Origin of the sequence: Salipiger sp. PrR003 (assembly GCF_010500785.1) — a bacterium.
Taxonomy (GTDB): Bacteria; Pseudomonadota; Alphaproteobacteria; order Rhodobacterales; family Rhodobacteraceae; genus Salipiger; species Salipiger pacificus_A.
The window spans coordinates 1-53,460 of the sequence record NZ_JAAGOV010000049.1 but is presented as its reverse complement, the minus strand read 5'-3'; the positions used below and the strand labels follow the sequence as shown (position 1 = coordinate 53,460).

Sequence of the window (53,460 nt, the reverse complement as noted above, 5' to 3'; positions counted from 1 at the left end):
TCGAGCTCGCTAGGCCGTATGGTCGGCCGGACTTCTGCATCGCATCTGGGATCGCGGGACCGCGCTATGTCGGAACCGCTGAATAAATGGAGCGGAAAACGGGGATCGAACCCGCGACCTTCTGCTTGGCAAGCAGATGCTCTCCCTCTGAGCTATTTCCGCAAATGGCGCCATTCCTATGAAAGCAGACGCCGTGCTCGCCCCGGTAATTGACCGGTCGGGGCCTGACCGCCACATGGGCTCCGGATCTCTAAGAGCCTGCTAATCGCCGCTGTTTGCCGGAGGCGCGCTCGCCTCCGAGTTTTGTGTGCTCTCCCGCGCCTTCTCTTGCTGATCACCAGTCTCGAAGAAAAGCGTGAAACCCAAGATCACGACGATCGTGAGCGACAAGAAGAAACCGAGACGGGCCATATTCTCAAGCAGTGATGGGTCATGTTCCCCAACAGCCATGAGGGGGAAGATCGCGCCTGACAGCACAAGGCCGACAGCGATGCCGACGATATGCCTCCTCACGCGTCAGCGCTCCTTGATCCTGAAAATGTTGCCCAGGGGAAAGCTGGTGACCTTCACTTCATCACGAGGCATGATCTCGAAGACGCGGTAGAGGTCATCTGTCACTTCTGGAGCAATCACGCTGATGAAGCGGAGAGGTTCGGAGCTCTTCAGCAAATGGACTTCCGAGATCGTTTCGGCATCCTGCCGCACCACGTCTTCCATCTCTAGCCAAGTCTCATACTTGGAGACATTGACCAGAGGATACTTCACGATTTCCCGCTCGCCGGCGGCTCGTTCGCGCTGAATGCACAGGGTGCCACCTTTGACATAGACGTTCAGGACGCCCGTGGTCATCAATGGTGCCTCCATCACCGTCTGAAACAGTTTCACTTCCATGCTCGTGCCTCCAAAATCGTTGTTATTGGAGGCATAGCGATGCTGGGTTAAATCGCGGTTCAAAGAAGAAGAATAGTTGGTACACCCAACCGGGTTCGAACCGGTGTTTCCGCCTTGAAAGGGCAGCGTCCTTACCACTAGACGATGGGTGCACGACACGCCGCGGGCAGCGTGTGAGCTTGGTGGACCGGACGCGATTTGAACGCGCGACCTCCTACTTGCGAAGCAGGTGCTCTCCCAACTGAGCTACCAGCCCAAACTCTGAAAATTGGTGACCCCGGGAAGGTTCGAACTTCCGACAACCGGCGTGTCGAGCCGGCGCTCTACCGCTGAGCTACAGGGCCAATAGGAGGCTGGACCCGCCTCGAGGGGATCAACAGCAATTTGGTCGCGACCCAGGGGCGCAACTCCCCGGACACGGGCGCTCATGAAACGCCGGTGGCCATTCACTGACGGCCGCGTGCGGACTGTCGACGCCTCCGGAAGACGCCTCACCGCGAACTTGGTGACGATGGAAGGGATTGAACCTTCGACCTCCCACTTATGAGGCGGGCGCTCTTACCATCTGAGCTACATCGTCAAGCCATGGTGGGAAGAGTTGGATTCGAACCAACGTGGAGGGGACCCTCTCCGGAGTTACAATCCGGCGCCTTCAACCAACTCGGCCATCTTCCCAAACTCTGAAATTTGCGCGCCCCAGGCACTCAGAGAAACGGCCGCGGGGCCACTTGTCTGAATGTCTCGGATGCTCTTCTTGAACTGAATGGTATCCGCCCGGCGCTGGGCCTTCATGGTCTTGCCATGGGATCCCGACTTTCTCAGGCGCATGGCGGCCACATGACCATTCCTCGGCGCCAGCCTTGGTTTGCGTTTCGACATCTCGTTCTCCTGTTCGTTGTCGTCAGCAGTAGATGGAGCCCCTAGCAAGACTCGAACTTGCACCTTCCAGATTCGTAATCTGGCGACCTATCCAATTGGACCATAGGGGCATTCTTTGGCGATCGGTGGAAGCGTACTCCACCCGAGCCCGCGGCAAGGCCCATGCCGGTGCGTGACACAGAGCTACATTAGCCGCGCAGCTCCAGGTCCCAACGCTTCCGGGATCGCGAGAGCCCCGAAGGGCCCGTCATGTGGGCGGCCGCGCTATCAACCGCGAGGGGTGCCCCGCGGGTCACGCGAAGTGCCTGCGCTGGTCATGCCATCGTCAGGTCACCGGTCCGCCAGACCGCGGCAACGAGCACCGCAGTCGTCTCTGAATTTACGTTCACCCGAACTATTGAAACAGATCATGAACATGCTAGGTGTAGTGTGTGAGTATGATTGAGTTTATCCAGCGGTTATTGAGCGATGCCGCCTGCCGTTCGTTCTTTGGAGGGCGTCGCTGGCCCGATGGGCCGGTCTGTCCCAAGTATGGTTCAGTTTCAGATCTGGATAATGTCCCTCTTGGCTTCCGAAGGCTCATTGCATGAGTCTGGACGCTGGACCAAATCAAGCGCTGACCGAAGCTGACGTGCTCGCGTCCTTTCCAGCATTGCCTCAGCTCATGCAAGCCCCAGAGGTCGTCAGCCAGGCCGCTGTTTTCAGGATCTATCCCAACAAGCGCCAGAAGGAAGCCTTCCGGCAGTGGATCGGTGCAGGTCGTTGGGTCTGGAACCGATGCGTCGAGATCAACCAGCATCTCTACGACGTGGAGAAGCGCTTTGCTTTCCACGGCGAGCTATCGTCGCTCTTGCCGCAAATGAAGAAAGCCAACGGGCTTGAGTGGCTCGCACAGCCACCAGCCATCCATCTTGTCGATATATGCCGCAGGTTTGATACGGCGCTGAACAAGATCCTCGCCGACCGGCGCAAAATTCGCGCCGGTGGAATGAAGCAGAAGAAGGCCGCGGGCTTTCCGAAGTTCAAGAAGAAGCGCGATAGACAAGGGTCGATTTACCTCGCACCGAGCTGCATCAAACTGATCCGCCGCGAGGCCAGCCCGACTGCCGCCCGGGGGTGGGTCGAACTTCCGAACATGGATCAGACCGAGGTGTGGAAGAAGGAAGTTAAGAGCGGTCCCCGAAAAGGCCAGTTCAACTATTTCGAGAAGAAGCGTCGATACTCGATCCGTATTCGCGGAAGCCGTTGGCCCGAGGGCAAGATCCGCTCTGCCACAATCCGCGAGGACGGGCCGGATGTTTGGGTCATGTCCGTCCAATTCGATGCTCCTCCGCCGAAGCTTCGGCGTCGCGGCGAGGATATACCTGTCCCTGAGCCTGAAGTAGCCGCTCGCGGCTACGATCTTGGTCTGTCGGCCGCGGTGATCGGCTCAGATGGGGAGAAGGTTGCGCCTGGGCGCCACCTGCGCAAGAGCTTGAAGAAGCTCAGGCGCATACAGAGGAAATCCGCTCGTCGCCGTCAGCGGCGCCTGGAGCTATCCACGAAACAAGCAGCAAGACTCCCCCGGTCAAAAGGGGAGCGCCTTGCTTACGAACAAGAAGCGCGTGTGCACCGTCAGGTCCGGCATGCGCGGACCGACTTCTTGCACAAGATCACATCCCGAGCGATAGCCAAGTCGGTGGTGATCTGTGCGGAGGACCTGAACGTCTCCGGTATGAAACAGAACTCGAAACTTGCCCTTTCGATTTCCGACGCCGGAATGGGAGAGCTCCTACGCCAGCTGGACTACAAGGCCAGTAGGAGTGGGAGGCATTTCGTCAAGGTCGACCGCTGGGCACCCAGTTCAAAAACGTGCTCCGCGTGCGATCACAAGCTTGACGAATTGAGCCTCAAGACCCGGAGATGGACGTGTCCATCCTGCGGGTGTGAGCACGACCGAGATGAGAACGCGGCCCTGAACATCCTTCGTTGGGGGCTCGAAGAGGCACTACGGCGCGGCACGCCGGAAGTAACGTCCGGGGAGAGTAGAGCTCTGGCCAGAGGCAAAGGCCTCCGGCGAAACTCCGCTCGAAAGGCTCTTGAAGAAAGAACCGGAAATATCGATACCGACGAAATGAGCTGTCTCAATACCTTGGCGCCTCATGACTCAGTTCAATAATGCCGTTGCCTCCTTGTCGACTTCCCCGAGCAGGGTCGTCAGAACGCTCGAGCTTGGCGACTTCGATTTGCGGGCCGCAAGGCTGTCCGCGCGGATGGTACTCAGGAGTGTCATGATCTTTCCTTTCCTTCTGCTGAGTGAACAAAGCTCCAGGTGATCAGTGATCTCGCGTTCCTCCTTGCGACCTGGGTATTCTGGCGAGCGGGGGCGCGAATGGGCACGCCAGAGCTTCTTGCCTGTCGCTCTCCACTGTCCGGCTACCAAAGGCATTCACCGGATCCCGCTCATTGTTAGGATCACTTGTCAGACGCTTAAGGCGTCGGCGAGATATCCAACCTCGTCATAGACTTGTAGCACCAGCTACTTTGCTCAAGAGCCTCCTCGACGTCTGCTTCACTAGTGTCCTCTGGGAACACGTAATATGCGATGGGGCCCTCCGCCGCGCCTGTCTCGATGGAGTGCGGCTCCGTGCCCAACAACGTCAAATCAGTGGCGCCAACGGATACCTCGTCAACGTCCAACTCAACATCATACTCGATGGAAATTTGCATCTCTCTTACCCTATTTTGAGGACTCGAAAGTGCCCCCATCGATGCACCGTTCAACATGATCTTGGTGGAGCCTGTCGGGCTTGAACCGACGACCTTTGCCGTGCCACGGCAGTGCTCTCCCAACTGAGCTAAGGCCCCATATCTTCTGCCGCGCGAAGCGGCACAAACTTGCTGCCCCATTGGGCGTTCTTTGCGAGTGTTCTGACGTCCTGGCCCTGACAGGACTCGAACCTGCTACCGCTGATCAGGCGGCAAACCCCCGGGGGGGCGACCCCGCAGGACCAGGACGTCAGAACACTCTGAAAAATGGTGGAGCCTGTCGGGATCGAACCGACGCGCGTCTCCTTGCAAAGGAGGTGCTCTCCCGCTGAGCTAAGGCCCCAGACTGCCGGTAAGGGCAGGTGTCGAACTCGCCACCGGCTCCTGGGCGCCGACGGCGAAACTTGGTGGACCGAGAAGGATTTGAACCCTCGACCTCCGCTTCCGCAAAGCGATGCTCTCTCCACTGAGCTACCGATCCATACTTGGTTGCCGCTGGGCTCAGCCGGTCAGGCGATCCTCAGAGGCGGAATTGGTCGCAGGGCACGGACGGTAATGAGCCGCCTCTCCGGAGTTTGCTGGCCGCCCTGCTAAGCTCTAATATCGAGACGTCTTCCGGGTCATGACTCCCAGTCCACGTTCGAGTTCAAGCTATCTCGATGTCTTGGTTGCGGGAGAAGGATTTGAACCTTCGGCTTTCAGGTTATGAGCCTAACGAGCTACCAGACTGCTCCATCCCGCCATTATTTCGTGACCCGCATCTTGGCCGCGGGCCGGAGCCATCAGCAGGACCAGACAAGGCGTCGGTCAACTGCATATTCTGAATTCCGTCCTTGGCGGAGCAGGGCTCGACGCCAAGGGAAGATGGTGGACGAGAGAGGGATCGAACCTCTGACGCGCTGGGCTTCAACCAACCGCTCTACCGCTGAGCTACTCATCCATCGTGTTGTGCGATCTCGGCAAAATGGTTGCGGGAGAAGGATTTGAACCTCCGACCTCGAGATTATGAGTCTCGTGAGCTACCGGACTGCTCTATCCCGCCACAGGCGAGATCGCACATCTTGGAAGTGACGGGTGGAATTGAACCACCGACCCCCGAGTTATCAGCTCGGTGCTCTTACCGCTGAGCTACGCCACCATGTTCTGAAATTCTTGCGCGGAGCGGTTCGGGCGCTACTCCGAACTCCCAGCTGGCCTCGCACCAGTGATACGCTTGTATAGGGGCCGCACTGAAAACAGGCACACTGGACATAAGCCTGGCGTGGATGCTCCCACGCTTTCCGCTCCGCTATCCTTAATAGGTCACATCGCAACCCATTGGAAGGATAAATTGCATCCGCATCATGGAGTAGGCACGCTTTCGGCCGGCACGATGCTGATGCCATAGTCTTCAGCTTCGACCAGGTAGTCGCCTGGCTTTCGCTGAATGCGTTCGACGTCCCACTCACGCCACTTGAGCGTCCAGAAGGAGCCTTCCATGAAATCGACCTCAGACTGTCCGCCCGGGATCTTCTTGAAGGCGATCTGCGCATCCTCTGGCAAATCCTTCACCCGGTCTCCTTCACGGATCCGGTAGAAGGCCTTCATCCCGATGAGGAAGTCATAGCCCCTCAGATCGTTGTCGTCTTCCTGTGTCCCATTGTTTTGGTTCCTTTCTGCATGGGGGAGCCCTGTGTCACCGGGCAGGCGATTTGGTGATGCTGGGTTGGATTTGAACCAGCGACACTCGGATTATGAGCCCGATGCTCTACCTGACTGAGCTACCGCATCGAAATGCCCCTCCGTGATTATCGGGCTCACGGAGGCAAGCCCACGGAACAGCCGTGAGGCTGAACGGAAGCCGGTCAAGCCGGCCGAAACTGAATATCCTGTCGCCCTACCGAATGGAGAGCTCAAGCTTGAATGGCGTCGTGCCGACCGAACGATACATATGCCCGACCCGAAGCTCTTGGGTGCCGCGCTGAGTTTTCCATGTGTACTCCGACTGGAGGCAATCAACTTCGCCAATGACAACGAGGCAAAGATCACCAATGGGCTCCGCTATGATCCGGGCGGTGGCTGTTTGTCCAGCGCCAGCGCCGAACCGAAAGCAGGCCACCCCATCTTCGACCACGTTTCCCGACACGACGCCGGAGGAAGCCCCCGGCGCAAAACGAATTTCAGGGCAGCTCTGGGCGTAAGCACCAGTAGCGATCATTCCTGCGCAGAGCAGGCCTACGAATTTGAGCATCGAATATCTCCTGAAAATGTCAGGGCAGGGTATTCGATTTCAGAGATTCTCGGAAGCTTCCGCTTCGAGATAAATGGTGCGGATGACAAGATTCGAACTTGCCCGCCCGAAGGCATCAGTACCTGAAACTGACGCGTCTACCAACTTCGCCACATCCGCACGTTCTTTGGTGGACAGGGCGAGGAATTGAACCTGCGACGCGATGGCTTTCAGCTATCCGCTCTACCGTCTGAGCTACCTGTCCAAAATCTATGGGCCACTGACAAATCCCGTGTCGAACGTGGCCTCGAGTTCATCGATTGCATCGATAAGCTCGCTCATTTCATCTTCGTTGCCGTCAGTCCTGGCAACGTACTCCAAATGCTTAACCAAGTTGAGCCGATCCATTGGCTCCCGATCCAGGTTATATTCCGGGCGCACCTGGCATAGGAGGAGGCCACTATGGTGAGGGAACATGTAGGCAATTCTTTCGAGGGCCTCGAAGAGCTCCACTCCCGGCCCATCAGGGCCGCCGCTCGAGGTGACCACCCAGTCGATCTCCTGGCCGTCCTGCATCTCAGCAACCCGCCATTCGATGGCCTCTGAATAGCTCGTTGGCTCACCGTCACGCGTCACAGGCGTGATGAGGATACAATCCCTGAAGGCAGGGCCGGGGGCACTGTTACCACTCATGTTCAGAAGTACCCCGGTTGGACGCGGCTCTTGGCGATCTCCAGAACCGACCTGATTTCCTCCAGTGGGGGATCGATCGATGTGTCCTCGAGGATGTAGGGAACGAGTTCGCCGATCATCTCGGTGGCCTCGAAGGGCCCGATGACTTGGTCTTCGCCGTTCTCAAGCGACCGCATGGTCACCTTCATGTCTGCCTCTGGGTGATCACGGAACGCCTCCTCGACGCAATCATCGATCGGTATCTCCAGGGTCGCCCTGTAGGAGGTCTCAACCGTGTTGTCGGCGCCGATCGCCATCACGATCCAAGAGTTGGCCTCGGTATAGCTGCCGCCGACTTCGCCATGCTCGTTGACCGGTGAAATCTGAATGTGGGTGACCTGCTGGCACTTCTTACGCTCTTCCATGACTGTCTCCTGTGTGGCTAAGGAGAAGTTGTCTGCCCGATGCAAGTCTCGAGACTCCAAAGCATGCCTCGCAGAAGAAAATGGCGCGATTGACGGGACTTGAACCCGCGGCCCCCGGCGTGACAGGCCGGTGCTCTGACCAACTGAGCTACAACCGCGAACTGATTGGAGAAAGGGGTGCCCCTTTGTCAAATCAGTCCTGCTACCCTTTCAGGTCTGTGAGGTAGCGAAGCGCTTCCTCGCGTTTGGGAAACGTCCTCGTTCCCTGCCGGGACGTGACCATGACCATCTGCCCGTAGGCCCGCACGAGACCAAACCCTGGGAAGCGTCCGTTCCCGAGGTTCCGCGTGTTCCACCGTGTCCGGCGGCGAGGCGGCTCGCTGTAGTCATGCTCGATCCCGAGGATCCGAGAGCACTCATCGTAGAATTTCTTGTCGTCTTCGCGAATGTTGCGATCTCCTTTGTTGTTGGTAGCCCGTAGGGGAGTCGAACCCCTCTCTCTAGGTTGAAAACCTAACGTCCTAACCGATAGACGAACGGGCCATTCTGCCGGCCGCTGCCCGGCACTCACTACTTGACTTTTATAGTCCTGACCGTGAGCTGGTGCTACGCGGAGCATTTCTGATCTTTTCCGAGCGACATGCCTCAAGGGCGCTCGACCTGGCGTCAATGATTTACGACCTTTGATCTCACCTCCCGGAACGGTCATGCGGGCGGCCAGGATTTTTCCTTGGCTGGGGCGGTAGGATTCGAACCTACGGTGCGCGGTACCAAAAACCGGTGCCTTACCACTTGGCTACGCCCCAACTATTCTTTTTCTGCAATCTCCCGAATGCGCTTGGCAGCGGCGTGAAGCAGTTCGGGGCGCGTATCGCCCATCCGCTTCGTCTGTGCAACATCTTTTTCGATGCGCTCGGCTTCACGCTCCAAGCACTCGATGATCTCCGCGTCGGTGATCGGGTGCATTGCTCGGTTGATCGCCATCAGTCTACCTCTCTGATTTCTGTCTTGGTGCCGCCAGCAGGTATCGAACCCGCGACCTCGCCCATACCACGGGCGCGCTCTACCAACTGAGCTACGACGGCAAATTCTTGGTTAATCCGGTCTCTTTCAGGGAGACCTGACTTGCATCATCCTCCTCGTCCGGTGCGGTAAGCATGGCATAGCGGTTCTCATCCAAAATGGCATGCCAAAGCAGCCACAAGATCGTGTCGGCCGCCCGCGGGCACTTTTCCAGCGCCTCCTCGTAGACGCTCTTCAGGGTAATCGGGTGGACGGCCTCATGTTTTCTGACCGTCACCTTCTCCTTGGTCATCTTGCCATCCAAGACGAACTCAAGCCGCTCTCGATACCGCTTTGCGGTGTCCTTGTGCTCGGCATGAGCGTTCCATTCGAGGCTCACGCCCGCTGATCCTCCGTGTGAGCCACGCCGCCGAAGTTCATCCGGTTGTAGTAGGCCTTGAGGTATTCCTCGTCGTCGGTCTTCACCGCGTAGGAGGCGAAGATGCGCCCCATCAGGAAGCCGCGACTGTCGACCTTCGTCACTTCCGACCAGTGATGGCCAAAGACCGGAAATTGGTCATCGAAGTACTGCTCAAGCGCGTACATACGCTGCTGGCCATCGACGAGCAGCCCGTCCAGCTCCGGCGCGTCGTGGAACATGTTGTAGCTGTAGCTTCCGAGAGGGAGACCAAGCCAGGCGCTCTGAATGAAAGCAATGGACTGCTCGCGGCTCCAAACCAGCGGGCGCTGCCATTCGGGAATCTTGAACCCCATGATCATCCGCAGACCTGTCGGATTGGGGAACTCGTGGTTGTCACGAAACCCTTTCGACTGCCTGAGGATGGAGTTGTGATGATCCCCGAGATGCATCTTTTCGGGCATCAGCCGGTCTGCCATAGCTTATCCTTTATTCTTTCGAGAAATCTATCAGAAGAATAGTCGCATGACAACATAAAGAATAGATTGGCGGCCCGTTAGCAGCCACGGATTGGACCCCGCAGCGTTTCACCCGCAGCCCTCAAAGAGCGCTGCGATTTGTTATCCCGCCACGGGCCAACGGCGGCTGTAGGCACGAGCGCTGCAGGAAAGGATCCAACGACCGTGCGTTATGGAGGTACAGGGCGGAGTTGAACCGCCTCCCTTACGGGGCCTGGGATTTGCAATCCCGCACGTTACCGTTCCGTCACTGTACCAATTTCATGGAGAACCGGGTGGGATTCGAACCCACGATGAGCTTTCGCTTGGAGATTAAGAGTCTCCCCCCTTCGACCAACTCTGGGCACCGGTTCATCTTGTGTCTTCAGCTTGCCTTCGCCAGCGCCCCTGCGAGCACTGGGCCACCTCCAGCCCCGAGTTCACTGAAAGCCGGCATGACATCAATCAGCGCGGCCCCACTGGGGAGAGGCGAGGAGGTCTCGCCACGCTTGTAGGCTGATGCCAGCGCTTCAACGAGGCTGCCTGCTTCACCGCCTTCTTCGAGAGCCAACCGAATGACCTCATCAATGTCGAGATCGACAAAGGTGATACTCTCGGTGTCGAACAAACTCCGTGCGTCTTCTTCCGAGCTGCCGCGTGGCGGCCAATCAGAGAGGCGCGTCCTGGTGGCAAGCGTCTCGAAGGAGATCAGCACTGCCTTCGTCTGCTCGAGGTTCATTTCAAGGGAGACGGCTGCCCGGAGAGCCGCGGCAAAGGTCTGGAGGCTACGCTTCGTGACCTGCGAGAGGTCTTCGCGCTGCATGAGGTCCGACGCAGTGCCGGCGATTTCAGAGACTTGCGAGTGCAGCCACTTGAGCATGAAACGGTCCTTCATCTCCTCGGGCATTGCCCCGGTGACGAACAGCCTTCCGGCTAGATCGAGGTTCAGTTCCGACAGTGCGTCCATCATCAATCTCCTTTCCTTAAACGATGGCAGACCCGGCCAGAATCGAACTGGCGTCAATCGATTAAAAGTCGATTGATAAACCACTCAGCTACGGGTCCACATTAGAATGACACTTGCGAAAGGGCCCGGCCTTATTCCCTCACGAAAGGGTCATTTATTTCATGTTCAATTCACTCGATGACAAAATTTTATATTCAGCAATGGCGGCTTCAAGGGGAATCGAACCCCTGTTATCCGGCTGACAACCGGGTGTAATATCCACTATACGATGAAGCCTCCTGCTATTCAGTGGGAGGGACCGGATTGCCCCTCCCACCAAACGCTTGCTGGAGCGACCGGGGTTGGTAAGACCCCGGTCTCCAGCCATCGGTATCCACGCCCAAGCGGTGCGCTACGTTCCCTCCGGACCACAACCCAATCTCCAGCATTCGCAGTATATGGCGAACCACGAGGATTTTGCCTCGTGTATCGGTTGTGGCTCACCCGACCTTCGGGTGACTATCCATACGCTTCGGAAGCCGCCAGTGGCGCTTTCAGGACCTATGTGTCCCAGATCAGCTACTCACGGTAACTGACTGATTAGAAACGAAGAAGCCCCTCGCTGGGGACCAGGAGGGGCTTCTTCCGAAGAACGTCGATGTGCGCGTTTCTACGACATCGATACCCCAACTGGTTTTTGAATCTCATAGCCAAAGCCAAGCTTCTGCCATGCGCGATCCGCCGCACAGACGACCGCTTCCAACATCCGCACGCAATCGAGCATGCAGGCGCGGATGGCGGTGGCCATCTGAGCAAGCTTATGTTCGATACGGTGGGTCATTGAAGTCGTCTCTCCAGTCTCAGTGTTTCTGTGTTGAGGAGAACTTAGATTCCGAATGCGCACAATGCAAGGATAAATTCGAAAAAAGTTCGATATTTTTTGAGTACCCTTATTTTGTTGGGGATAAGGGCACTCAGAGTTTGTTATTCAGCCTAGTTGAGGTCCGCATTTCTCTGAAATCTTCAAGGCGTCAGCATCGGAATGATGTGGACCCTCTCTGGCTCCCAGGTTCCATCCGGGTCGTTCTCAAACATCGGGTGGAAGACAACGTTCTCGTAGTTTTCAGGATCGGGCCAGTCCGGTTCAGGCGTCACCGACTCCAGTTGCGGGCATTCGACCTCAATGATCTCGAAGTCATCAGGATCACCTTCGCCGTCCCAGCCACCCCGCGCGATGTAGTCTTCCGCTGCTGCCAGGTCATCGAAGAGATAGACGCCGAACCCGACATCGCCGTGTCCGCCTCGGAAGCCTTCAATGAGGATACTCTGCAAGTCTTCCTCGTGGGTCACGTGATAGTAGGTCTCGATGGGCCCGGTGTCGTTGGCGGCGGCCCGTACTGGCGTTGCATCCGCTTCCATTTGAGCGACTGTCTTCTGCTCTTCAAGGACCAGAGCGAGTTCAGCGAGCACGTCGTCTCCGATCTCACTTGCCTGATTGACGAAACGCAAGGCATGCCGCCGCCTCGCGTAGGCACTGCTCTCTGCGAGCCTGGCTTCTCTTGTGGATGTGTCAAGAGCGGCGCGTGTTTCGAGGGCGGTCACAAGAAGCTTGTCATCTTGGATGTCCAAAGCGGACGCGCTGACCCTCTGATCCGCTAGCGAAATGCTAAAATCATTCAGCGGATCGCTTGCCGCCGTGAGTGCATACCCGTTCTCCAGAGAGTGCAACGTTACAGTGAAATAGGGATCGCGTCGAAGATCTTCAGCATAGAGTTGCGCGGTGTTCATGTCGTCGTGAATGGCAAGCTCCAGGTGGCCCACTCCGGATAGCCCTGCTTCCTTGCATGCTTCCAAGTTCTCGCCCGTTACGCAGACCAAACCTCCGAGCCCCGCACCCTCAATCGTGAGACTATGCTGCGCAGAACGGTCGAAGCTGAGCCGATCAATCGGTCTGCTGTGAGCCCCGAATCCAAAGCCGTCGTCTAGCGCCCAGATCAAGGGGATAACGGTTGCCGGCTCAAAGTACATTCTGGTCATGGTCGATCCTCATGGTTTGAGGCAGAGGTGCCGATCAGACGGCAAGCGACAACGCTTAAATGCGAAGCATTGGCTCCGGCCTTTCGACGCCCACCAGGACCCGAACCTCGCGCACACCGTAGTCGAGCCAGGCCACCACGCAGCGGTGCCAGCCGTCTAGGGTCAGGATGCATTGATTTCGCAGGAACGGCATGATTCACGGCTTTGAAAACGGAGCGGTGACATGAGCGATCTCTTCTGGCTGACCGACGAGCAGATTGCACGCCTGGCCCCTTTCTTCCCTAAGCCTCATGGTAAGCCTCGGGTCGATGACAGGCGGGTTTTGAGCGGGATTATCTTCATCAATCGTAATGGCTTGCGTTGGCGAGATGCTCCGAAGGAGTATGGTCCGCATAAGACGCTTTACAGCCGGTGGAAGAGGTGGAGCGAGAAAGGCATCTTCGCGCGGATGATGGCAGGTCTGGCCGCTGAGCACGGTGAAGAGAAGACCGTGATGATCGACGCGACATATCTCAAGGCCCATCGAACGGCGACCAGCATGGCCGCCAAAAAGGGGGGTGTGGTCGTCTGATCGGTCGAACCAAAGGCGGCATGAACACCAAGCTGCACGCCATCTGCGACAGTCAGGGGCGACCGATCGACTTGTTCGTCACCGCCGGACAGGTCAGCGATTACATCGGCGCGCGCGCATTGCTCAGCGGCCTGCCAAATGTCAAATGGCTGCTCGGGGATCGTGGCTATGACGCCGACTGGTTCAGAGAAGCGTTGCAGGACAAGGGGATACGCGCCTGCATCCCGGGCCGAAAGAAACGCAAGGAGCCGGTCAAATACGACAAACGCCGATACAAGCGGCGCAATCGCATCGAGATCATGTTCGGAAGGCTCAAGGACTGGAGGCGTGTGGCCACCCGATATGACCGGTGCCCGAAGGTCTTCCTTTCGGCCGTCGCCCTAGCCGCCCTCGTCATCTACTGGTTATGAATCCTGACCCTAGAGGACGCAAGTCCGCTCCGTTCATCTTGGCTATGACAGGGCAGGATGAGAGCGCAGCTTCTGGGCCGCCCATGTCTCCCATCCAGGTCCGCACGGACGCCCAGCGCGCCGCGGCGTCCGCATCGCTCTCTCCGGACAGCGTGAGCCGATCATCAATGTCAAAGAGGTTGTACATATCGAGGATGTCGAGGGTCACCAGGTGCCAATCGAGGCCTTCGATCTCATCTGGTTCCGCGATGAACTCAAGGTCCGGCGCGGCCTTGCAGGGGTCGTTGACCGGGTCACCACTCAGAACATCCCGGTCAAAGGTCTTTCGAGGAAGGGAGTAGGCCGCGCTGGCCATCGCCCTATCCATGGATCACATACCCGCGGCCGGAACCTCAGGCTCTTCCTCTATGGTTAGGTCGCTGAGGCGTTCCATAGCGTGATCCTCAACGTCACTCATGAACATCGAGTTCTCGTACTTGGACGCGGCTTGCCTGAGAGCCGCATGCGCAGCCGCATCGTTCTTGAACTCGATCTCGTGAGTCTCCGCAAGGGTGGTAAGGTCCTGGCTGCAGAAGCTGACATAGGCTCCCGGGAAACTCTCGAGGTCGACCTGAAGCTGCTGAATGGCGTGGGCTGGCATGTGCAGAGCCATCTCGGCGATCGAAGACGCCCAGGCCCGGGTTTGCCTCTCCATTTCCAACTCGTCCGTGCTCTGCATGGTCAGCATCTGCTTGTGGTCCAAGTCCCAGCTTGCATGGACTTCATCAGATGGAACTCCTGCGGTCCTTGCTGCCCGGCGCTTATCCTCGAAGATCAGCTCGAAGGCGCTGTCAGGGTTCTTGCGCATGACGACACCATGCCCGCTCGGCAACTTGATCGCCTCGGCCAGATCTGGGTTCAGTTCCCCAGTGGCCTGCCACGCCATCTCGATCGCATCCGCTTCCTCTACGGTATCTGTGAGCCAGATGAGAACCGACCCCTCGTACTCCATGCCCTCCGCCAAGAGCTTGAGGTAGTTGTCACTGTTGACCGGCGTTCCTTCGCCCCCATGGTCGCTCAGTGATACTGAACCACCGTCTTCGCTTAGAAAGAAGAAGAGGGGCACCACGATGTGATTGATTGGCTGTTCCACTAAATATTCCTGTTTCGATTGAGTTATGGCGTCGGATCGGTGGCCTTACATGCCCATGGCCATGGCGCGGCCCGAGAGCTCCATCTCCTGCTCCTCGACGAGGTCCGCGGAGGCAGTGCGGAGTGCATCGAGTGCCTCGGACCCCACATCGTTCGCCATCTCAGCCAGCCGCCGGCCGAAACGATCGAGGTACACTTCGAGCTCCTCGTCGGTGTAGACCGCCTTGCTGAACTCCTCGCTGGTCATCTTCCAGCTCGGTACAGAGCGATCCGCGTCCATGCCGTATTCGGAGGCCGGCTTGCGGTAGTCGGTGAGACTGATACCGAACTCCTGGGACTGGTCGCACATCAAGACCATGCCGAAGCCCCTCGGGTCCTTGTAGACATCGGTATATTTCTTCGCGACATCCCGCAGCCCCATGTGAACTGCCGCCGCCTCTTCGTAGGTATCCATCACGAACACATCGATTTTGCCCACCTTGTCGAGCCCGATCGCCATCAACCCATGAATGTTGTCGGAGAGAACGGGATAGACGCCGCTTGGCGCCTTTTCACGATCGAGCGTGATCGAGCCGATGCCCGGCCGGGAACGATCCCTCTTGTTCTCCGGGATGTAGTACAGCTTGATGAAGTTCTTGATCTTTTCAGCCATGATTTGGACCTCCTGTTTCCCCGCAGATGTGGAGGAACATGCAACTGAGAACCCCGGCTGCAGGAGCGCTTAATCCTTGTTTAGGTGTCGAAGGGTATGGTCGGCTTCGAAATCCAAGAGAGATCAGAAACCAGACATGGAACGTCACATCATCACCGCTGGCTACGGCAGGGCAGGGACCACTCTTTTCTACAATATGCTCAGGCACACCCTGAAGGGGGACTTCAATCTTCCTGAAAAGGAAGTCCCGGCCGCCCAGTGGATCAGGAAACCCGGCAACTATGCGACCAAGCGCCCGCTTGACATCTTCGACATCCCGAACATCCTGAAAATCAACGCCGGCCGGAAGAAGGTTGACCTGATCATCTCCCTGCGCGATCCGCGAGACATTCTGACCAGCTTCCACAAGAGCGTTCCGGATGACTACTTCGTCTCCGCCGACTTCTGCTATTTCGCACCGGAGGGCAGGGTGCCCACAAAGACCGCGCCAGGCATCCTGCAGACCCAGCATGCGATCGCAACCATCGCCATGTCTGGCCTCTTTCCGCAGGGCGTCTTCCTGCTCAAGTACGAGGACCTGATCGACAACCCGGAGTTGGTGAAGAACAAGCTCGCAGAAGGGCTCAACCTCAGGTTCGAGGGCAAGTTTTCTGACTTTCACAAGCAGGCGATCCCGCAAGACCTGCAGCGCGCCCTGAACGGCGTCCGGCCAGTCGAGAAGACCGCCGCTCCGAAGTGGCAGAAGCCCGAACATCGAGAGCGCATCATCGACCAGTTCACACGGTTTCCCGAACTGCACGACGTGCTGATCGCTCTGGGCTACGAGGAAGACGCATCCTGGTTCGAAGAGTTCAAGGCCGCGGCCTGACGCCGCCGGGCGCCCCAGGCATCAAGGGGCGCCTTCACTCATCTTCCAGAGCTCTAACCGCCTCGAGAGCTCGGGAACCTGTTTCATATCGAGGCCTCCAGGTGTGACCACACGCGCATTCAGCAGAGAACTTGCCCAGCGCGTCGCCACCTCCCGGTCTTCGCTCAATGGCCACACCACCGCTCACGGTGATCACGTCCGTGACCAGGAAGTGCTCGAAGATCGACAGGTCCCCGCCACCGCATTTCGGGCAGCGGAAGGGCCGCTGTGACGTCTTGGGATCGTCTGCCATCAGGAGCGACCTTCCGCGATACTGTACAGGCCGAGTGACTGGGCCCTCTGAAGAGCCCTGGACCTGATTACGCCGTAGTGCACCGCCACGAATGCGAGATCGCCTCCCAACCGCTTCCACACATCCGGAAACTCATCTCGTGGCATGAGGAACTCCGCTGCGAAGCAGTCAGCTTCGCAGCCCGCCCGACGATAAAGGTCGTCCTCTATCCAGCCACGGGGCACCGAGATTGGCCTATCGGAGAGGTGCATCGCCAGATGACCGAGCACCCGCGCCAACGTAAAGTTGTCGTGGTCCACGGTCGTGTTCGGTGAGAGGCTGATCTCGAAGTCCTTGTGGCTCTCTGCCTTGAGGAGATTGGTGTCGTAGACATACGAGATCTTGCCTCCCAGCTCCCGAAGATCGCTTTTCAGAGAGTGCGCTGCAGGGCTGCCGCCATGGCCCATCACTGTGCGGGCTTCAGCGGCAAAGCTCTCAACACTGTCCTTGGACCAATTCACGGGCCTGGGCATCTCGTAGGCTGTCATCTAGATGTGACCGCCCGCAAGACCATCAAGCAGCCAACGAACACGAAACGCGCAGCGCCATCGGTCCGAGATGTAGCATAGATCGACCTCGACTTCCCCGTCGTACCCATAGGTATCGACACCAGCACGATAGTCACCATTCGCCTTGGCAAGGCGCCGCCACTCTCGCTCCATGCGCTTCCTGAGGCGAGGGGTGAAGAGCGCACTCGAGCCGCCCTCCAGGCGATGATAGATCGCTTCAGTGACGGCGCGCTTGAACTTGGTTGGTCTCATGTTCAGGAACTTTCCTTGATGGGCTTCGTGATGAACGGCGGCCAGACATCGGAGCCATGCTGGTGATCGTCCAAGATCCACTCGTCGTCAGCCTGCATCTTGGGGAACCGGCCATGCCATTTCCCGCTGTAGCACTCGGAGCACCTGACCTCCTCGCGTCTCTTGGCGTTCCAGAAGAAGCCGGTGGCAGTGTTCTCGACCACGTTGCAGTGCGGACAAGCAAATAGGGACATATTCGGCTCCTTACGCGACAGGGCGCCAGAAATCGGGCGGATCGACCGGCAGGTTGGTGTCAGCATTGCTGCTCATCCCCGTAGCCCAGCCCGGAGGCTGCCCGCCAACACGGTTGCCTCCCATGCACACTGGTCGCTCCGACCACACAATGTAGTCCATGAAAATCTGGTTGCCTTCCTGGTAGCCCGCTTCGATCTCATCACCATTGCGAGGTGCGTTCTCGACGTCATCCCGCCAGGGGCGCTCGTCCGGTTCCTGCAGAGCCAAGTTTAGTTCTCCGTTGAGTTCGTTCTATTCTTAATTAATGCTCCCAAGATGTCAACAAACCATCGCTTTAAGAATAGATTGCGCCGAGCTTCAGATGCGCCGCTTTAGCTGGAATGCTGATCGGCCAGGTGATCTCTGGTCTTTGCGATGAGCATCGTTGAATAGCCAACGACATCTGGCAAAGACACTCGAGACACATCGTCAGCGGCGCTGGCATCCGATCGCTCTCGCTCATCCCACCCCGGGAGGCTCTCCAAGAAGTTTTTGATCGCTGGGTTTTGCGAAGCGGCCGCAATCATGTCCTCAAACATAGTGGAACCCTCAAAATCGACGTTGCTTCCCTGAAGACAGTCGATGAGCTCCACAGCACGCTTATACCCGATTTCGCCATTCGCATCTGCCGCACCAAGCAGGTATGCGCGCACCTCGGCACTGAGGAAAGCGGGCCGATGGAGGTCCCGCAAGTGATAGTGCTTGGCAGTATTTATCGCGCACTGCAGATAGCTGATGTGATCCCGAGCCGCCTTCAAAAAGCTGCCGGGCCACCCAGGAAGTGTTTCCAGAAATGCTTTGATTGCCGCTTTCGAAGACGCCGCAGCCGTCATGTCGTCAAGAAGGGTAGGGCTCGCATAGTCGATATCCGTGCCCTCTAGGCAATCCAGAAGCATGACCGAGCGCCTTGCCCACATATCATTGTCGCCTTGAGACTCTGCCATCAGGGCGCGGAGTTCTACTCTTTCCATTACTCGTTCTATCTTTTGTGACAGAGCGAGTATGGGGTCAGAAGGTTTCAGCGGAGTGTGAAACTGCGCCCCTTAAGGCATGGGGCTCAAGACCGGCTCTTTTTAAGAGGCTCAGAAGAGGCCCCTCATTGCGGTGCGCTGGCGTGCTCCGCAGCCTTCACGAGGTCCATCTGAAGGTAGCCAACCGACTCTTGAGCAGCCACGTGTTCGATGTTTGGCCAGAACGGAACCGTCTTCAGGAAGGCTTTGATATTTTCGTTGCGCTCAGCCTCTTTCGTCATGTCTGCGAGCAGAGTTGAGCTGGCGAAATCGATGTCTGTCCCGTCGAGGCTGTCTAAGAGCATGAGTGTCCGGTCTCTCATCAGCGTCTGTTCAGACGGGTCCTTAGTCAGTTCGTGTCTAATTCTCGCGCGATCCATGTGGAGTTCTCCTGCTGCCATGCCCTCGACATGACGCCCAAAAGTTTCAGGATCCTTTGTCTTGGCCGCCACTCAAGACAATCAACAGCGCGATCAAATGGCTCGGGGCGCTAGGCCCTCATCCTGCAATGCCTCGTCGGGTTCTACACGCAATTCGGGAGGAATGCGCGTGAGAACGCCTGGATGAGAGCGCTGGGCGTCTCGAATGGAGTTAGCGAGGTAGAGCAGGCCATCATCCATCACCGTACTAAGCTCGAGCTCTTTGCCCTCGTCAGCCGCATACTTGACGGCCTGCTCGAAAAGCTTCCGCCCGATACCCTGATTTCGGAACTCCGTGTCGACGGTCACGTAGGGAAGCCAGAGCTGCAGGTCTTGGTAGGGGTTCTGCTGCACGGCGGCGATCCCTACAACCTTTTCATTGCCTGACACAGCCACGAAGTGCAGATGATTGGACATGTAGTTGGCGTAGAAGTACTTCAGACGTTCTTCGATGTCAGCATGATGGGCTTGGAAGGCATATCGCGAGCCGAACTCGTCTCCAAAGATCTGCTCATATCTGATTTCAGCGACCGCCTCGGTCATTCCAGCACTCCATTGATCAGCAATAACTTGCACGCGCCGACGCCTGCCACAAGCTGTTACCGCGGTAACAGCTGACGCCAGTTTACAAGATGTGGTGGCAGGCATACTCTCAAGCTCAATGAGCAGTGCAGTCGAACAGATATTCGGAGATCTCCACCCGGACGCTTTCAAGCTGTTCTCCGGGTCGGCGAGACATTTCTACGCGAAGCTCCTTGAGCACCTCTCCGATGAGCTGTTCGAGGATGCGGGCCTTTCGGCCCGCGGCCAAGTGATTGACGCCATCAAGGAGTTCTGCCGCCGGCACGAAGGGCTCGACCCAGAAGCGAAGACCGACATTGGGGTGAGGGCCAATATGACCTACGCCCGGCTTCTCGAGACCGGGTGGCTCCTCGAACAGCGCAGCGGCTTCCAGCGATTCACCGACATCGACCCCACGGCCAGGCTGCTCCTCGACTTCCTGCTTGACGTGAAGTTTGGGCGCCTGCGCTCCTACGGCGGGGAGGTCATCAATGTGCTCGCGCTCATCGAGAGCGTCGAGAGAGACCCGCAGAACCGCTCGGAGGCCCTCAGGGGCGCCGCCAAGGCGTCTCGAGGTTTCCTGAACCACCTCCGGGGCCTGAGCGCCAACATGCGCAAGGCAGAGGAGCTGATCGCCACCAGGGCCTCCTTCGCGGACCTCTTCGAGAGCTTCTTCACCGATTACGTCCAGGCCCACCTCATCTCGGACTACAAGCAGCTCCACACTCGAGCGAACCCATTCAGATTCAGAGTCCGTATCCTCGGCATCGCCCGCCGCATTCTCGAAGACGATTTCAGGATCGATGAGATCGCCGCTGCCTACCAGCGGGAAGGCAAGTCAGAAGACGCGACCGCCGCACGCCGAATGGTGATCGAAGATCTACGGACAATACTGCGTGTTTTCAGTGGCATTGATGACTATCTTGATGTGATTGAGGACACCAATCGCCGGGTCGAGACGAAGATCCGGAACACGATCCGCTTCCTCGACACCATGCGCGAGAGCAACACTGAGGTCTTGGAGCGAGTGCTCAGGTCCGCAGCAGCGCATGCGCTCGATGAAGGCTTCCCAAGCGATGGAACAACGGGCTCCTCGCTCCCATCTGGCTCAACGCACCTCTTCACAGCGAACAGCAAGCGTCCCGAGATCAAGCCGACGACGATCCAACGTCCGCAGAAGTCCGAGGCGCAGCGGGCCCATGAGGCCGCGATCATTGCGTACCGGGCCAGGAGCCAAGTGCAGCCTGATCAGGTCGACGCCTACCTGCGAGCCAACGTCGAAGGCCGGGGGGCTGTTGAAGGCCGTGAACTGCCGATCACTTCCCTCGATGACTTCTTCGTCTTCGAACGGCTGAGATCGCTCAACTATCTCGGCGGCCGCCTGTCGAAGGACTGGGAGATTTCAGAATGTCCCGGCACCGTTGAAAACGACTGGATCACCTGCAGAAACTTCCTGATCCGTCCGCGCGGACAGCAACAAAGGGTGCACTGATGGAACTTCGTGAGTTCGCGCAAATCCTCGACAAGGCCGACGATCCGGACGCGCTGAGTGATGCCATCCGCATCGCCATTCAGGCGCTAATGTTCCACCAGGTCATCTACGACGACACCCACTCGGTGCCATCGTCCGCGGTGCAGGCCATCAAGGACCACAGGAGCTTCTTTGAGCGCTACTTTGCCGTGGCGGGCTATGATCTCGAGATGGACGCCCGCACGCAGATGATCGCGCTCAAGCCGCAAGACCTCGAGAAGCCCCCATATGCATGGCGCCTCATGCGTCTGAAGAAGGACGAGACCCTCATTCGGATCGCGCTTCGCTACATCTTCGAAAACGGCTTCACCGAGGGAAAGATGGACGGGACAGGGCGCGTGGAAACCGACACCGTGGAGATCTCCGAAGTCTACCAACGTATCGCCCAAGCGACACCACCCGGCGAAAACCACCTGGTCGAAAACCTTCTACGTGAGCTGAACCGCAAGGGCATCGTGCGACTTGGGGACAAGGATCGCGAGACCCGAGTGACCCGACTGACGATCCTCCCGGGCATCCGGGTGCTGGTCTCCGATGCTTACATCGAGCGCCTTCAGAGCTGGCTTGAGAGCGATCAACAGACCCCATTCCTGGAGGCGAGCTGAGATGTACGAACTGAAGCGGATTTCGCTGCACAACTGGTATCTCGTCGACGTCCTGGACATCCCGATCCGGGAGCATGCAGCTCTCATCGGCCAAACCGGCGCGGGCAAAAGCTCCGTACTCGATGCCATCCAGACTGTCATTTCAGGAAACAATCGCAATGTCTTGGAGCTCAATGCTGCAGCAGGGGTTCAGCGCGGCCGGAGCGTCCGAGACTACGCCCTAGGGTGCGTGAGCGACGTCAATGAAGGCAAGCCCCGCAGAGAACGCTGTGAGACCACGCTCGTGCTCACGTTCCACGACAAGGGCCTTGGCAAGCACATCGCACTTGGTCTTCTCCTGCGTGTCGAACAGGACCTCTCTGAGCAAACGAAGCGCTTCATTGTCGAGGGCTGCGACTTCCGGATCGAGGACTTCGTGGATGGTGGGGCAGTGGTCTCCCACGACGCGATGGTTGAGCGACTTCGCAAGGCGCATGGCGACAAGGCGATCACGTTCCACCAGAACAGCACCAAGTTCGTGAACGCCTACCTGCAGTTGATGCGGCCCTCGGCACCTCCGGATGCCAAGAGGTTCCTGCGGAGCTTCGCGAACGCGCTGCAAGCCAAAGAGATGTCGGACCCGACTGATTTCGTCCGTCGCTTTGTTCTGGAGCCGCTGCCCCTCGACGTGGCCGGGGTTCGTTCCTCGATCTCGGTCTGGCGGGAGATGTCCTCTGAGGTGGCCCGCATCGAAGGCATGACGAGCGATCTGTCGACCGTCACATCTCGTTTCCAAAAAGGGTTCAGCATCAGCAAGATGGAGGGCGAGCTTAACGGGGCTTCCTTCGCCCTCGATGTCGCTGAAGCCGAGCTGGAAACCCGCAAGCTGCGAGATGAACTGACCTCCAGCCAGGCAGAACTGAAGACAGCGACAGCACGCTCGGAGGAGCTGTCGGCAGAGGTGAATGACCTCGAAGCCGAGCGGGGTGGACTGCGGCAAAAACTCACTGAAGTTGATGGCTCTGCCGAACTCGGGCGACTGGATTCAGAACGCCGGCTTCTCGAGGAGCGCAAGGCGAGCCTGCGCCATCGCATTGAAGCAGGGCTCACCCCATACTCTGAAATTCGCCACCTGAAGTCCGTGGTCCCCCTGGTCCCCAGCATTGCAGAAGCGGCTGACCTGGGAAGTCAACTGAGCAAACTGACGTCTGGGCGCGCAGCGGAGGAGTGGGTGTCCTCTGGCGGTGAGATTGATGAAAAACTACGTCTTCTCAAAGAATTCTCTGGTGATCTTAATGCAATCACTGCGCGCCTAGATGAGACCCGGGACACTGCTCTTGAAGTGCGCTCTCGGCTGCGGGAGTTCGGCGATGAGGAGACATCCGCACGACCAGAGGCCGTCTTGAGCAGGTCCGTGCGCCACTTCCTTGCAGACCTCGAGAACGTCGGCATAGGCGCGCGGTGCCTGCCTGACCTTGTCACGGTCAACGACACATCCTGGGCCTATGCACTTGAGGCAATCCTGGGTGCAAACCGCGAGGCCATCATCGTCGACGAAGCTCAGATCGATGCCGCCTTCGACCTCCTGTACCGGAACCGCAACGCATATGACGGGGTTCGCCTCATCGATCAGCGCCGGCTGAGGAACGTGCGGACACGAGTGGCCGAGCACTCAATCGCAGACGTGGTGACCTCGGATGATCCGGTGATCCGACAGTTCCTGGAATTCAATGTCGGCCGCTACAGCCGCGCCGAGACCGAAGGGGAGCTGCGATCACTCTCAAGTGGGATCATGCGGAACGGGAAGACTGGGTCCGGCGCCACGCTCCGGGTTTTCCGTGATCGCCGGCCGATCCTCGGCAAGACTGCCCAGAGCGCTGCCCGTGGAGAACTTGCGCTCGAGATGACGGAGCTGCGGGAGCAAGACGAGACCCTGCAGAAATCGATCCGCGACCTTGAGGCGGCCCAGCAGCGCGTGCGTGCACTTTCCATCGTTGATCCCGACGTGCTCTCGAAGGCTATCACCGACCTGAAAGAGGTCCTCTCTGCTCTACGGTCGCTCGCCCAGCGCCGCCAGGCGATGTCGGCCCCGGATACCGGCAATATCGACGCCAGACTCTCTGAAATTGAAACCCAGCTGGAAGTCCTTGGCACGGAGACTCTGAATTTTGAGAAGAGGCGCCGGACGCTGGACATCCACTGCGGTATCCTGAGCGGCAAGCTCGAGGAGCGCCAGGACGGGCTTCTATCGCTACGGCAGCGTATGGCTGGTCTCGCGGAGGAGGCCCTAACAGCCATTCCCGAAGGCGTCGCCAAACTCATCGGGGAGGGCGATTACGATGTGCCGGTCTCTCAGCAGGAGATAGACGACATCGCTGGCTACACGGTGTCCGATGCGACATCCAAGATCGCCGTTCTACGGGAACGCATTGATGACGTGCGCAAAGAGATTACCAAGGACGGGTCAGCAAGTGCCCTCATCACCCGCGGCAACAATGGCCTGATGTCCTACGCTCAGAAGTGGATGGTCGAGGACGCACCACTTGGGGAGCACTGCTCCGATGCAGAGCGCTTCATCTGGGCCCATTCGCATCTCGACCGCCTGAGTAACCACGAACTCCTGCAGTACCGCGAGCGGCTCGAGCGGGCGCGCGAGGAAATGGAGACCAGCCTCACCGAAGGCCTTATCGGGCGCATTGGCGAGCAGTTTGCGCTTATGGAGGAGCAGCTCGACAGCCTTAACCGGAGGCTCTCGAAGTACTCGTTCGTTGGCCAGACATACCAGTTTCGAAGCACGGTCTCGGCGCAGTTCCTGCCAATCTACCGGCTGGTGACCGCCGAGGTCCCCGCGAGCCAATCCGTGCTCGATGTCGCCGACGACGAAAGCCTTCAGGCGCTCGATGCTCTTCTCGAGGGTGAGAGCGACGACGTGAAGCGATACGAGGACTACCGGAACTACTTCAACTTCGAGCTCTTCATAGAGCACCCGGATCCCGAGGACGCCTCGCGGATCGTCAGCACACCGTTTTCGTCCGTACTGGGCAAGCTCTCCGGCGGCCAGCGTCAGGCGCCGTACTACGTGGCGATCGCAGCCTCACTGGTGTCCGCATACTACCCGAAGGCAACGCCCGGCGACTACGAAGGCATGGGTCTCATGGTCTTCGACGAGGCGTTCAACAAGCTCGACATCCCAAACACGCAGCGGCTCATGGACCTCTTCCGATCGCTCGGCCTGCAGGTCATCGTGGCCGCTCCGGAGGAGAAGCGCAGTTCGCTCATTGAATGCGTCGACAGCGTGATCTCGGTCGGCCGAAATCCCGGCTCGTCTGATGTCTTCATCGACTCCGTGTCGATCGGCGCCAAGGCCAAGGAGCGGATGTTCGCAGAGAACCCCGTTCATCTGAGCGCTGATGCCTTCGAGGGCGTGGGAACGCCTGGGGAGTGACGCTTTTTAACTGAGACCGGCAGGACGCCAATGGGCGCCCTATAGTGTCGCATTCCTGCGGTCATCGGTTTGCGTTCCGTTGCGAGCCATGGTAGCGAAAACTTCGATGATGAAAGTAAAATGCATATCAAGGACAATCGCAATGTCTTAAAAATGCTGAAGCTCATAACACGAGCCAAAACTTTCACGCGAAGATACATTACCAATCGAAGGAGAACCTCATGCGTTCGTCGAAGCTTTTCTCGACCGCACTGGCCGCCACGCTCGCGATGCCGATGGCGGCATCGGCCCAGGAAGACGGGGCCGGGCAATGCGGTGAGGTGTCGATCGCCCAGATGGGATGGGCGGCAGCCGAGGTCACCACCAACATCGCCAAGTTCCTTCTCGAGCAGGGCTATGGCTGCGACGTGAGCCTCGTGCAGTCGGACACCATCCCGGCGATCACCTCGGTGGCCGAAAACGGCGAGCCGGACGTGGTTACCAACCTGTGGCTGAACTCGGCCGGCGAGGCCTACACCAAGCTCGAGGAAGGCGGTAGCATCAAGCGGCTGACCTCGGTGCTCGAGCCGGGCGGCGTCGAGGGCTGGTGGATCCCCACGTCCCTGGCCGAGGAACACCCGGAACTGACCACCATCGAGGGTATCCTCGAAAACCCTGCCCTTGTGGGCGGGCGTTTCAACAACTGCCCCGACGGCTGGGGCTGCCGCGTGGTCTCGGACAACCTGTCGCGCGCCTTCGACTTGGAAGGCAACGGCATCGAGGTGTTCAACCACGGATCGGGTGAGACCCTGGCGACCTCAATGGGCGCCGCGGTCACTGGAGGTGAGCCCTGGTTCGGCTACTACTGGGGGCCGACCGTGCCGCTCGGCAAGTACGATATGACGCGCGTCAAGCTCGGCGACTACGACGAGGAGAAGTTCGCGCCGTTGCAGAACGCAGATACGCCAGATCCGCAAGTCTCGGACTTCCCGGCCGCGCCGATCCTCACCGCGGTCACCGCGGACTTCGCCGAAGAGAACCCGGCGGTTACCGAGTTCTTCAGCAATATGACCTTCAGCACTGACCAGATGTCCGGCCTGCTGGCGTGGAAGGACGAGAACAATGCCTCGAACGAAGAGGTAGCCGTGCACTTCCTCAGCAACTCCGGCGACACTTGGGCCGGCTGGGTGAACGACGCCGCGCGCGAGAAGCTCTCGGCCCTGCTGAAGTAAGACATGTACCGCGCCTCGGGTATCCCTGGGGTGGCGCTCTTCGACGGGGCCGGACCACCGGCCCCGTCTCCGTTTTCACAAGAAGGGCGGGCCGTTCCGGTTCGACAGACACATGGCAACTTATGACGGCTTTTTCGACACTTTGGGGCTGAGAGACTGGTGCGACGGCGGGAACTCGGAAGGACCGATGTCGATGACTGACCTCATGTACAAGGCCCAAGGTGGCGACAAGGCCGGCGAGACCTCGCTACGCGATTTACCGTTTCCCTCGCTCGACGCGCTGCATGACGCATGCGCCGCAATCCCCCAGTCTCGCGATCTGACCAAGGGGCTGGAGACCGGCTTTCTGGGAATCCGCGACGCGCTGCGCATCGTGGTCGACCCTCTGACCCAACCGCTTAGCTGGGCGCTGGAGAGCATGCTGCAGCTGATGACCGGCACGCCTTGGTGGATCATGGTGCCGCTGCTGATGCTGATCACTTGGGCGGTGAGCCGGTCGTGGAAGATCGTCGGCTTCGTAGCGATGGTCATCGCCGGGCTGGCCTTCGTCGATCACTACGAAGTGGCGATGCAGACGCTGGCGATCATCTTCGTCTGCGCCTTCATCTGCGTGCTCATCGGGGTGCCGATCGGCATCGCCATGTCACGCAGCGACCGGCTACAGAACATCGTCACGCCGATCCTCGACATGCTGCAGACCTTGCCGCCCTTCGTCTACCTGATCCCGCTGATCTTCCTGTTCTCGGTGACCGAGCCGAAGCTCTACGGCATCGCGGTGATCCTTTATGCGATCGTACCGGTGGTGCGGTTGACCAACCTCGGCATCCGGCTGGTGGATCCGGATGTAATCGAGGCCGCGGACGCCTTTGGCATGACAAAGCGCCAGAAGCTCCTCGGAGTGCAGATCCCGCTCGCGCTGCCCAACATCATGGCCGGGGTGAACCAGACGATCATGATGTCTCTTGCCATGGTGGTGATCGCCTCGATGGTCTCGGCCCCCGGGCTCGGCATCCTCGTGCTGCGCGGCATCCGCAACCTAGAGCTGGGCACCGGCCTCGTCGCCGGTCTCGGCATCGTAGTGCTGGCCATCGCGCTCGACCGGGTGACCAAGGCTTCGCTCGCTCGCATCGATGCCAGCCAGGCGCAACGCTGAGGAGATGACGATGACAGATAAGACCGTGAAAGTCTCGATCCGCAATCTCTACAAGGTCTTCGGCGAGGACCCGCAAGCGGCGCTCGCCGAGGTAAAGGGCGGCACATCAAAGACCGAGCTGCTAGACCGCACGAACCACGTGCTTGGCCTGAACGATATCAACGTCGACATGAACGAGGGCGAGATCACCGTCATCATGGGCCTTTCAGGCTCGGGCAAGTCAACGCTGATCCGTCACCTCAACCGGCTGATCGAGCCGACTTCCGGCGAGATTCTGGTGAACGGCGAGGACATCCTTTCTTGGAAGGACACTCAGCTGCGACAGCTGCGCCGGGAAACGATGTCGATGGTGTTCCAGAAGTTCGCCCTGCTGCCACATCGCACCGTGCTCGACAACGCTGCCATGCCCCTGGCAACGCGCGGAGTGTCGCAAGAGGCCCGCGAAGACGAGGCGCGCAAATGGCTTGGTCGGGTCGGCTTGACGGGCCAGGATGAACAGTATCCGCATCAGCTGTCCGGCGGGATGCAGCAGCGAGTGGGGATTGCGCGAGCGCTGGCGTCGAACTCGGACATCATGCTGATGGACGAGGCCTTCTCGGCGCTCGATCCGCTGATCCGCACCGACATGCAGGACCTGCTTCTGGAGCTGCAGGCAGAACTGCACAAAACCATCATCTTCATCACCCACGATCTCGACGAGGCATTGAAGCTCGCCGATCACCTGGTGATCCTCAAGGATGGCGCGGTGGTACAGCAGGGTGAGCCGCAGGCGATCCTGCTTAATCCGACGGATCCCTATATCGAGGAGTTCGTCGCCGACATCAATCGCGCTCGCGTGCTGCGGGTGCGATCGATCATGACCCAGAAAGTCCCGGCAGGCGAGATCGCAGGCCACGTGGCACCCAGCGACAACCTCGAGAGTGTGATTGCCCGCGCGGGTGGCGAAATAGACCAGACTTTCCGCGTCGTGCACGACGGCGAGACCAGAGGCTACGTGGGGATGCCGGACATCATGCGCGCGCTGGTGCCCCGGCGGGCGAGCGAGGCTGCGGCGGCGTAAAACTCGGCGTCGCCCGGGCTCAGGCGCGAAGCCTCGCTGTCGTAGGTCCCGAGGGGCACAGTAAATAGGGTTGGGCGACGCGTGCTCTGCCGCCCAACCAGGCTGCGACCGCGATGGCCTTGGCGTTACCGAACTCGCGCAAGTCGAACACACCGTGTTTACGCCCGTATCCGGAGTCCCTGACGGCGCCGAAGGGCATCTCCGGTGTCGCGAGGTTGAAGTGGTTGATGAAGACCATGTCGGTGTCGAATTGCTTTAGGGCAGGAACCGTTGGATAGTCGACATCCTTCGAGAAGATGCCGCCGCCAAGGCCGAAGCGGCTTTCGTTGGCGACAACGCTGCCACCATGCGCACTGCCGGTCATCGTGACCCGAGGGTACCCTCGGCTGCAGGAGTTTATGCGGCGTGTCGAAATCAATGAGTGGAGACTTCTCCCACTCGGCCGACGACTGCGACGACATTCCTCAACCAAGCACTATCGCCCCCTAAGAGCCTCCGGCGAGCGCGATAGGGGATTTAGAGCGCACCTCCAATCACATTCCCGTTTCGGAACCTAAGGCTCCCCCCGTTCATTCCTCTCCACAAGAAGGATGGCACGCGACGTGTCGTTCAGGCAGCGATGGCTAAGAACCTGTTAAGCTCGCCTCTGTACCCGTCACTGGCCGACAAGCTTCGGCCGATGACACAAAGGAGACCCGCCATGAATGCACTCACCACGCGCCGCGCCGCCCTGAAGCTTGGCCTCGCCTCCGCTGCTGGTATCGCAGCGCCGGCACTCCTTCATGCACAAGTAGCCGCGCCGGCTCCGACTGTAATGCAACCCCAACTCGTTCGTTTGACGACCCCACTACCGGCAAGCGAGATCCATGTCTTTCCAGACGCGTTCCGGCTTTTCTGGTCTCTGCCGGACGGGCAAGCGTGGGTATACGCGATCCGCGTCGGCCGCGAAGGCTTGTACGAGTCCGGCGAGTACCACGTTGGCGCCAAGAAGGAGTGGCCCTCCTGGACACCGACCCCGGGCATGATCAAACGGGAGCCTGAGAAATACAAGAAGTACGCTGATGGCGGCATGCCCGGCGGCCCAGGCAATCCACTGGGAGCACGCGCTCTCTACCTGTTCACTCCTGAGCGCGGTGACACGTTCCTAAGAATTCACGGTACCAATGATCCCGCAACCATTGGCCGGGCAGTATCTAACGGCTGCGCCGGGCTCATCAATGACCAGATAATCACTCTCTACGATCAGGTTCCCCTGAATGCACGCGTTGTGCTGCATCCCAAGCAGTTGGTCTAAACGGCGCCGCTTCGAGGCGTTGCCCGGGATAGGCGCGAATACTTCCTTGTGCACCTGTCCCGGAAGCGAGCTATGCGGTGCATCCGAACTGCGAGGGAACTCGCAATGCGCAGGCGTTCAGCGCGCATGCTGCGGAGCCAACTTAGCGACCGGCCTTCAAGAGCCGAGCAATCTGGCAAGCTCCAACGTCGAATAAGCCACCGCCACGGCGCCTGCGGCAAACAGGACTTCTGCGCGGTCCTGGCGAGGGTCGCCCGGGGTAACAAATCCGATCGCCGTGACCCCGGCAGAGCGGGCAGCCTCGATGCCATGCGGGCTATCGTCGATCATCACTGCCTCGTGCGCCGGCACGCCCATCCGGGTAAGGCAATGGAGGATTAGGTCCGGTGCAGGCTTCGCGCGAGCGACCATCTCGGCGGAGTAGACATGCTCTCCGAAGACCGCCCTCAGAGGCAGGCGGCCGAGTGAGTTCTCGAGCCGCGCGATGCGGCTGTTGGAGGCGACGCAGATCGGCCGGTCTAAGCCTGCGATCAGAGCCTCAATGCCCGGCACCGGCTGTAATTCGGCGTGGAAAGTTGGGAAGAGACGAGCCTCCCATCGTGCGATTACCTCTTCCGCTGCGATGATGCCCAACTCGTTCCTACAGGTCTCGAGCATCTCACCCCGCGAACCGCCTGTGAAGCGGACGTGAACTTCTGTCGCGGTGATCACTGATCCAACCTCGTTCAGTGCTTCGGCCAGTAGACGGGATGCGATCATCTCGCTGTCGATCAGCACACCGTCGCAATCGAAGATCACCAGCCCAGTGGGCAGGGAAATCGAGGTATCGGTGGGAGCAAGGCAGGTCACGCAACCACTGCCTTGCGTAGCGCCAACGCCATGTCAGGTCGGTCCGACGTCAGGTGCCCAATGCCCCGGTCCAGCCAAGTTCGAAGGGTGTCTTGATCATTCACCGTCCAGGCGCAGAGCCGCTCGATCGGCCAGAGCCGCTGCACCTCGTCCCAATTTGCGGCAAGGAAATCATGCCGCAGAGCGACGATGTCGACGAGATCGCTCACCGCGTAGATGAACCCTTTGAGCCCGCCGTGGTTTGCGACCCAGTGGGCATCGGCCGAGACAACCCGGCGGATCTCCGGTGCGTGCTGTCGGCAGTCGAAGAGAATGCCGAGATCGAAGGACGTGAGGTGGGTGCGGCTCGCAACGCCGCGCGCCATCAGGGTCTCGGCCACCTTCGCGACGATGCCGGGATAGGGGCGGCCTCGGGCGTCGAGCTTGATTTCCACGTGCAATGCGACTCCCTGCGGGCCCAGCACATCCAGTACTTCATCAAGCGTCGGGATAACGTCGTCGCTTTCCTTCAGCTTCGTGGCTACGCGGGCCTCGGGCGTCAGCGCGCGGACCTCACCGGCGGCCTCGGTGGTGCGCTCGAGCGTGGCGTCGTGGATCACCACAAGCTCGCCCGCGTCGGTCAGGTGCACGTCGAATTCCACGGCGTCCACGCCCAGTTTGCGCACCTCGGCAAAGCCGGTGAGCGAGTTCTCGGCCCAGAGGTTGCGGGCGCCGCGGTGGCCGGTGATGCGGGTCATGGGAGGTCCTTTCAGCGGATGGTCGGGTCGAGTCTGTCGCGCAGCCAGTCGCCGACGAGGCTGATCGAGAGGGTGGTGAGCATGATGACCACGGCGGGGGCGAGCATCACCCAGGGCGCGGTGGTGAGGTATTCGCGGCCGAAGCCGACCATGTTGCCGAGGCTGGTCTCGGGCGGCTGCACGCCGAGGCCGAGGAACGACAGGCCCGACTCCATGAGGATGATCTCGGGGAAGGTCAGGGTCATCGACACGATGAGGGTCGAGGCGACGTTGGGAAGGATGTGCCGCAGGTAGACCCGCGCCGGGGTCGCGCCCAGCTGCACCACGGCGGCGGCATAGCCCTGCGCACCCGCCGAGATCGCAAGGCCCCGGGCGATGCGGGCGTAGCGCTCCCAGCCGTAGAACCCCATGAGGCAGACCAGCAGCCCCATCGACGAGCCGAAGAAGGCCAGCACCGCCAGCGACATGATGAGGAACGGCAGCGCCGCCTGGAAGTCGGCGAGCATGACCACCACGTGCTCGACCCAGCCGCGGAACTGCGCCGCGAGAAAGCCGAGCGCTGTGCCGAAGAGCGCCGAGAGCAGGGTCGCGCCAAAGGCGATGACCAGCGAGACGCGCACCGACTGGATCAGCCGCGAGAGCACGTCGCGCCCCAGCTCGTCGGTGCCCAGCCAGTGCCCCGGCGTGCCCGGCGGCGAGAGCCGGGCCATGAGGTCCATCTGGGTGATGTCATAGGGCCGGAGGAGGTCGGCAAAGGCGGCGCAGAGCAGCACCCCCGCCAGCCACACGAGGCCGAAGGCGACGCTGGCGGGGATCGCGGCGAGCCGTGCCAGCACCGGGTTGCGGGGTTTCGGGGTGTCCATGGCAAGGGTCATGGGACGGGCTCCTCTCAATGCGCCGCCTGCGAGCGCAGGCGCGGGTCGAGCCAGCCGTAGAGCAGGTCGACGATCAGGTTCGAGACCACCATCACCGCGGCGATCATCAGCAGGATGCACTGCACAACGGCGAGGTCGCGGTTGCTGACCGAAACGATCAGCAGCCGCCCGATGCCGGGCCAGCTGAAGATGGTCTCGGTCACCACCGCGCCCGCGACCAGAGAGCCGACCATGAAGCCGACGATGGTAACGATGGGCACGGCGGCGTTGGGCAGGGCGTGGCGCGAGATCACCTGGCGCCAGGTGACCCCCTTGGCCGAGGCGGTGCGGATGTAGGGCTGGCCTAGCACCTCGATCATCGCCGAGCGCGAGAACCGGGCGAGGATGCCGATGCCGCCGATCGAGATGGTGATCGTTGGCAGGATGCCGTGCCACCAGGTTCCGAAGCCGCCCGAGGGCAGCAGCCCCCACATCACCGCAAAGAGCAGCACCAGAACGAGGCCGAGCACGAAGGAGGGGATGGTGAAGCCCGTGACGGCCAGCAGGATTACCCCGCGGTCGATCAGGCTGCCTCGGTGCAGCGCGGCGTAGATGCCCGCCGGGATGCCGATGCCGAGCTGCAGCAGCAGCGCGGGCACGGTCAGTTGCAGCGTCGCGGGCAGGCGTTCCAGCACGAGTTCCAGCGCCGGCGAGCGGTCGCGCATCGAGATCCCGAAATCGCCGGTGAAGATCTGCACGATGTAGGCGGCGTATTGCTGCCAGAGCGGGCGGTCGAGCCCCCAGGCGGTGCGAAAGGCGTCGACGGTCTCCTGCGGCACGTCGGGCCCGAGCAGCACCTGCGCCGGGTCGCCCGACATGCGCAGCACCACGAAGGCGAAGGTCATCACCGCCAGCACCGTGACGAGGGCGCGCAGCAGGCGGATCGAGAAGAAGCGGATCATCGGGCGGTCCTCAGACAGCGGTGGCGGGGCTGGCCCCGGCGGCGAGATGGCAGGCGCTGGCGCGCCCCGGCTCGGTCATGCGCAGCTCCGGCACGGCGCCGCGGCAAAGTGGCTCGGCCTTCGGGCAGCGCGGGTGGAAGGCGCAGCCGGCGGGGCGCGCGGCGGGGTTCGGCGGCTCGCCCTGCAGGATGATCCGGCCCGAGAGCGCCCGTCCGGGCACCGGCACCGACGAGACCAGCGCCTTCGTGTAGGGATGGCGGGGGCTGGCGAAGATTTCCTCCGCGGGGCCCTCCTCGACGATGCAGCCGAGGTACATGACCGCGACCCGGTCGCAGAGGTTGCGCACCACCTTGAGGTCGTGGCTGATGAACACCATGCCGAGCCCTGTCTCCGCCTGCAGGTCGCGCAGCAGGTTCACCACCTGCGCCTGGATCGACACGTCGAGCGCCGAGACTGGCTCGTCGCAAACCAGCAGCTCGGGATTGGTGGCCAGCGCCCGGGCGATGACCACGCGCTGGCGCTGGCCGCCCGACAGCTCATGCGGGTAGCGTTCCGCCTGGTCGGGGCGCAGCCCGACCGCCTGCATCAGCTCGGCGGTGCGGGCCTCGCGCTCGGCTGGGGTGCCGAGCCGGTGGATCTCCAGCGGCTCGCGGATCTGCGCGGCGATGGTCAGGCGGCGGTCGAGCGCGGCGAGCGGGTCTTGGTAGACCATCTGCATCCGGGCGCGGAGCGCGCGCCAGGCGGCGGTGCCGCGGGCGGGCAGGGGTGCGCCGGCAAAGCGCACCTCGCCGCCCTGTGCCGGATCGACCCCCAGCAGCATCCGGCCGAGCGTCGACTTGCCCGAACCGCTCTCGCCGACGATGCCCAGGGTCTGGCCGCGCCGCACGCGCAGGCTGACGCCGTCCACGGCGCGCACCGGGGTGATCTTGCCGAAGAGCCCCTGCCGGGTCTCGTAGACGCGGACGAGGTCGTCCGCCTCGAGGATCTGGGTCATTGGCTCACCCTTTCGCGGGCCGGGGTCGGTGTCGAGACAGGCATTGGCACCGGGTAGGCGCAGGCAAGCTGTCGACCGTCGGTCTGCGGCAGCAGCGCGGGCCGCTCACTCTGGCAGAAAGCTTGCGCGCGGGTGCAGCGCGGCGCGAAGGCGCAGCCCGCGGGCAGGGCGCGCGGGTCGGGCACGGTGCCGTCGATGGGGATGAGCCGGGTGCGCGGCCCGTCCATGCGCGGCAGCGCGTCGAAGAGCCCGCGCGTGTAGGGATGGCGGGGCGCTACGAAGAGCTGGCCCACCGGCCCTTCCTCGACGATGCGGCCCGCGTACATCACGCAGACCCGCTCGCAGACCTGCGCCACCGCGCCGAGGTCGTGGCTGATAAAGACCAGCGCCATGCCGGTCTCGCGCCGGAGCGTGGCCAGAAGATCGAGGATTTGCGCCTGAATCGTGGCGTCGAGCGCCGTGGTCGGTTCGTCGGCGATCAGCAGGTCGGGCTCGCCGGCGAGAGCCATGGCGATCATCAGCCGCTGGCACTGGCCGCCGGAGAATTCGTGCGGGTAGAGGTCGAAACGGGCGCGGGCGTCCGGGATGCCGACCATGTCCATCAGCCGCAGCGCCTCGGCCTTCGCGGGCGCGCCGGTCAGGCCGCGGTGCAGGCGGAGCGCCTCGCAGATCTGCCTTCCGACCCGGATCACCGGGTTGAGCGCGCTCGACGGATCCTGGAAGATCATCGCGATCCGCCCGCCGCGCACCGCCTCGAGTTCGGCGCGGGGCGCGCCCGACAGTGTGCGGTGCTCGAGAACGACCGAGCCGCCGATATGCGCCTTGGCGGGCAGCAGACCCAGCGCCGCGAGCCAGGTGACCGACTTGCCGCAGCCGCTCTCGCCGACGAGGCCGAGCGCCTCGCCGGGGGCGACGTCGAGGTCGATCCCGTGCAGCACCGGCACGCCTTCGAAGGCGACCCGCAGGTCGCGGATTTCGACCAGATTGGCCATGGGAAGGTCCTTTCGTTCGGTCCGTGTCCGGCCCGGGCGCCGGGCGCGGAACGAAAAGCCCCGGCAGACCGCGGGGTCCGCCGGGGAAGGGGTAAGTGCCGGATTACCCGTTCGACACGTTCCAGTTCTCGGCGCGGAAATCCATCGCGAAGGCCGGCGCGGCCTTCCAGTTCAGATCCGAGCGCATGCCGGTGAAGACCGCGTTCTGGTGCAGCACCTGGTAGGCCGGGTCCTCGCGCTCGGCGATCTCAAGCATCCGGGTGATCGCCTGCTTGCGCTTGGTGCGGTCGGTCGAGGTTTCCATGATCGCGGAGAGCTGGTTCATCTCGGCGTTGGACCAGTCCTGTTTCTGCTGGACCTCGCCGTTCGGGCCGAACTGCACCACCATCGGGGTGATCGGATCGTTGATGGTGTTCGAGGCCGACCAGTCGCGCAAGCCCTTGACGCCCGAGGGCTCGTGGATCTGGCCCCAGTTCTCCTTCATCTCGATCTGCACGTTGAGACCGACCTGCTTCCACATCTCGACCATGATCTGCCCGTTCGAGACCTGGTTGGTGTAGTAGTTGTTGAGCAGGCGGTAGGGGATCGCGTCGCCCTTGTAGTTCGCCTGCTTAAGCAGCTCGCGCGCCAGTTCGGGATTGAACTCGGGCGCGGCCCAGCCCTCGACGAACATGTCCGAGGTGCGGAAGCTCTCGAACTGCAGGCCTGCGGGAACCTTGGTCAGCCCGCCCCAGAGCGCTTGCACGATAGCCTCGCGGTCGATCGCGTGGGTCATGGCGCGGCGCACCAGCGGATCGGCAAGGATCTCGTTCTGAGTGTTGAACACCGAGATGCGGTGGTTCCAGATGGTCGAGTTCTGCACCTCGAAGCCCGGCGCATCCATGACGTTTCCGATCTGGTCCGGCGGCAGGTCGCAGGCGAAGTCGTATTCACCAGACAGAAGGCCATTCACCCGGCTCGACACCTCGGGCACCTCGACGAAGGTGATCCGCTCGAGCGGCGGGCGGCCGCCCCAGTAGTCGTCGAAGGCGACGAGGGTGAGCGACACGTCCGGGCGATGCTCCTCGACCCGGTAGGCACCCGTTGTCACCGGCTTGGCGGCCCATTCGGCGTAGGAGGCGGCCTCGTCCCAGGCGCGGCGACTGGCGATCTGGCTGCCATGCGAGTAGAGACGGCCCTCGAGCGTCACGTCCGGCGTCGCGTTGTGGAAGCGCACGGTGTGCTTGTCGACGATCTCGACGCCCTGCAGCGCGGGCCAGAGCCGGCGGCCGATGCCCGGCACGTTGGGCGGCAGGTCCTTGGCGGTCTCGGGCTGGTAGTCCTCGGCGAAGATGGTTTTGCCGCCGGCGGGCTGGGTGTCGCCGAAGACGCGCTCGGGCGAGAAGGAGAAGGCCACGTCCTCGGCGGTCATCTCGTCGCCGTTGTGGAACTTCACCCCCTCGCGCAGCTTCAGTTCGATGGTCTTGTCGTCGAGGCGCTTCCACTCGGTGGCAAGCCCGGGGACGGGGCCCTGGTCGCCCATCCAGTCGCGCAGGATCAGCCCTTCCCAGAGGTTCGGGAAGAACACCCGCTCGCCGACGTTCGACTGCTCGTTCCAGACGTCGAGAGTGTTGTTGTTGGTGATCTTCTGCACCGCGATGGTGATCGAGGGGCGGGCGCCCTGGGCGCGCAGGTAGCCGGGCAGCGAGAGGCTGCCGGCGCCTGCTCCGAGAAGGCCGAGCGCGTGGCGACGGTTGAGTGTGATCATGTCCTGTCTCCTGTCGTCCCGGCGCGTGCCGGGCTCCGTTCCAAGCCGGTGCGGAGCGCGCCTGTCCCCGGCGCCCTCCGCGATGGCCGGACGTAGACAGGGCCAGCGCGACAACGGGGCGACGGTTTTGCGAAGCTGCCGTGACAATTGTTCGGCTCGGTGACAAATGCCCGGCCCGGTCATGCGCCTGTCATCTGCCGGGCCTAGAGCGGCCCTCGGCGGCGCGGCCCCGGACCGGGCGCGCCGCGGGTTCGTTCAACAGGAATGCCAAAATGACCTCACTTCCCCTTCTCGGAGCGGCTATGCCGCTCGACACGCTCGAGACTCTGCGCGACTGGGTGATCGCCGACCAGCGGGACCTCGAGCTTCAGGACTTCACCACCGCCGAGGTGCTCTGCGGTGAGTGGCAGCCGCTCGTGGCCCGGGCGCAGACGCTGCTGCAGGGCTACGAGGGGCGGCTGGGGATCCACGGGCCGTTCTGGGGGCTAAACCTTGCCAGTCCCGATTTCGAGATCCGCGCGCTGGTGAGCCGCCGCATGCTCCAGGGGCTCGAGGTCTGCGAGGCCCTGGGGGCAACCCAGATGGTCATCCACAGTCCCTACACGACGTGGGACTATAACAACCTCGACAACCTGCAGGGCGCGCGCGATGCGGTGGTGGCGCTAGTCCACGAGGTGCTGGCCCCGGCAGTGCGCCGTGCCGAGGAAATCGGCGTGACGATGGTCGTCGAGAACATCGAGGACATCGACACCGACGCCCGCTGCCTGCTGGCGGACAGCTTCGAGAGCCCGGCATTGGCGGTCTCGGTCGATACCGGGCACGCGCATTACGCCCACAGCTCGAACGGCGCGGCCCCGGTCGACTACTACATCCGCCGCGCCGGCGAGCGGCTGCGCCACGTGCACCTGCAGGACGCCGACGGTTACGCCGACCGGCACTGGGGGATTGGGCAGGGCACGATCAATTGGGCCTCTGTCTTCGACGCCGTGGCGCCGCTCGACGGGCGCGCCCGGCTGATCCTTGAGCTGCGCAACAAGACACAGATCCTTCCATCGGCGAAATGGCTGGCCGAGAAGGGGCTCGCGCGCTGAGCTTGTCTTCCGCTCCTCGGAAGTAGATGTCCGGGCAGCCGAGATCGAAGGGACGTCGAAGACCGAGTCAGTGGCAGTCCCAAAACCCCCTTGATCTCCCTCCACCGGGCTCCGGCAATGCTCGTCGTTGCAGCCTGGCATTTAGGGCGTTGAGACAAGTCTCATCTGAAACGAAGAACTCCGGCCCGACTTATCGTCGGACCGGAGCTAAACTCTGGAACGAAGTCCGAGAAGGCGGTGGTCAATCCAACGCGAGATCGTCGAAGCTCCTGGCGCCGGTCAGGATGATGTGGTCAGCCCCATAACGGTCCCATTGGATATCGCGTCAGCCAAGAACTTGGACGCGCCTTCACGATCCAATTCCGATATGCGGATCGTTCCCAGCCCGAGGTTCTCTGAACAGATTTCGCAAAGTGCGAGCAGCATCATCTTCCTCCTGTGCTACCCACTACTTAGTCAAAAACTAATGTCCCGACGATTCCAGACTTTCGGTAGCGCCCCGCTGCCAATGCAGCTTTCAGGTCCTCATAGCCGTACCCCAGCAGCCTGCTGAAGTACTTCGTCACCTGCTTCTCGTCCGTGACCTTACCTACCTTTCGTGAGCCAAGAACGTCCCATTCGAGAGCCGCTTGATCGTTGTGCTCATCGAAGGTGGCCTCTGCGACAATCGCGATGAAATCATTCCCCTGGCGCACCGCCTCCATCGCCTTATCGTTAAGGACGACTAGCCCAACGAGGGACCGGGCGAGCACCACCTTCCCGATCAGACCATCCTCCACTTCGACACCTTCAAGTTCGGCCCAGTTTTCGGTGCAAGCCAAGGCTGCGAAGTAGTGCTCATAGACATGCCTCGCATGTCGAGCGGTACGCGGATCGACATCCAATATAACCTCACGCGGGATTTGAACCATACGGCGTGCCTGATCAGTCTGGAAAACGATTGACACTAATTCGCTTCGGAACTGGGACTCTTCCCGTTCACGCTCTTCCTGCGCCGCAAGGTATCCGTGGAAGGTGGTCGCGACATGACCGACGTCGCTGTATAGCCCGGCGGCGATCGCGGTCGCTAGGTAGTCCCGCTTTGCCAGGAAGCTCTCACAGACATAACTCATGCCGAGCTTCCGATCGACATCACCTATCTCATAGGAGCCCAGCACATCCCACTGTAACTCAATTGGCTCGCCGTTGTCATCTCTTGCGGCTTCAGCGATCACGACGAAAAAAAATTATGGCCAGCATGTAGCGCGATATAGGCATCCTCATCGGTGACGAGCAGCCGGCTCAGAGCTCTCTTCAGCAGCTTGTTGCCATCCCATGGGCCCGCGATCTTCTTGGATTGAAGTCCTTTCGCGTGGCGCGAACAAGCGAGCATGGCCAAATCCGTCTCGCTCTGAGCGCGGCATTCCATTGCCTCGCCGCGATCAATCTCCAAGAGGTAATCACGCGGAACGGGCAGGGCGCCGCCAAGCTCGTCAGCGCCGAGGTAGATATTGATGATGTCCATGGAAGTCCCTTGATACCCTTGTGACAGAAGACGTCGGCTTTCGGGGATGCGCAAGGCGCGATCATTAATTTCTCCGAGCTCGTGGCAGCTTATCGATGCCTCGAGTCTTCCTTCATGACCCAAGGCGACGGAAACGACCTCTGACGAATATCGGCGAGGGCTTTCAGATAGCTCATCCGCTCGCCTGCCAGAATGACCTCTAGAAGCGGCCGATCCTCTCCGGGAGGAGGGCTGCCCAGTGCTCGACGCTGAAAGTCGGCACCATACCCATGCTTATGGGACTTCTCCTGCAAGGTCCGCATGAGTGCATTGATGGCCGTAAAATCGGTTTCCCGCCCGAGGCCCGGCAGAGCACTCTTGCTGTCGCTTGACGCAGCTGCCATTCGAGCGCAGGTATAGAACACCCATTCCCGCGTTGCCTGGTCACCCGCAGACTCTGAAAATGCAACTGCCCGAGCAAGGTCCTTGGCCAACCGCCGGGCAGGGCACAACGCTCTGGCCAGCTGCTCCTCCGCCGACTTTTCAGGGCGGGACAAGTCCATGTCGATCTTGATCTCGAACCCTGGGGCCTTGTCTTGCAGGCGGCGCAGTTCTCCTACCATGCTCCTATTCAGGATATCTCGGAGCCCTGGCCATTCGTCCTCAAGCTTCCTGAAATAGGCTAGGCACTTTTGAAGCGCTTCTTTCACTCTTGTATCGATCTGCCGCTGGAGAACCTGCGCCTTGTCACACGAGGCGGCTATCATTAGCCCGCCCAAGTCCAGGACCTCGCCTTCATCGGACACCGGACGAAGGCCCATCCTCTCCATCATACTGACATCTGTCCGTCGCCCATAGGGGGGGTGACCGTGGTTGAGTTCCCAGAGGAGGCCATCAAAATAGCTCGCCGGCGGTCGCACACCCTGAGCACCCGCGTTGACCAGGTAGTCTTCGACCGCGGCCAAATCGTCCAAATGTCTGCCCCCATGGTAAAGCTTGGCGCCATATGCGTGCAGCGCCTCGGACAGCGCGAGAATGCTCGAGCGTGCCTCCTTGAAAGCTTCCCACTTTGCCCTGATGGCATTCGTCAGTGTCAGTGCCTGCGCTCCGGACGACTTGCCCGACGACGCCGCAGCAACGTTTTCAAGGAGCGCAGCACAGGCATCCTCCACGAAGTCACGTTCCCTAAAGCCGCGCCCGGTGAAATCTTTCTCCACTGAGAAGTAGGCTTTCTTCACCCAACCAAGAGCCTTCAGGTCTCGAGCGGCGGCCGACGCAATTCTCAGAAAGTCGCGCTCCTGAAATTCTGCATGGACGTCCCACGGGGCGAAGACCGACATCACTCGGGCACGCCAGAACTCAGGCGGAACCGTAAAAATCGCGTCCTGTGCTGACACGACAAGGATGACATCCTGAAATTCGATCGCCCGCCACAGGGCGAGGTCACGAATGGCTTGGTCAGCTTCCTTTCCCTCTGGCACGCGGGCCGGGATCACGAGCGATTGCGTTCTCGCGATATCCCGCTGCTCCCGCTCCATGATCGCGTGGGACTGACGCCTCTTGCGATCCTCCTCTTCCTTCTTGAGACGCTCGTCCGCTTCTTTCTGAAGTGTGTCCCGACGAAGATGTGTCACCCACTTTCGAGGAGCATCGCGCAGCACGGCTGCTGCCAGTGCCTCTTCGTCGATATCGCGGTCAATCTTGGAGAGGTCGATCTCCATCACCGTATGCTTCTGCAGCGCAAGCTTCCTCTTCCTGCGCCCATAGACGGGGTTGGTGACGTGGATCTCGATCATGAGGCGGTGCTCTTCGCCATAGCGATCAGTGACGATCCCAATCAGGTCCGGCCGCTGTGTCCCTGCATAGCGCTCGACCAGAACCTCATCGAAAGACATCGTAGTTGCTGGGTTCAGCTGCTTCTTTCCCCCCACATCGATGATCTCTATTGCCGGGATGAGCAGGTGCCCGCGCTGGGCGATGATGTCCTTCGCCAGACGATGCACAGCGGTCTCGCCTGCAAATACACAGTCGCCACCCTTCCAATGGGCAAAGCTGTGTCGACGTTTCTCACCCTGCCGCGCGACGACCTCATGCAGGCAGTCAGGACACACAAGGCCGGTCTTCCCGTTGGGGGCGTCATCGATGTGGATCAGGCGGCCATCCCGATTTCCGGGCTCTTGGGCAAAGACCGTCCGCGGCCCGTCCCCCGTAGCCGCCAGCACGCAGCGCAGACTGTTCGTAGGGTCTGGTTTCTTTTCCGCTTCCACGTTCGAACCCGTCTAGGCAAACCACCACGAGAACAATAGGCGAACTTACTTTTCAGGGAAACCGGCTTCTTCGAGCAGCAATGGAGCAGGCCCCAACATCCACAACGCTATTTGATGTCGCGAATAAGGTCGGAGGCGGGCTTCAGTGAAGGCTGAGCAGAAGCTTGATGTCATGCGGACCAAGGCCGGAGAGCAGTTCACGCTGCTCAGGGTGGAGCGCGGTGCCGCGGTCGATGCGTGCCTTCAACAACTGAGCGATTTCGCTGGTGGACTGGTAATAGAGGTCTGGATTGTCGCGCGCCATCTCCTGCAAGAGGCTCTCGAGCAGCTTCTTACGTTTCTCGGAGTCCAGATCTTTGCGCTTTTCTTGAAGCATGGTGCGTCCCTTTCCGTACGATCATACCTGCTTTAGGTAGCTCTGCGTGGCCCCGTGCCAAGCATCCAGCATTCACCCCGCGGTCGCCGGACGGCTGCAAACTTGCGCCATGAAGATGTGCCAGGCACAGCATGATCAGATTCAGCGGTTCTCCTTGTTTCGGCTTGCGTTTATCGGCTCGTGATCTCATCAATGCGTTCATGATCCAGATCGATGACATCGCAGGCGGTATAGTTCGCCACGCCGGAGATGCCGCGATGCGAAAGAATGTCGACTGGGACACGGTTCGCGCAGGTATCTTGGCACTTGCCGATCATCCCGGCGGCCATACAGCATTGAAGATGGCCCTCCAGCGCATTAACGACCCGGATGTTCCGGAGGTGTTGGCGAACTGGCTTAAGCGAGCGGCCGTGGAGCAGTTGAGAGCCGAGCGCAAGACTAGACGGCCGGCCGAGACCGGCCTAGGGCCACTTCAGACCACGCTCATGGGGCTTTCAGGCGCCGCGGCGATAGCAGGGCTCGCCGGAACAATCGCCATGCCGGTCGCAGCATTCGTCTTTGTGACGCTGGCTGTTGGTGCGGGAACAACCTGGTTTGGACGCATGAAGCTCCTAAACCGAGCCGATCAATACGAGGATCGAGCAAAGACACTTAACAGCCTAGCAAAACTTTGCCATGATGATTGAAGAGCAGAGGGTCGTATTTTCCGTACGATCACCCCATATAGTGGAGACAAGGAGGCCATGATGACCCTGTTCGAGATCCTTCTCTCCGCTTCTGCGGTCTGCCTTTCCGGTGGTGCGATCACCTACACCCTTCATGTGGTTCGCAAAACCGCCGAGTTCGAGCGCCCCGACGACGCTCAAGTTCGTCACATGATTGACACAGCGCCACGGGGCAAATTCGACAACGCGCTGGCACGCTGAACTTATCCTCTCTGCACTCAGTCTGAACGGCAAGCGAAGTTCCGCCCGTCTGGCTTCCCGGGTATGGCCTACATCAGCATCCCCGGGACCGTACTTGCCTTAAGGCGCTCGACAGCTTCCATTGCCTCATCAACCGCCATCTCGGACTCGTAGATCGAGCTGCCCTGGGCCACGACCTCATCTTCCGCATCCATCACCTGGTACCGATAGACTTCACCACAAAGGTAGGTGTTCATCAGCATGATCTCGTCGGTCATCCGGTCGACAGACGCGCGGTAGAGCTCTTCGCTCATGGATGGACGATTGAAGTAGCCCAGGACCTCGGAATGGGTGGCCGCGATATAGCCAACCTGCGCGCCTTGCCGGTCGGCAAAGAATGGAGATCGGTGAATCTGAAAATATCCCGAGGTCTCGTCACCGGTGTAGATCGCATAGAGGGGCAGGGCGATGGCATCCTTGTCCGTGCCATATCTGCACACCATTGACCCAAGGCTTGTGCGATCTGCCACGTCGTCAGACGTGAGGCGACCAAAGCGCTTGTCCGGCGGAATGCGGATATGGCCAAGGTTCCTGAAGCCAGACTCCCGCGGTGAGCGTGCGTTGGGATCCGGCTCGACAAGGATACGGAAGCCGTCAGCTTCGGTCGCATAGGAATTCAGGAAGTTTGTCATGTTGTCACCTCTTTGGCTCGGAGGTGACCACCAGGTCGCAAGGGACGATCAGGTCACGCAGCTAACCTGATCGAGCTCTGGCGTCGTGTACTTTTCGATGAGGTGAACGTCACCGTTCTCAAGGTGGTCAACAAGGGTCGCAGCCGACCTGAGAATGCCTAGCGAGCTGCTCTCAGACCTGAAGCCGTCGTCAGACATGATCGCTTCCATCTTCCCGGTCTCCTTGTTCACGAGAGACCAGCACATTTTCAGGAACATGCCCGTAGCCTCCATTCCTGGATAATCCTTCGTCGAGGGAATGATGCGTCCCAGGTAGTGCGTGTCTGACAGATCATAACAATCCTCCAGACTACTATCCCGAACAACCAAGTAGGTACTGTCATCGAACTGTTCGACCCCGAGCATCTCCATATCACGTTCGGTGAGTGCGAGATTGGCGCCATTGATCACGTCGACGATGAAGTTCCGAGACTTATCGCTGATGGGGTCATCTTCTCGGAAGAAGACTTCCGCACGCGTACGCCCAGCTACCTTGGGCTCCTCGACGCCGGCAGCCGAGACCGTTGCGATTTGACGTAGGTTCTCGTGATGGACATACCATTGCCGCTCATCACTGAGGTGCGCAGGCAGGCGTTCTACCGAGAAGCCATCCTTGGAAAGCTCATCGACATTCGCGAATGCAATCTCCATGAGTGCGCCGTTTGCAATCCGGAAGCCTTCGGCCTTCAGGTCGCGGTTGACGTATCGGCCCTTCTTGTCTGCAATCCTCCAGGTCTTCTCCTCGAGGGCGCGCGCCAGATGGGCACCGCCACCGGGCAGGACATTGTGCACCGTGATCTCGCCGCGGGGCCGCTTGCCGGCCACCCATGCGATACTGCCGGTCTCCATCCGCCCATCCGGGCCTGGCTCGACGACCACGTAACGCACTGGTGAGTCCAGTCGGAAGATCGGCGTCTGATCTGACCCAAGGTTCTTCAACTGGCTGGGTAGCAGCTTGCCATCCCGGACAAGATTAATCGGGAAGTAGTCAGTGGTATCGGCTGCCGACCTGAAGGGCAGGGCACCCGTCTCGGCGCGGAGCTGATCGATATCTCGAAGCGTCGCCACTGAGAACACCTCCGGGTGTTTTCGCTGCACTTCCGCTGACACATTACTCAGATCATGCACAACAGAGCCATCTCGGAAAGTCCCATAGCTGTAGTCGACGAGCTTCTCCATTTTGGCAGATGATCGGAGCTCAGCAATCGCAACGCCTCCAGTAGAGGTCTCCAAGAAGACTGCATTTCCATCCTGGCCTGCATTGATCACTTTCAGACCGTTCTCGAGCGGCGTTGCGTGCTCAAGGAAGTCCCCGATGAAGTCGGCCACCTGGTCGTGGGCCATCAGGAAGCCAACAGGAGCGATAGGGTCTCGATGCTGCATGGTAAGGGCCGTCATCTCACCCGACACGTCGAAGCCCCGCAGTGACTTGAAGGCCTTCTGAGAAATGCCGTCCGAGCTCCCGATCGCTTTGAGTGAAGTGGGCTCCCGCTCGACCATCGTAACCCTCCGGCGCCATGCTCCACGCCCAAGTGGGCTCTGCGCACTGCAGGTGGCGGCCGCAGCCCGGATTTGCGGCGCGCCAGACAGGATATGATGCCCAGAAGCCCCGATCCGTTCGAGCGCCAGGTCTTTCACAAGAACGATCCCATCCTCAGTGACAGAGAACTCCACATTCTCGTCGCCATCTTCATAGACGAAAGTGTCCATGAAGTTCCTGAATTCGCCCTCAGGAGACATAAAGAGCTCGCCAAACCTGTCGATCTTCAAATCGCTTCTTTCAGATTTTACAGCCTCACGCCCCTTGCTGAGGAGGCTTGCTTCCAGACACACAAGCTTGCCCGGCGTTGTGACCTCCTTCAGAGCCTCCACCACAGCGGCCACTTTGTCGTAAACTACGCCTCCCTCGGTTTTGAAGATCTGCGCTTCGATCAGGCTCACCGCCTCTGCGCCGGTCAATTTGTTCTTCCACAGCGTGCCCACGGTGTTCCTCGCTAGACGACCATTCTCGAGCTCAACCCCGACCACCAGAGAGTACGTTTCAACAACATCGCTATCTCTCGCCCAATGCACGGCCTCACTCGCCTTGTTGGACACGAACACCTCGTATTGGCCAACCTGAGACAGCTTCCGGTAGTCAGCCACAAACTGGCCACGAGTGGAAACGGCCACACCGCCAGCCGTCGCTCGCGAATACTCGACGTCCTTGGCCTCAGCCAACTCCTGCAGCTCCATCGCATACTGAGGCATGAGGCGATTGCCCGGACCCTTCGCCTCTACGATGCGAGAACTCTTCAGGTCGATCTGCGCCACCATCTTGATGTCGCGCTGGGCATCGAAGTCATCATCGGACGTCTCATTGACCAGGCACCAGACCTCGCTCCGCCCATTCTTGACCGATGTCGCGTAGCTGCGGCCGCCAATACAGTTCTTCAGGACCACCCCGACAGTTTTTAGACCGCGCGGTACCACCTGGCGCCAAACCAGCCCATCCTCGGTCTTGATCTGCACCGGCTCCTCGTCCTCTCGGCCGGTCGCAAAGATCGCGTTCCGGCTGCGGCCGGCATGCTGGATATTGTGCCGCGACATCGTTTCGAAGAATTCGTCCGCCAGTAGGCGCCCACCATGTCGTATTGCGACAGAGAATTCAGAATTTTCGCGGCGCTCTCCTTACGGGCAGGGGACTGGTTGGCCTCCTCATCGAGCAGGGCTTCGAACAGGTCCTTGACGTGCGTGAGCTGGTCGAGACTTCCGTGGCCCAGCGCGAACATGAAGACAGGCTCATCCTTGGCCATCTTTGCCATCGCCCATTGAGGGAAATTCCGAGCGCCGGGGGAGGTCGGGTGGACCTCGATCACGTCCGAGACGCGAGATTTCAGGAAGGCGGCGCCCCTCTTTTTGAGCCAGCGTGCGATCCGGGCGTCCTTGGACACTCCCCTGAAAATGCGCGCGAGCTCCTGATCAATGCGATCTTCGTTGACGATGTCGTACATGAACTTCTCCTGTTTGGAGTTCAGGTACACCACAACTGGAAAACAAAAAGTTTCAGCCCGCGGAAAATCAGAACAAATCTACCGGCCCTTCACATGCCGAGACCTCTGATCTATTCTATAACGGACCCAATACGAAAGAAGTGCCTCCATGTCCCTCCATGTAAGCTGGAACCAACCCGCCCCGATCGACATCCCCTGGAAGAAATTTCAGAGTGGAGAACTACTCTGGCCGGTTGAGGAAGGCGACGAATGGGGGTTCAGCTACTTGAACATGCGCCTTCCAAATGGGGGCATGTATCGGTGCAACGTGGAAGGAATCCCGGATCACGAAGACGCGGAAGTGATGGTAAATGCGGTACGGGAGCATTTCGAACTCTGCATTCGACGCTGCATGGTATCGCGTCCGATCGAGGAATTTCTTGCTGAAGTTTTGCCCGATCTCAGCAGCGTTATGGGCGAGCCTGGAGCTCAATCGGTAGTCGACGAACTCGCCACCGAGTTTTCAGGAGACCCCAGCTTTGCGGTCCGAGCAATCCCCTTCACCATGACCCGGGCGGGGAACATGATGAGCATGGGAGGCAAGGACTATCCTTGGCCATTCCGATACATTGTCTCGCGGTGCGAAGCCGGATGGCAATGCAAGGATGCACCTCTCAGAACCTCCCGTCTCGAAGCTCAGGCGGATGCGCAGAAGCACTTTGACGCGCGGATTGAGCGTCTTACCAACGGACCTCTCGAGCACCGGGTACGAGCCGAGATGTTCGCCGCCGCCCCGTTCGGGGCTGAAGCGGTCCTCGCAGCCGTCCGGCCACGATATACTGGGGAGGAACCGGAGGCATCCGACGTGTCCTACCCGGCGGCGTCCATATGATCGGGTGCCTCTCAAATTTCAGGATCGCCGCGAGCTAACTTTCGTGTGCTCTCAATGGCAACGGCCTCAGGCAGGCCTGGACAGTGCTAGGCCACCGGCCTAATCGTGACGGCCCCAAGACCTCTGGTCACTAAACTAGCGGTGATGAGTAGTATACCTCCAGAGACATATAACTTCCTAGGTATACTACTCTAGAACCACGCACATGACGATCGGTTCAGCTAGGCTGACATGATGTTCCATCCCCTCTGATTATTGGGGATTAATCGGCGGCTAACCTTCATGTGCTTCTTATGGTCTGCGGCCACGTCTTCGCGCGGGGCCGACTACCATCGCAGGAGTAAACATGAACACCATTATCAAGACCGCAGCCATCCTGGCCCTTCTGGGAACCAGCGCCTGCACCGACGCCATCGATTTCGGCACCAAGGACCGGAACTTCCCGGACAACGACAGCTGGGATTCCAAGGCGGCTCGCCAAATCGATGACACCCTGGCCAAAGCCGCCGAGCGTTCGGCCAATGCCAATGAGACGCTCGCGCAGATCGAGCGGACTCGCACCGCACCCACTGAGCCGGCCATGGATGGCGAGGAAATGAACAAGCTTCCGCCCGAGCTGCGCCGGCCGACGACGATCGAGTGGACCGGGCCGGGCGTCGACCTCGTGGGCGAACTGGCACGCAACATCGGCTACAAATATGCCGTGGTGGGGCAGGAGCCTGTCGTCGACATCATGGTCTCGGTCTCTTCGGTTGATGAGCCCGCCATCAAGGTCTTCGAGGACATCGGCTACCAGGTGGCACAGTACGCAGAGGTCTTCGTGGACCCGAATGCCAAGCGCATCGAGTTCCGCTACCACAGCAACAGTGTGGCCGAGGCCTCGAGACCTGGCGCGCCGCGCATGAGCGCTCCGTCGTTCAAGGCGCCGCCGAAAGCTCCGACCGCGGTCCGCAACCACAAAGAGAGCCTCGGCAAGTAAGGGGGCCTCATGACTTCGACCAGAATTCTGGGCATCGCTGTCGGGGGTCTTCTCCTGACAGCATGTTCCCAGACCATGCCATTCGACACCGCACCAAAGGTTTCTGCGGCCCACCAGATGGGCCGGGAAAGCTCGGCGCCCATGCCGGGTCCGCGGGCTGGCGTCAACGAAGGCCTTAAGCACCTGGAGAGCATCACCAAGGAGTCCACGAGCTCTCTGGCAGAACTGCAGAAGCTGGAGCCGATCGGAGATGAGCTCGAGGAGGATGCGACTGAGGAAGACAAGCTCCGGCGCCCAGCGCTGAAGGAGACTGCGCAAGCCTTCGGTGCCCGCGGTGGTCTGGCTCACGCCACGAGGCAGACCAACCTGATGTTGCGGGAGCGCGCAGACAAGCTTGACCAGATCTACGACTTCAGGAAGGTCATGATCCGGGGCCCCGATAACTCCGTCGTCCTGCCGCCGGTGATCTCCGAGGCTGAGGATAGCTATGAGATGTCCGACGCTGGGAAAACCATTCGCGTGTCGGACACGGTCTACCAGATCATCTCTCAGGCGCGGTTCTCACCCGTGCCGCCGATGTGGCACACCTACCTCATCCGCGAGTACTCAACGCCCAAGCGGCCTCCGGACGAAATCCTGCCACGGACACCAGGGGAGCGAGATGTCTGGGAGCACTATGTCTCCGAGGGTTGGGATGCCGGCGTGAAGCAGGCAAACGCGATCTTCCAGTCCGACCTCAACCGGCTCGACCGGGACTATGGCGGGATGCTGAAGTTCAAGGAGCTGCTGGCGGAAGGCAAGGTGAGCGCGCCGGTGGTCTCCAAGGCACCGCTGGGCGTGACGGGGTCAGGCTCGGATATGCGGGTCAACGACCGGGCCATCCGCATCACCCGAGATCCGCAGCTGCAGACCGACACCTCGCTCTGGACGCCGACGATCACCAATGGCTCACCCGGCGAGTACGCACGGCCCAATGATCAGGAGACCCGGATCTTCGACTACCCGAACGATGCCCATCGCCAATACTGATTTCGTCTCCCGACCTGCGACGGGCGGCGATCTGAGAGAGGGAGAGCTTCGGCTCTCCCTCTTTTCGTTCTTCGAACCTTGCCAGAAGCAGTCCCTTCGATAAAACGGGCCCGGAGATGAACTAGGGGGCAGTTTTGACAAGTAAGGCAGACTACATCCTCAGATCGCTGGCGAAGACACGCAAGAAGCGCTGGGAGCACTACGCAATATCGAGGATATACCACCGGCTCGACGACAAAACCTTGGCTTTCGTATGCCAGCAGGCCATCCGCCGAAGAGACCAGTCAAAGGTCTACCTGGCCGACCTTTATTTCCCGCAGTTGGGCATGTACCTGGAGATAGACGAAGGTCATCACGCCAGTGACGAAGCACAGATCGCAGATGCGAAACGCCGGCTCGATATTGCTGAAGCTGCCAATCTCGAGGAGGTTCGCATCGTAGCCCACGACATCGCATCGCTTTCAGAGTTTGACAGCCGGATCGATGCCTTTGTGCGACAGGTCCAGGAACGCAAGCAAAGAGCGATGGACGAAGGCATTTTTCAACCCTGGGACTACGAAAACGAGCTGAGCCCGGACTTCCACATCAGAAATGGCTACGTCGAAGTGGGACCCAACGCACTCTTCCGACGACATCAAGATGCGCTCGCTTGCTTCGGCTATAGCAAGGGACTCTACCGGCAGGCGGTTTGGAAACTGCCCCAATCGGTAGTGGCTGCAATTGGAGAGGAAGGGCTCTGGACCGTTTGGTTTCCGAAGCTCTGGGAGACAGCCAACTGGATCAACAGCCTCTCCGACGATGGACAGACCATCACAGAACAGAGCAGATCACCGGAGGCCACCTATGACCAGGACTGGGGCAAGAGAATTGTGATGGCGCAGTCTCGCGACGTTCTTGGTCGGACGCTATACCGCTTTGTCGGTGTCTTTGAAGCAATCCCTGGGTACACAAATAGTCAACTTAACAAGTTCCAGCGAGTAGCAACGCGCGTGCGGACCTTCCCAAGAGGTCCTCAGTCTTCTGACACAGTGTAGACTTCTCTTAGGCCAGCCCCTTCACAAGGCCCTCCAGATCGCTATGTCTGGAGGAGCCGGCGTACGCCGCGGTGGGAGGGACCTGAAATTCACGCTCAGACCAAGAGACGCCGCAGAGCGTCGCTCTCACTTCCCATCATCCGGTCGTCGAAACGCCAGCACAGCGCAGGTTGTCTGACGGTCGGAAATCTCCTGTCGGACCTTGGTGAAGCGTCCTTCGGATGGGCGATTGTCGTCTTGTCGATCGTGAACCTGCTGCCTCTGCCGCCTGGGTTCACCCTGATCACGGCGCTGCCGCTACTCGTCACCACTGCCCAGATGGCGCTGGGCTACCCACACGTGCGACTGCCACGTCGCCTCTCGACTCTGAAAATTGACCACAAAAAACTTCGCAGCACGGTTCTCCGGCTTCGACCGATCACCCGGCGCCTCGAGAACATTCTCCGCAAGCGGCATACAGGCATCTTCCAGACGCGAAACGAGCGCATCCTCGGCATCGCTCTGTTCGTGATCTCCTTCGCACTCTTCCTACCGCTGCCGCTCAGCGGATGGTTTCCGGCGATCTCTCTGTTTGTGTTCGGCGTGGGCCTGGTTGAACAGGACGGGCTGGTTGCTGCGGCGGGACTTGCGTTCGGCGGCTTCTCCGTTGCTTTGACCGGCCTCATGCTCTCCGTGGTCGGGGCAGGGGCCGAGGCCATGATCAACTGACGTTCTATAACGTATTCTGATCGCTGATCGCTCTAGTATTGGCCGCCATCAAAACCACGACGAAAAGGCGTTGTCTTCAGTCAGGGTAACTCCTGGTGACCGCCAGCTGGGTGAACATCCTGCCTGCAACGCAGAACGAATAGCTCAGGGACTAAGAAAAAAATGTTGCCTCATCCGCCACACATCAGTGGCATTTTTGGCCCTAGTGGCTAGAGAGTTTGCGGTCTCGATACGCCATGTTTAGCCGTGATACCGAGGCGTATTGCCTCCTTAAGTAGATGAAGAGGACCTAATGAGTTTCCGACTTTTGGCTATCGGCGCAGTATCGGCAATTACCCTCGCAGGATGCGATACCTACACAGCCCAGCAGTACCAAAGCAGCCCGCAGAACGTTATTGCTCTCCAGCAGATCGCCGCTCAAGGCAACCGGGCTTCGGTGGGCACTGTTAGCCTCGCTGCAGGAATCGAACCCCGCCCCACCTGTCGCCTTGCTGGCCCCCTCGACCTTGGAGGCGGAGACAATGTCGCGGCAACCATCAAGCAGGCGATCCAGGCTGAGTTCCTGGAAGCTGGCATTTTTAGCGTGAACGCAGTTCCGGTGAACTTCACGATCACCCGGTTGGTTCCGAACTCGATGGAAGGTTCCTGGGAGATCGGCATCCGTGCAAGCTCGCAACGCAACGCAGGCTACGAGGTGGTTTCGACCACACCCTTTAGCACGAGCTTCACAGCGATGGCGGCGTGCAACAACACAGCGACCGCTTTCAATCGTGCGCTGAGCATGTCCATCAACGAAGTCGTGACTGACCCCCGTTTCCGCTCTCTCCTGTAAGCGTATCCAGAGGTCTATAAAAATTGCCGTTTGAGGGAGGCGGTGCGATCTAGCTCTTCGTTTTGAAGTTGCCAGCATCGCCTCTCAGTGTAGGGGCCGCACGACGATCCGGTAGCCAACTTTACCACCGGTTCAGCCGTGGAAATCGGGTTAAGCAACGCGGTGTCAGCTGCCTGAGAGGCACGGCACCACTGCTAGCCCCAGCATGCCTTCATGTAGCTGGTCTGGTGTCGTGGCATTAGTGGCTGGATGTGCATCTCGGGCGTCTCGATGCCGTGAATCTGGCAGAATTGCTCGATAAGCGGAGCAAGGTCCGGCTGGTCGAACCAGAGGGCCCGAATGTGCTGGGGGCCAATACGGCCGCGGAAGAGGATCTCTGCTTGGGGATCAGTCGTCATGCAGGGCTGGAGCTTGCAATCGCCTCTGAACGAACTTCCGCGGTAATGCGGCCAAACGGCGACGTCGTCGAACATAATCCGAAACTCGTCCGGCGCACTTGCCGGCCCGTTGCCAGCGATAGATTGCCGGCTGAGCTGACTACTAGATTTGAAGTGGCACTCAGCGCCCATGAGAACCTCCGGCTCGATGGCAAGGACGACCCAACTCGCTCTCGGCCGCCGGCGATCGATTTTTTCGAACAGCGGCCAGTTAAAGCAGGTCACCGAGAGCGAGACCGCCTCGAGGTGCTCAGATGACGGCTGGGGTTCTGTGTAGACCGCGCTGATGCCATGCTCGGCGTGCAGGGCGCGCGGGACCAGTCCGTGTGTGAGGATGCTTGAAAGGTTCTTGACGCGTGTGAAGTGGACGAGCTCCTGAACACCTTGTTCCAGGACAACATCCCACAGTCCGTTTTCGCTGTTCATGCCCGACCTCGAAATTCTTTGGTTTTATCCGGCAAGGCTGACAGCTGGGCGGGGGGCTGGCAAGACAGATTTGAGGGCGCCGCAAAATCCGTTGCGGTGTTGCAACCAAGTTGAAATGTCCTCGGCTGCGCAAAGCAGAAATGTCTCACCGAGGGTGGAGAAGCATGGCCGGGC

The 53,460-nt window shown here is 60.2% G+C and carries 61 protein-coding genes and 25 tRNA genes; 20 read left to right on the top strand and 66 right to left on the bottom strand.

The features are described from left to right. Positions 1 to 87: 87 nt before the first annotated feature. The 10 genes from G0D83_RS18420 to G0D83_RS18375 form a co-directional block, all read right to left on the bottom strand. Positions 88 to 162 (bottom strand) — tRNA-Gly (locus G0D83_RS18420). A 99-nt stretch (positions 163 to 261) separates the two neighbouring features. Continuing rightward, positions 262 to 513: a hypothetical protein gene (locus tag G0D83_RS18415; RefSeq protein ID WP_164196240.1), complete on the bottom strand. Its 252-nt coding sequence runs from the start codon at positions 511 to 513 to the stop codon at positions 262 to 264. Between the two features lie 3 nt (positions 514 to 516). Then, positions 517 to 891: a hypothetical protein gene (locus tag G0D83_RS18410; protein WP_164196239.1), complete on the bottom strand. Its 375-nt coding sequence runs from the start codon at positions 889 to 891 to the stop codon at positions 517 to 519. A gap of 77 nt (positions 892 to 968) precedes the next feature. Next, positions 969 to 1,043: transfer RNA gene (locus tag G0D83_RS18405), tRNA-Glu, on the bottom strand. A gap of 28 nt (positions 1,044 to 1,071) precedes the next feature. Then, positions 1,072 to 1,147: transfer RNA gene (locus G0D83_RS18400), tRNA-Ala, on the bottom strand. Positions 1,148 to 1,160: 13 nt separating this feature from the next. Next, a tRNA-Val gene (locus G0D83_RS18395) sits at positions 1,161 to 1,235 on the bottom strand. Positions 1,236 to 1,394: 159 nt separating this feature from the next. Further along, positions 1,395 to 1,471, bottom strand: a tRNA-Met gene (locus tag G0D83_RS18390). A 6-nt stretch (positions 1,472 to 1,477) separates the two neighbouring features. Next, a tRNA-Tyr gene (locus tag G0D83_RS18385) sits at positions 1,478 to 1,566 on the bottom strand. Continuing rightward, the gene (locus G0D83_RS18380; RefSeq protein ID WP_164196238.1) at positions 1,528 to 1,770 is read right to left on the bottom strand and encodes a hypothetical protein; all 243 of its coding nucleotides are present in this window, start codon (positions 1,768 to 1,770) and stop codon (positions 1,528 to 1,530) included. Before G0D83_RS18380 ends, G0D83_RS18385 begins: the two co-directional genes overlap by 39 nt. A gap of 33 nt (positions 1,771 to 1,803) precedes the next feature. Further along, positions 1,804 to 1,880, bottom strand: a tRNA-Arg gene (locus G0D83_RS18375). A 327-nt stretch (positions 1,881 to 2,207) separates the two neighbouring features. Between G0D83_RS18375 and G0D83_RS32790 the strand changes: the two genes are divergently transcribed. Further along, the gene (locus G0D83_RS32790; RefSeq protein WP_164196237.1) at positions 2,208 to 2,360 is read left to right on the top strand and encodes a transposase; all 153 of its coding nucleotides are present in this window, start codon (positions 2,208 to 2,210) and stop codon (positions 2,358 to 2,360) included. Then, a complete protein-coding gene (locus G0D83_RS18365; RefSeq protein ID WP_164196236.1) occupies positions 2,357 to 3,928 on the top strand; it encodes an RNA-guided endonuclease TnpB family protein in 1,572 nt (523 codons plus the stop codon). Before G0D83_RS32790 ends, G0D83_RS18365 begins: the two co-directional genes overlap by 4 nt. Here G0D83_RS18365 and G0D83_RS32530 read toward each other — a convergent pair. From G0D83_RS32530 to G0D83_RS18225, 29 genes are all read right to left on the bottom strand, one after another. Next, entirely contained in the window at positions 3,917 to 4,042 is a 126-nt protein-coding gene (locus G0D83_RS32530) for a hypothetical protein (RefSeq protein ID WP_255455851.1), read from the bottom strand. The genes G0D83_RS18365 and G0D83_RS32530 overlap by 12 nt on opposite strands. A gap of 499 nt (positions 4,043 to 4,541) precedes the next feature. After that, positions 4,542 to 4,617: transfer RNA gene (locus G0D83_RS18360), tRNA-Ala, on the bottom strand. A 169-nt stretch (positions 4,618 to 4,786) separates the two neighbouring features. Next, a tRNA-Ala gene (locus tag G0D83_RS18355) sits at positions 4,787 to 4,861 on the bottom strand. 62 nt (positions 4,862 to 4,923) lie between these two features. Continuing rightward, positions 4,924 to 4,999, bottom strand: a tRNA-Arg gene (locus G0D83_RS18350). A 184-nt stretch (positions 5,000 to 5,183) separates the two neighbouring features. Then, positions 5,184 to 5,261: transfer RNA gene (locus tag G0D83_RS18345), tRNA-Met, on the bottom strand. Between the two features lie 122 nt (positions 5,262 to 5,383). Further along, positions 5,384 to 5,458: transfer RNA gene (locus tag G0D83_RS18340), tRNA-Phe, on the bottom strand. Between the two features lie 25 nt (positions 5,459 to 5,483). After that, positions 5,484 to 5,561, bottom strand: a tRNA-Met gene (locus G0D83_RS18335). 19 nt (positions 5,562 to 5,580) lie between these two features. Next, positions 5,581 to 5,656 (bottom strand) — tRNA-Ile (locus G0D83_RS18330). A gap of 203 nt (positions 5,657 to 5,859) precedes the next feature. After that, positions 5,860 to 6,105, bottom strand: a complete 246-nt coding sequence (locus G0D83_RS18325) for a hypothetical protein (protein ID WP_164196235.1) — start codon at positions 6,103 to 6,105, stop codon at positions 5,860 to 5,862. 105 nt (positions 6,106 to 6,210) lie between these two features. Then, a tRNA-Ile gene (locus tag G0D83_RS18320) sits at positions 6,211 to 6,288 on the bottom strand. 106 nt (positions 6,289 to 6,394) lie between these two features. Then, positions 6,395 to 6,748 (bottom strand): hypothetical protein, encoded by a 354-nt coding sequence (locus G0D83_RS18315; RefSeq protein WP_164196234.1) that lies wholly within the window; start codon positions 6,746 to 6,748, stop codon positions 6,395 to 6,397. Between the two features lie 74 nt (positions 6,749 to 6,822). Further along, positions 6,823 to 6,907 (bottom strand) — tRNA-Leu (locus G0D83_RS18310). Between the two features lie 8 nt (positions 6,908 to 6,915). Further along, positions 6,916 to 6,992: transfer RNA gene (locus tag G0D83_RS18305), tRNA-Phe, on the bottom strand. Positions 6,993 to 6,997: 5 nt separating this feature from the next. Further along, positions 6,998 to 7,420, bottom strand: a complete 423-nt coding sequence (locus G0D83_RS18300) for a hypothetical protein (RefSeq protein WP_164196233.1) — start codon at positions 7,418 to 7,420, stop codon at positions 6,998 to 7,000. A gap of 2 nt (positions 7,421 to 7,422) precedes the next feature. After that, positions 7,423 to 7,824 (bottom strand): hypothetical protein, encoded by a 402-nt coding sequence (locus tag G0D83_RS18295; RefSeq protein ID WP_164196232.1) that lies wholly within the window; start codon positions 7,822 to 7,824, stop codon positions 7,423 to 7,425. An 81-nt stretch (positions 7,825 to 7,905) separates the two neighbouring features. Continuing rightward, positions 7,906 to 7,982, bottom strand: a tRNA-Asp gene (locus G0D83_RS18290). 310 nt (positions 7,983 to 8,292) lie between these two features. Beyond that, positions 8,293 to 8,367, bottom strand: a tRNA-Glu gene (locus G0D83_RS18285). Between the two features lie 188 nt (positions 8,368 to 8,555). Then, positions 8,556 to 8,630 (bottom strand) — tRNA-Gln (locus G0D83_RS18280). Between the two features lies 1 nt (position 8,631). Further along, positions 8,632 to 8,808: a hypothetical protein gene (locus tag G0D83_RS18275; protein ID WP_164196231.1), complete on the bottom strand. Its 177-nt coding sequence runs from the start codon at positions 8,806 to 8,808 to the stop codon at positions 8,632 to 8,634. A 25-nt stretch (positions 8,809 to 8,833) separates the two neighbouring features. Further along, positions 8,834 to 8,909, bottom strand: a tRNA-Thr gene (locus tag G0D83_RS18270). Next, positions 8,900 to 9,226: a hypothetical protein gene (locus G0D83_RS18265; protein WP_164196230.1), complete on the bottom strand. Its 327-nt coding sequence runs from the start codon at positions 9,224 to 9,226 to the stop codon at positions 8,900 to 8,902. The genes G0D83_RS18270 and G0D83_RS18265 overlap by 10 nt, the downstream gene beginning before the upstream one ends. Next, a complete protein-coding gene (locus G0D83_RS18260) occupies positions 9,223 to 9,723 on the bottom strand; it encodes a DUF262 domain-containing protein (RefSeq protein ID WP_164196229.1) in 501 nt (166 codons plus the stop codon). Before G0D83_RS18260 ends, G0D83_RS18265 begins: the two co-directional genes overlap by 4 nt. Positions 9,724 to 9,935: 212 nt before the next feature. Then, a tRNA-Cys gene (locus G0D83_RS18255) sits at positions 9,936 to 10,019 on the bottom strand. Between the two features lie 7 nt (positions 10,020 to 10,026). Further along, positions 10,027 to 10,115: transfer RNA gene (locus G0D83_RS18250), tRNA-Lys, on the bottom strand. A gap of 11 nt (positions 10,116 to 10,126) precedes the next feature. Next, the gene (locus tag G0D83_RS18245; RefSeq protein ID WP_164196228.1) at positions 10,127 to 10,708 is read right to left on the bottom strand and encodes a hypothetical protein; all 582 of its coding nucleotides are present in this window, start codon (positions 10,706 to 10,708) and stop codon (positions 10,127 to 10,129) included. A gap of 24 nt (positions 10,709 to 10,732) precedes the next feature. Next, positions 10,733 to 10,806, bottom strand: a tRNA-Lys gene (locus tag G0D83_RS18240). A 103-nt stretch (positions 10,807 to 10,909) separates the two neighbouring features. Continuing rightward, positions 10,910 to 10,984: transfer RNA gene (locus G0D83_RS18235), tRNA-Asp, on the bottom strand. Between the two features lie 373 nt (positions 10,985 to 11,357). Next, positions 11,358 to 11,528, bottom strand: a complete 171-nt coding sequence (locus G0D83_RS18230) for a hypothetical protein (RefSeq protein WP_164196227.1) — start codon at positions 11,526 to 11,528, stop codon at positions 11,358 to 11,360. 182 nt (positions 11,529 to 11,710) lie between these two features. Next, complete coding sequence (locus G0D83_RS18225; RefSeq protein ID WP_164196226.1) at positions 11,711 to 12,724, bottom strand: hypothetical protein; 1,014 nt, start codon at positions 12,722 to 12,724, stop codon at positions 11,711 to 11,713. A gap of 223 nt (positions 12,725 to 12,947) precedes the next feature. On the opposite strand from G0D83_RS18225, the gene G0D83_RS18220 reads away from it, so the two are divergent. After that, positions 12,948 to 13,705, top strand: a protein-coding gene (locus G0D83_RS18220) for an IS5 family transposase (protein WP_164196225.1) whose coding sequence is annotated in 2 segments (ribosomal slippage) — positions 12,948 to 13,284 and positions 13,284 to 13,705 — 759 coding nt in all. Because the reading frame shifts where the segments join, the coding sequence is not laid out codon by codon here. Here the strand turns inward: G0D83_RS18220 and G0D83_RS18215 are convergent. The 3 genes from G0D83_RS18215 to G0D83_RS18205 are packed head-to-tail and all read right to left on the bottom strand — an operon-like array spanning position 13,689 to position 15,488. Continuing rightward, complete coding sequence (locus G0D83_RS18215; RefSeq protein ID WP_164196224.1) at positions 13,689 to 14,060, bottom strand: hypothetical protein; 372 nt, start codon at positions 14,058 to 14,060, stop codon at positions 13,689 to 13,691. The genes G0D83_RS18220 and G0D83_RS18215 overlap by 17 nt on opposite strands. A 15-nt stretch (positions 14,061 to 14,075) precedes the next feature. Beyond that, entirely contained in the window at positions 14,076 to 14,837 is a 762-nt protein-coding gene (locus tag G0D83_RS18210; RefSeq protein WP_164196223.1) for a hypothetical protein, read from the bottom strand. A gap of 45 nt (positions 14,838 to 14,882) precedes the next feature. Then, a complete protein-coding gene (locus G0D83_RS18205) occupies positions 14,883 to 15,488 on the bottom strand; it encodes a hypothetical protein (RefSeq protein ID WP_164196222.1) in 606 nt (201 codons plus the stop codon). 136 nt (positions 15,489 to 15,624) lie between these two features. Here G0D83_RS18205 and G0D83_RS18200 point away from each other — a divergent pair, with 136 nt between their 5' ends. Beyond that, a complete protein-coding gene (locus tag G0D83_RS18200; protein WP_164196221.1) occupies positions 15,625 to 16,356 on the top strand; it encodes a sulfotransferase domain-containing protein in 732 nt (243 codons plus the stop codon). A gap of 291 nt (positions 16,357 to 16,647) precedes the next feature. Here G0D83_RS18200 and G0D83_RS18195 read toward each other — a convergent pair whose 3' ends face one another. The 7 genes from G0D83_RS18195 to G0D83_RS18165 all read right to left on the bottom strand — a co-directional run bounded on the left by G0D83_RS18195 (position 16,648) and on the right by G0D83_RS18165 (position 19,693). Next, positions 16,648 to 17,175, bottom strand: a complete 528-nt coding sequence (locus G0D83_RS18195) for an ImmA/IrrE family metallo-endopeptidase (RefSeq protein WP_164196220.1) — start codon at positions 17,173 to 17,175, stop codon at positions 16,648 to 16,650. After that, positions 17,176 to 17,448, bottom strand: a complete 273-nt coding sequence (locus G0D83_RS18190) for a hypothetical protein (RefSeq protein WP_164196219.1) — start codon at positions 17,446 to 17,448, stop codon at positions 17,176 to 17,178. It lies immediately after the preceding gene. A 2-nt stretch (positions 17,449 to 17,450) separates the two neighbouring features. Then, a complete protein-coding gene (locus G0D83_RS18185; protein WP_164196218.1) occupies positions 17,451 to 17,681 on the bottom strand; it encodes a hypothetical protein in 231 nt (76 codons plus the stop codon). A gap of 10 nt (positions 17,682 to 17,691) precedes the next feature. Next, positions 17,692 to 17,949: a hypothetical protein gene (locus G0D83_RS18180; RefSeq protein ID WP_164196217.1), complete on the bottom strand. Its 258-nt coding sequence runs from the start codon at positions 17,947 to 17,949 to the stop codon at positions 17,692 to 17,694. Between the two features lie 104 nt (positions 17,950 to 18,053). Then, positions 18,054 to 18,692 (bottom strand): hypothetical protein, encoded by a 639-nt coding sequence (locus G0D83_RS18175; RefSeq protein ID WP_164196216.1) that lies wholly within the window; start codon positions 18,690 to 18,692, stop codon positions 18,054 to 18,056. A 125-nt stretch (positions 18,693 to 18,817) separates the two neighbouring features. After that, a complete protein-coding gene (locus tag G0D83_RS18170; RefSeq protein WP_164196215.1) occupies positions 18,818 to 19,111 on the bottom strand; it encodes a hypothetical protein in 294 nt (97 codons plus the stop codon). A gap of 93 nt (positions 19,112 to 19,204) precedes the next feature. After that, positions 19,205 to 19,693, bottom strand: a complete 489-nt coding sequence (locus G0D83_RS18165) for a GNAT family N-acetyltransferase (RefSeq protein ID WP_164196214.1) — start codon at positions 19,691 to 19,693, stop codon at positions 19,205 to 19,207. 94 nt (positions 19,694 to 19,787) lie between these two features. Here G0D83_RS18165 and G0D83_RS18160 point away from each other — a divergent pair, with 94 nt between their 5' ends. From G0D83_RS18160 to G0D83_RS18135, 6 genes are all read left to right on the top strand, one after another. Next, positions 19,788 to 21,203, top strand: coding sequence for a Wadjet anti-phage system protein JetA family protein (locus G0D83_RS18160; RefSeq protein ID WP_164196213.1), 1,416 nt, complete (start codon positions 19,788 to 19,790; stop codon positions 21,201 to 21,203). Further along, on the top strand, positions 21,203 to 21,847 hold the full coding sequence (locus G0D83_RS18155) for a DUF4194 domain-containing protein (RefSeq protein ID WP_164196212.1): 645 nt from the start codon (positions 21,203 to 21,205) through the stop codon (positions 21,845 to 21,847). Before G0D83_RS18160 ends, G0D83_RS18155 begins: the two co-directional genes overlap by 1 nt. Before the next feature lies 1 nt (position 21,848). After that, positions 21,849 to 25,271, top strand: coding sequence for an SbcC/MukB-like Walker B domain-containing protein (locus G0D83_RS18150; protein WP_164196211.1), 3,423 nt, complete (start codon positions 21,849 to 21,851; stop codon positions 25,269 to 25,271). 221 nt (positions 25,272 to 25,492) lie between these two features. Continuing rightward, entirely contained in the window at positions 25,493 to 26,482 is a 990-nt protein-coding gene (locus G0D83_RS18145; RefSeq protein WP_164196210.1) for an ABC transporter substrate-binding protein, read from the top strand. A gap of 112 nt (positions 26,483 to 26,594) precedes the next feature. Then, entirely contained in the window at positions 26,595 to 27,635 is a 1,041-nt protein-coding gene (locus tag G0D83_RS18140) for a proline/glycine betaine ABC transporter permease (RefSeq protein ID WP_164196209.1), read from the top strand. A gap of 10 nt (positions 27,636 to 27,645) precedes the next feature. Further along, positions 27,646 to 28,695 carry a glycine betaine/L-proline ABC transporter ATP-binding protein gene (locus G0D83_RS18135; protein ID WP_164196208.1) on the top strand — a complete coding sequence of 350 codons (1,050 nt, stop codon included), beginning with the start codon at positions 27,646 to 27,648 and terminating at the stop codon, positions 28,693 to 28,695. Between the two features lie 19 nt (positions 28,696 to 28,714). On the opposite strand, the gene G0D83_RS18130 is transcribed toward G0D83_RS18135, so the two are convergent. Continuing rightward, complete coding sequence (locus G0D83_RS18130; RefSeq protein WP_164196207.1) at positions 28,715 to 29,059, bottom strand: aldehyde dehydrogenase family protein; 345 nt, start codon at positions 29,057 to 29,059, stop codon at positions 28,715 to 28,717. A 336-nt stretch (positions 29,060 to 29,395) separates the two neighbouring features. Between G0D83_RS18130 and G0D83_RS18125 the strand changes: the two genes are divergently transcribed. Continuing rightward, positions 29,396 to 29,989 (top strand): L,D-transpeptidase, encoded by a 594-nt coding sequence (locus G0D83_RS18125; protein WP_164196206.1) that lies wholly within the window; start codon positions 29,396 to 29,398, stop codon positions 29,987 to 29,989. Between the two features lie 156 nt (positions 29,990 to 30,145). Here G0D83_RS18125 and G0D83_RS18120 read toward each other — a convergent pair whose 3' ends face one another. The 7 genes from G0D83_RS18120 to G0D83_RS18090 form a co-directional block, all read right to left on the bottom strand. Continuing rightward, entirely contained in the window at positions 30,146 to 30,838 is a 693-nt protein-coding gene (locus G0D83_RS18120; protein WP_370457263.1) for an HAD family hydrolase, read from the bottom strand. After that, the gene (locus G0D83_RS18115; protein WP_164196205.1) at positions 30,835 to 31,575 is read right to left on the bottom strand and encodes a glycerophosphodiester phosphodiesterase family protein; all 741 of its coding nucleotides are present in this window, start codon (positions 31,573 to 31,575) and stop codon (positions 30,835 to 30,837) included. Before G0D83_RS18115 ends, G0D83_RS18120 begins: the two co-directional genes overlap by 4 nt. Positions 31,576 to 31,586: 11 nt before the next feature. Beyond that, the gene (locus G0D83_RS18110; protein ID WP_164196204.1) at positions 31,587 to 32,450 is read right to left on the bottom strand and encodes an ABC transporter permease; all 864 of its coding nucleotides are present in this window, start codon (positions 32,448 to 32,450) and stop codon (positions 31,587 to 31,589) included. Positions 32,451 to 32,464: 14 nt separating this feature from the next. Then, positions 32,465 to 33,391 carry an ABC transporter permease gene (locus G0D83_RS18105; protein WP_164196203.1) on the bottom strand — a complete coding sequence of 309 codons (927 nt, stop codon included), beginning with the start codon at positions 33,389 to 33,391 and terminating at the stop codon, positions 32,465 to 32,467. A 10-nt stretch (positions 33,392 to 33,401) separates the two neighbouring features. Further along, on the bottom strand, positions 33,402 to 34,385 hold the full coding sequence (locus G0D83_RS18100; protein ID WP_164196202.1) for an ABC transporter ATP-binding protein: 984 nt from the start codon (positions 34,383 to 34,385) through the stop codon (positions 33,402 to 33,404). Then, on the bottom strand, positions 34,382 to 35,377 hold the full coding sequence (locus tag G0D83_RS18095) for an ABC transporter ATP-binding protein (RefSeq protein WP_164196201.1): 996 nt from the start codon (positions 35,375 to 35,377) through the stop codon (positions 34,382 to 34,384). Before G0D83_RS18095 ends, G0D83_RS18100 begins: the two co-directional genes overlap by 4 nt. 103 nt (positions 35,378 to 35,480) lie before the next feature. After that, a complete protein-coding gene (locus G0D83_RS18090; protein ID WP_164196200.1) occupies positions 35,481 to 37,124 on the bottom strand; it encodes an ABC transporter substrate-binding protein in 1,644 nt (547 codons plus the stop codon). A 272-nt stretch (positions 37,125 to 37,396) separates the two neighbouring features. Here G0D83_RS18090 and G0D83_RS18085 point away from each other — a divergent pair, with 272 nt between their 5' ends. Further along, positions 37,397 to 38,215 (top strand): sugar phosphate isomerase/epimerase, encoded by an 819-nt coding sequence (locus tag G0D83_RS18085; protein ID WP_164196199.1) that lies wholly within the window; start codon positions 37,397 to 37,399, stop codon positions 38,213 to 38,215. A 279-nt stretch (positions 38,216 to 38,494) separates the two neighbouring features. Here the strand turns inward: G0D83_RS18085 and G0D83_RS18080 are convergent, their stop codons facing one another. The 5 genes from G0D83_RS18080 to G0D83_RS18060 all read right to left on the bottom strand — a co-directional run bounded on the left by G0D83_RS18080 (position 38,495) and on the right by G0D83_RS18060 (position 42,341). Next, the gene (locus G0D83_RS18080; protein WP_164196198.1) at positions 38,495 to 38,641 is read right to left on the bottom strand and encodes a hypothetical protein; all 147 of its coding nucleotides are present in this window, start codon (positions 38,639 to 38,641) and stop codon (positions 38,495 to 38,497) included. 26 nt (positions 38,642 to 38,667) lie between these two features. Beyond that, positions 38,668 to 39,429 (bottom strand): hypothetical protein, encoded by a 762-nt coding sequence (locus G0D83_RS18075; RefSeq protein ID WP_164196197.1) that lies wholly within the window; start codon positions 39,427 to 39,429, stop codon positions 38,668 to 38,670. Next, the gene (locus tag G0D83_RS18070; protein ID WP_164196196.1) at positions 39,426 to 39,719 is read right to left on the bottom strand and encodes a hypothetical protein; all 294 of its coding nucleotides are present in this window, start codon (positions 39,717 to 39,719) and stop codon (positions 39,426 to 39,428) included. Before G0D83_RS18070 ends, G0D83_RS18075 begins: the two co-directional genes overlap by 4 nt. 89 nt (positions 39,720 to 39,808) lie before the next feature. Further along, positions 39,809 to 41,965 carry a hypothetical protein gene (locus G0D83_RS18065; protein WP_164196195.1) on the bottom strand — a complete coding sequence of 719 codons (2,157 nt, stop codon included), beginning with the start codon at positions 41,963 to 41,965 and terminating at the stop codon, positions 39,809 to 39,811. A gap of 142 nt (positions 41,966 to 42,107) precedes the next feature. Next, entirely contained in the window at positions 42,108 to 42,341 is a 234-nt protein-coding gene (locus G0D83_RS18060) for a hypothetical protein (protein ID WP_164196194.1), read from the bottom strand. A 131-nt stretch (positions 42,342 to 42,472) separates the two neighbouring features. On the opposite strand from G0D83_RS18060, the gene G0D83_RS18055 reads away from it, so the two are divergent. Continuing rightward, entirely contained in the window at positions 42,473 to 43,027 is a 555-nt protein-coding gene (locus tag G0D83_RS18055; RefSeq protein WP_164196193.1) for a hypothetical protein, read from the top strand. 60 nt (positions 43,028 to 43,087) lie between these two features. Continuing rightward, a complete protein-coding gene (locus G0D83_RS18050; protein WP_164196192.1) occupies positions 43,088 to 43,267 on the top strand; it encodes a hypothetical protein in 180 nt (59 codons plus the stop codon). 68 nt (positions 43,268 to 43,335) lie between these two features. Here the strand turns inward: G0D83_RS18050 and G0D83_RS18045 are convergent, their stop codons facing one another. The 3 genes from G0D83_RS18045 to G0D83_RS18035 are packed head-to-tail and all read right to left on the bottom strand — an operon-like array spanning position 43,336 to position 46,970. After that, positions 43,336 to 43,938: a hypothetical protein gene (locus G0D83_RS18045; protein ID WP_164196191.1), complete on the bottom strand. Its 603-nt coding sequence runs from the start codon at positions 43,936 to 43,938 to the stop codon at positions 43,336 to 43,338. Between the two features lie 48 nt (positions 43,939 to 43,986). Then, positions 43,987 to 46,488 (bottom strand): hypothetical protein, encoded by a 2,502-nt coding sequence (locus G0D83_RS18040; protein WP_164196190.1) that lies wholly within the window; start codon positions 46,486 to 46,488, stop codon positions 43,987 to 43,989. Next, entirely contained in the window at positions 46,431 to 46,970 is a 540-nt protein-coding gene (locus G0D83_RS18035; RefSeq protein ID WP_164196189.1) for a hypothetical protein, read from the bottom strand. Before G0D83_RS18035 ends, G0D83_RS18040 begins: the two co-directional genes overlap by 58 nt. Positions 46,971 to 47,118: 148 nt before the next feature. Between G0D83_RS18035 and G0D83_RS18030 the strand changes: the two genes are divergently transcribed. From G0D83_RS18030 to G0D83_RS18005, 6 genes are all read left to right on the top strand, one after another. Next, positions 47,119 to 47,841: a hypothetical protein gene (locus G0D83_RS18030; protein WP_164196188.1), complete on the top strand. Its 723-nt coding sequence runs from the start codon at positions 47,119 to 47,121 to the stop codon at positions 47,839 to 47,841. 346 nt (positions 47,842 to 48,187) lie between these two features. Further along, positions 48,188 to 48,820, top strand: a complete 633-nt coding sequence (locus G0D83_RS18025) for a DotD/TraH family lipoprotein (RefSeq protein WP_164196187.1) — start codon at positions 48,188 to 48,190, stop codon at positions 48,818 to 48,820. A gap of 75 nt (positions 48,821 to 48,895) precedes the next feature. Continuing rightward, positions 48,896 to 49,849, top strand: a complete 954-nt coding sequence (locus G0D83_RS18020) for a type IV secretory system conjugative DNA transfer family protein (RefSeq protein ID WP_164196186.1) — start codon at positions 48,896 to 48,898, stop codon at positions 49,847 to 49,849. Positions 49,850 to 49,983: 134 nt separating this feature from the next. Next, entirely contained in the window at positions 49,984 to 50,883 is a 900-nt protein-coding gene (locus G0D83_RS18015; protein ID WP_164196185.1) for an AbaSI family restriction endonuclease, read from the top strand. 87 nt (positions 50,884 to 50,970) lie between these two features. Beyond that, positions 50,971 to 51,591 (top strand): exopolysaccharide biosynthesis protein, encoded by a 621-nt coding sequence (locus tag G0D83_RS18010; protein ID WP_164196251.1) that lies wholly within the window; start codon positions 50,971 to 50,973, stop codon positions 51,589 to 51,591. A gap of 292 nt (positions 51,592 to 51,883) precedes the next feature. Then, positions 51,884 to 52,423, top strand: a complete 540-nt coding sequence (locus G0D83_RS18005; protein WP_164196184.1) for a hypothetical protein — start codon at positions 51,884 to 51,886, stop codon at positions 52,421 to 52,423. 194 nt (positions 52,424 to 52,617) lie between these two features. Here G0D83_RS18005 and G0D83_RS18000 read toward each other — a convergent pair whose 3' ends face one another. Continuing rightward, on the bottom strand, positions 52,618 to 53,286 hold the full coding sequence (locus tag G0D83_RS18000; RefSeq protein WP_164196183.1) for a DarT ssDNA thymidine ADP-ribosyltransferase family protein: 669 nt from the start codon (positions 53,284 to 53,286) through the stop codon (positions 52,618 to 52,620). Positions 53,287 to 53,460: the final 174 nt, after the last annotated feature.

Coding starts and splice junctions, on each gene's coding strand:
- G0D83_RS32530 (WP_255455851.1), bottom strand. CDS start 4,042: ATGACACTCCTGAGTACCATCCGCGCGGACAGCCTTGCGGCCCGCAAA.
- G0D83_RS18150 (WP_164196211.1), top strand. CDS start 21,849: ATGTACGAACTGAAGCGGATTTCGCTGCACAACTGGTATCTCGTCGAC.
- G0D83_RS18275 (WP_164196231.1), bottom strand. CDS start 8,808: ATGGCGATCAACCGAGCAATGCACCCGATCACCGACGCGGAGATCATC.
- G0D83_RS18195 (WP_164196220.1), bottom strand. CDS start 17,175: ATGACAGCCTACGAGATGCCCAGGCCCGTGAATTGGTCCAAGGACAGT.
- G0D83_RS18125 (WP_164196206.1), top strand. CDS start 29,396: ATGAATGCACTCACCACGCGCCGCGCCGCCCTGAAGCTTGGCCTCGCC.
- G0D83_RS18245 (WP_164196228.1), bottom strand. CDS start 10,708: ATGGACGCACTGTCGGAACTGAACCTCGATCTAGCCGGAAGGCTGTTC.
- G0D83_RS18215 (WP_164196224.1), bottom strand. CDS start 14,060: ATGGCCAGCGCGGCCTACTCCCTTCCTCGAAAGACCTTTGACCGGGAT.
- G0D83_RS18200 (WP_164196221.1), top strand. CDS start 15,625: ATGGAACGTCACATCATCACCGCTGGCTACGGCAGGGCAGGGACCACT.
- G0D83_RS18095 (WP_164196201.1), bottom strand. CDS start 35,377: ATGGCCAATCTGGTCGAAATCCGCGACCTGCGGGTCGCCTTCGAAGGC.
- G0D83_RS18020 (WP_164196186.1), top strand. CDS start 48,896: ATGCCATTCGACACCGCACCAAAGGTTTCTGCGGCCCACCAGATGGGC.
- G0D83_RS18070 (WP_164196196.1), bottom strand. CDS start 39,719: ATGGACATCATCAATATCTACCTCGGCGCTGACGAGCTTGGCGGCGCC.
- G0D83_RS18025 (WP_164196187.1), top strand. CDS start 48,188: ATGAACACCATTATCAAGACCGCAGCCATCCTGGCCCTTCTGGGAACC.
- G0D83_RS18115 (WP_164196205.1), bottom strand. CDS start 31,575: ATGACCCGCATCACCGGCCACCGCGGCGCCCGCAACCTCTGGGCCGAG.
- G0D83_RS18260 (WP_164196229.1), bottom strand. CDS start 9,723: ATGGCAGACCGGCTGATGCCCGAAAAGATGCATCTCGGGGATCATCAC.
- G0D83_RS18190 (WP_164196219.1), bottom strand. CDS start 17,448: ATGAGACCAACCAAGTTCAAGCGCGCCGTCACTGAAGCGATCTATCAT.
- G0D83_RS18085 (WP_164196199.1), top strand. CDS start 37,397: ATGACCTCACTTCCCCTTCTCGGAGCGGCTATGCCGCTCGACACGCTC.
- G0D83_RS18080 (WP_164196198.1), bottom strand. CDS start 38,641: ATGCTGCTCGCACTTTGCGAAATCTGTTCAGAGAACCTCGGGCTGGGA.
- G0D83_RS18140 (WP_164196209.1), top strand. CDS start 26,595: ATGGCAACTTATGACGGCTTTTTCGACACTTTGGGGCTGAGAGACTGG.
- G0D83_RS18295 (WP_164196232.1), bottom strand. CDS start 7,824: ATGGAAGAGCGTAAGAAGTGCCAGCAGGTCACCCACATTCAGATTTCA.
- G0D83_RS18300 (WP_164196233.1), bottom strand. CDS start 7,420: ATGAGTGGTAACAGTGCCCCCGGCCCTGCCTTCAGGGATTGTATCCTC.
- G0D83_RS18145 (WP_164196210.1), top strand. CDS start 25,493: ATGCGTTCGTCGAAGCTTTTCTCGACCGCACTGGCCGCCACGCTCGCG.
- G0D83_RS18185 (WP_164196218.1), bottom strand. CDS start 17,681: ATGTCCCTATTTGCTTGTCCGCACTGCAACGTGGTCGAGAACACTGCC.
- G0D83_RS18205 (WP_164196222.1), bottom strand. CDS start 15,488: ATGGCTGAAAAGATCAAGAACTTCATCAAGCTGTACTACATCCCGGAG.
- G0D83_RS18230 (WP_164196227.1), bottom strand. CDS start 11,528: ATGACCCACCGTATCGAACATAAGCTTGCTCAGATGGCCACCGCCATC.
- G0D83_RS18030 (WP_164196188.1), top strand. CDS start 47,119: ATGTCCCTCCATGTAAGCTGGAACCAACCCGCCCCGATCGACATCCCC.
- G0D83_RS18050 (WP_164196192.1), top strand. CDS start 43,088: ATGACCCTGTTCGAGATCCTTCTCTCCGCTTCTGCGGTCTGCCTTTCC.
- G0D83_RS18380 (WP_164196238.1), bottom strand. CDS start 1,770: ATGTCGAAACGCAAACCAAGGCTGGCGCCGAGGAATGGTCATGTGGCC.
- G0D83_RS18325 (WP_164196235.1), bottom strand. CDS start 6,105: ATGAAGGCCTTCTACCGGATCCGTGAAGGAGACCGGGTGAAGGATTTG.
- G0D83_RS18175 (WP_164196216.1), bottom strand. CDS start 18,692: ATGGAAAGAGTAGAACTCCGCGCCCTGATGGCAGAGTCTCAAGGCGAC.
- G0D83_RS18130 (WP_164196207.1), bottom strand. CDS start 29,059: ATGACCGGCAGTGCGCATGGTGGCAGCGTTGTCGCCAACGAAAGCCGC.
- G0D83_RS18315 (WP_164196234.1), bottom strand. CDS start 6,748: ATGCTCAAATTCGTAGGCCTGCTCTGCGCAGGAATGATCGCTACTGGT.
- G0D83_RS18100 (WP_164196202.1), bottom strand. CDS start 34,385: ATGACCCAGATCCTCGAGGCGGACGACCTCGTCCGCGTCTACGAGACC.
- G0D83_RS32790 (WP_164196237.1), top strand. CDS start 2,208: ATGATTGAGTTTATCCAGCGGTTATTGAGCGATGCCGCCTGCCGTTCG.
- G0D83_RS18005 (WP_164196184.1), top strand. CDS start 51,884: ATGAGTTTCCGACTTTTGGCTATCGGCGCAGTATCGGCAATTACCCTC.
- G0D83_RS18035 (WP_164196189.1), bottom strand. CDS start 46,970: ATGTACGACATCGTCAACGAAGATCGCATTGATCAGGAGCTCGCGCGC.
- G0D83_RS18135 (WP_164196208.1), top strand. CDS start 27,646: ATGACAGATAAGACCGTGAAAGTCTCGATCCGCAATCTCTACAAGGTC.
- G0D83_RS18000 (WP_164196183.1), bottom strand. CDS start 53,286: ATGAACAGCGAAAACGGACTGTGGGATGTTGTCCTGGAACAAGGTGTT.
- G0D83_RS18105 (WP_164196203.1), bottom strand. CDS start 33,391: ATGATCCGCTTCTTCTCGATCCGCCTGCTGCGCGCCCTCGTCACGGTG.
- G0D83_RS18055 (WP_164196193.1), top strand. CDS start 42,473: ATGATCAGATTCAGCGGTTCTCCTTGTTTCGGCTTGCGTTTATCGGCT.
- G0D83_RS18045 (WP_164196191.1), bottom strand. CDS start 43,938: ATGACAAACTTCCTGAATTCCTATGCGACCGAAGCTGACGGCTTCCGT.
- G0D83_RS18110 (WP_164196204.1), bottom strand. CDS start 32,450: ATGACCCTTGCCATGGACACCCCGAAACCCCGCAACCCGGTGCTGGCA.
- G0D83_RS18365 (WP_164196236.1), top strand. CDS start 2,357: ATGAGTCTGGACGCTGGACCAAATCAAGCGCTGACCGAAGCTGACGTG.
- G0D83_RS18225 (WP_164196226.1), bottom strand. CDS start 12,724: ATGACCAGAATGTACTTTGAGCCGGCAACCGTTATCCCCTTGATCTGG.
- G0D83_RS18155 (WP_164196212.1), top strand. CDS start 21,203: ATGGAACTTCGTGAGTTCGCGCAAATCCTCGACAAGGCCGACGATCCG.
- G0D83_RS18165 (WP_164196214.1), bottom strand. CDS start 19,693: ATGACCGAGGCGGTCGCTGAAATCAGATATGAGCAGATCTTTGGAGAC.
- G0D83_RS18090 (WP_164196200.1), bottom strand. CDS start 37,124: ATGATCACACTCAACCGTCGCCACGCGCTCGGCCTTCTCGGAGCAGGC.
- G0D83_RS18060 (WP_164196194.1), bottom strand. CDS start 42,341: ATGCTTCAAGAAAAGCGCAAAGATCTGGACTCCGAGAAACGTAAGAAG.
- G0D83_RS18170 (WP_164196215.1), bottom strand. CDS start 19,111: ATGGATCGCGCGAGAATTAGACACGAACTGACTAAGGACCCGTCTGAA.
- G0D83_RS18410 (WP_164196239.1), bottom strand. CDS start 891: ATGGAAGTGAAACTGTTTCAGACGGTGATGGAGGCACCATTGATGACC.